We start from the raw sequence: 52270 nt of genomic DNA, 5'->3' as shown, positions 1-52270 counted from the left end.
TACATTTATCGCAAAAAAATGCGACCAGCACGAATGCTTTTACGGCTTCGGCACCACTCATGCGGATTCTGAAAATATTGAAGCCGACATTGAGCAGATAAAAAGATTCGGGCTTCACGGAGTAAAGCTCCACCCCGATTTTCAGAAGTTCAACGCTGACTCTCCCGAGGCATTCAAGATCTATGAGCAGATAGAGGGACAGCTCCCACTGCTTATCCACTGCGGCGACGCAAGATACGATTATTCGGCTCCTCACCGTATCAAGAGGATACACGATAACTTCCCGAAGCTCCAGCTCATGGCGGCACATCTGGGCGGCTATCAGCAGTGGAGCGAAGCCGAGGAGATACTGCCGGGACTTGAAAACGTCAGATTCGATTTCAGCAGCTCTCTTGCATTCCTTTCTCCTGAAAGAGCCGTACATATCATTAGAAAATACGGTGTCGAAAACTGCTTTTTCGGCTCGGATTTCCCTATGTGGAGCCACGAGGACGAGTTTATGCGTTTCCTGAAGCTTGGCTTTACCGAGGAAGAAAATCAGAAGCTGCTGGCAGGCAATTTCAAGGAATTTCTTGGACTTTAATAAAAATAACGGGACATAACTGTCCCGTTTTTCGTTTGAAAGGAAAAAATAATGGTAAAAGACATTGTTAAGGACGAAGCCGTCCTCAGTATTAAATCAGAACCAGCCACAAAAGCCGATATGCAGGTGGCTCGTGACCTTCTTGACACCCTGAAAGCAAACGAGGAGCACTGTGTGGGTATGGCTGCCAACATGATAGGCGTTCACAAGACCATTCTTGCAGCTCTTATCGGCGACGAGTACGTCGTTATGATAAACCCGAAAATAGTAGACAAGTCTAAAGAGACCTATGATACCGAGGAGGGCTGTCTGTCGCTCAGCGGTGTCCGTCCCGTTACCCGTCACCGCATAATCACCGTGGAGTATATGGACAGAAAGTTCAAGCGCCGCCGTGATATATTCCGCGATTTTGATGCGGAGATAATCCAGCATGAGATAGACCATTTCAGCGGTATCATCATATGACAAGCAAAGCCCGAAGGCGACCAATGCCTTCGGGCTATTTCACTTATGCAAGGCTGTCCTTTTTTAGTCCAAGTCCTTCCATTGCTGCTTCTGTACCCATTACGCACAGATTTCCGAAGCTTTTCAGTGTTTCTGCTGCCTTGCTCAGCTGCTCTGCCGTAACACTGAGCATACGCTTTTTCTCGTCTCTGCGCTCTGCGTCGGTGATACCTCTGAACCACAATCCGTCAGCCTTTGCGCTCCTGTTGCCGTCGGACATCAGGGGCTCTTCTTTTGCGACAGTGCTGATGATATACTGTGTAATATCCGGAGCTCCGCCGCAGTAATCAGTGATGAAGTCAGCTGCTTTCCTGTATATGCCGATAGTTGCCGCAGGTGACGGATCACGGTATGAGAAGAATGCCTGCTCACCGCAAGGGGCAATAACTGCTCCCGTACCGTAGGCTCCGCCCTTTACTCTCACCTCGTTCCAGAGGTATTCAAGGGACAATGCGCGGTAAAGCACCTTTCTCACCGCTGTATCTGCGTCGGTATCAGGAAACGCCATTGCGGAGTATGAAACGCCTGCGGGTATTATAACGCCCTGTTTTTCCGGAATATCCAGCTTGAAGCTCATATCGTCCTGCTCAGCCGCAGTTCCCGTGGGAAGAGCTTCAAGAAGCGGCAATATATCCGCAGTTCCTGTAACACTTGCTGTCAGTCTTGCAGTGCAGATCATTCTGCCGCTGAGAGCCTTTATTTCGTTCACAAGCTTTTCGGGAGACTTTATGGCTTCATGAAGCCTCTTGTAGCCCTCATAGCCCGATACCAGCTCATTCACTGCGGACTCCGCAGAAAGAACTGCGCGGACACGTCCCATGGAGTAGGTATGACCGTTGGCGATAATGCTCTGCTTGTAGTTCTCGTCGGTCTGCTTGAGAAGCTCGGTAACTGCCGATATATCGCTGAAATCAGTCTCGGTGAGTATCTCCGCGATAAGGGCAAGTGCCTCTTCGGTGTTCTTTTCGAGGAAACGCGCCTTTACTGCGAAATAGGGGCTGCACTTATCTGAAGCTCCGCACTTTGAGAATACATCGACACCGTAGCTGATACTGCCGAGAAGTCCTGTTATCCTGCGCTGTAAGACAGCAGCAGTACTCTTTTCTGTAGGCAGCTCTCCGAAAAGCTCAGCCGCAGCCGCAGCTGCCGAGAGCTGTGTCTCGGTGCAGTCAGCAAGCGAGAAATAGAGGCTGAGAGCTGCAATGCCCTTATCCTGGGCGGTATGCTTTAAGACGGTCACGCCCTTTGTCCTTGTTTCCTCGGTGTCGAATCGCAGCGGCTCGGGACTTACCTCGGAAAGCGCAAGGTGCGGCATTGCGGCAAGCTGCTCTGGGGTATCCACGGACTGCTGCCATTCGTCAAGCTGTCTGTTCTGCTCGACAATAACGGAGCGTTCCTCGCAGGAGAGCCCGTCAACCACAGCTGCAAGCCGCTTTGCCTCGGCAGCCTTCTGCTCCTCGCCGTAGGTTCGTAAGGGCAGCAGATAGAGCTCCGCCCTGCCGCTGTCATCAAGGAGCCATTCTTTCAGAAGCTCCTCAAAATATCCGCTGTCTGTCTTGCTGCGGAGCGAATCATAGACCTCCCCGAGCTCCAGATAATGAAGCGGATCGCCGCCGTAGAGCCATGCTGAAAGTGCGGAGATATTGCGTGTAAGACCTCTCGGCTCACCGCCTGCGCGGAATCTGAATTCCAGACGGTTCAGCGCAGCTGTCAGCAGCTGACGGTCTATGCCTCTGCTGAAAAGCTCTGTAACTGCCTCACGTACTTTTTCTTTCAGCTTTCCGCAGCTTTCCTCGTTTGTATTATTTATGCAGAGACAACCGAAGGGCTGTAAGATACCGTCGCTTACCTCAAGTGATACGTCAAGACAGAGCCCCGTATCAAGGAGAGCACGTTTCAGCGGAGCATCATTGCTGCCTGTAAGAGCCTCCGCAAGCACCGAAGCCGCAGTTATCTTCTCACGTTCCTGCCAGCTGCCCAGCACCTTTCCGATAACAAGGTAGGTGTGATCTGTCTCTTCCTCGTCAGGAGTTATCTCGTAAAAGCACTTCTTAACTGTAGGCGCAATGGCTTTCTGCTGAGAGATCTCGCTGTCCACCCTGTGCTTGTCGTAGCGGCTGAGGTACTCGCTGTCCATAAGCTTCAGCACAGCGTCGATGTCCACAGGACCGTCCAGATATATGTAGGCGTTTGATGGGTGATAGTAGGTGCGGTGGCCCTCTATAAACTGCTCATTTGTGAGATCTGGTATAGCCTCGGGAAGTCCGCCCGACTCAAAGCGATAACAGGTATCAGGAAAGAGAGCCCCCATTATCTCAGTCTCAATTCGGCTGTATACCGAGGAAAGAGCACCCTTCATCTCGTTGAATACCACACCCTTGTAAACAGGCTCGTCGGACTCACTGCGCATTTCGATGTGCCAGCCCTCCTGCCTGAAAATGTTGGGATTATAGTAGATAGCAGGATCAAATACAGCATCAAGATACACCCTTGTAAGGTTCATGAAATCCGCATCGTTTCGGCTTGAAACAGGAAATACCGTCTTGTCTGGATAGGTCATTGCATTGAGGAAGGTGTTCATTGTCCCCTTCATCAGCTCCAGAAATGGCTCCTTTACGGGATATTTCTTCGATCCGCCGAGAACAGAGTGCTCAAGTATATGGAATATTCCCGTATCGTCACTTGGCGGAGTTCTGAAAGCTATGGAGAAAAGCTTGTTTTCACCGTCGTTTTTCAGCCATATCAGCTGTGCTCCTGTTTTTTCATGGCGCATTTCTATGAGTTCCGAGCCGCTGCATGGGGCAGGAGCTATCCTTGTAACGGCAAAGCCGTGTATCCTATCGTTTACCTTCATGGTGTATCCCTCTTTCATTATATAATAATTAGTGTCAGCTCAACAGCTAAAAATCAATATGGTGCTGAACTTCAAGATTTAATTGTCACATCAATAATTATATCATCTCATCAACCTTTATGCAAGTATAGTTTACAAAGCGCAACAAAACGTTAATTGTTTGGTTGGCATTTCCAACAAATAATTGCACTCCGTTATGTATAATCTGTGAGTTTTGCGCTGTATTTATTGACTTTCACTGCCTTAAATGATACAATGATAATATAAAATGACGAAACAGGGGGTATGGATGTGGCAATTGTAAATGCTATCTGCACGAGCTGCGAAAAGACCGTAGAGGTCGATAATCAGAAGGACGCTTGGGTATGTCCTCACTGCAGCACGCCTTTTGTAGTAATAAAGGCTATAAACAGGTATAAAGCACAGCATAAGGACGTAGCGAAAAAGGTCAAGGCTGTCAAAAAGCACAGCGCCGATTTTGAAGTAAAGGACGGAGTCCTCATTGCCTACAAGGGCAGCTCCGCAGAAGTGGCTGCACCTGCTGAGGTGCGTAAAATAGGAGAAAACGCCTTTGAAAACAATACAGCTCTCAAGAGAGTGATACTTCACGACAAGGTGGAGATCATCGGCGGATATGCGTTCCGCGGCTGTACTGCACTTGAAGATATAAAGTTTCCCGACGGCCTCAAGGATATAGAGGGCTGGGCATTCCGCGGCTGTACAAGCCTTAAAAACGTAGTGATACCGCCTCATATGCAGCGTATCGCTGACTGTGTTTTCGCTGACTGTACAAGCCTTGTATCTATCGAGTTTCCCGAGTGTATAGGCGAGATAGGCGCATTTGCCTTCTCAGGCTGTAAAAACCTTGAAGCGGCAGAGATACCCAAACACGTTTCAATTATAGGAAAATATGCATTTTCAGGCTGCGAAAAGCTTGAAAAGGTAATTATTCCCGAGGGAGTTTCAATTATTGAGGAATGTACCTTTGCAAACTGTACGGCTCTTTCAGCTGTGAGCTTGTCAAGGGGCTTAAAGAGCATATGTGCCTCGGCTTTCCAGAACTGCATATCTCTGCATAATATCGAGATACCCACAGGCGTTCTCAGCGTAGACGGATTCCGCGGCTGCACAGGGCTCAGAGCCTTTACAGTACCGTCAGGAGCTTCAGCGATCGGCGATTTCAGCGGCTGTACAAATCTTGAGCAGATCAGTCTTCCTGCCTCTGTAAAGAAGATAAGCGGCGGCTTTACCGACTGCCCGAAGCTTCTGAACATATCGTGGAGCAACCTTGCCGAGAATGCAGTTAATTTTCCTGCTTACTACGAGACCGTAGTTGCGAGCCGCAAGACCGCAGGAAAATGTCTGTATTGCGGCGGAGATTTCAAGCTTATCTCAAAGACCTGCAAGGTCTGCGGAAAGAAAAAGGACTATTGATAAAAGGCGGACTTTATGTCCGCCTTTCTTAGTTATTAGCAGAACTAAGAGCTAAGCAGAAGCGAACACTGTTTGCCCGAAACGATCATGAATGGTAGTACACGGGCGCACAATGTGCGCCCCTACAAAACTAAAAGCTAATGGCTCGGGCAGATAGTATCCTCTCCTGCTGCTCACTATTCACATCTCTCCCCTATTGACGTTTTTGCGATTTAGAGCTATAATAGTCATATATAAATTCTAAGGAGATAAATATGAATTTAACACGCATTACAGCGGCAGCAGCTGCTGTCATACTGTCTGCCTCCGCTTTCAGCTGCTCAGGCAAGACCGGTTCCTCAGTATCATCGTCCCCAGAGACCGAATCATCATCAGAGACTGTTGCCACTTCCGAAACAGCATCATCGGCAGACAGCTCATCAACTACAACGACTGTAACAACTGCCTCTGGAAAGGCTGACGAAACTGTAACAACAACAATTACTACTACAACTGCTGCCGCAGAAAAAACCACTGAAAAACCCGCAGAGCCCACAAAGGCTGAGCCTAAAAAAGGCTTCGGCAGCAGCTTTGAGGCTGCAAAAGCTTACTATAACGCATACCTCACCAACAATGCCGACGCAGTTTATGATATGTTCTGTCAGGACGAGATCGAGGCGTATCATGCCTATATCGGCACTACCGATCTCCTTGACGGCAAGAATCCTCAGGTGGTTTTCAAGCGCTCTGCTGTCGTTGATGCCATAAAGCAGTCAATGGACAATATCCGCAGGATAATGTCAGAAAAGTCAGACGTGCCGCCCGAAAAGTGGACTACCTCACTTGCTGAGGACAGCCTCAGACCTAACGGTGAGAATGAGCTGAAGGACTTCAACAAAACTCTCAGCACGGAATTTACGGCAGGCTCAGACTGCGGACTCATATACTACAAAGACGGCAATGAGGAACACGATTTCGTGGGAAACGGCTGCGCATTCGTTGAGCTTGACGGACGCTGGTATCTTTCCTACAGCTCAGTTATGAGATCAGAGCTGATCACATATATGGATAAGCTCTTTCAGTAAAAAGGGATAAGCTATGTCAGTAAAAACCATAATATCCATATTTCTTACAGCATTTCTTGCTGCAATGTATGTCAAGGATATATTGCTGCTCATTACAGACTTTATTTTCGCACCCTTGTTCAGATTAAGGGTAAAAATGGTGTCATTTTTCGGGCTTTCATTCATTTTGGAGGAAGAGGGAAAGTGGAAAGCTTCATTTACTAAGAAAATACCGCTGATACAGCACAATGTGCTTCGTGACACACGAAAGCCGTTTGAGAGCTTCAGCGAAAAGGGCTCGGTATTTCTTAATATTATTGAGGGTATTTCCCTCGTATCAGCGTCCACAGCGGTATGTTTCGCATTCAGAGAACTCTTTTTCAAAAGCGGAAAGACTGTCGCTGAATACTTTGCAGTGGGATTTGCCTGCGGAATGCTGTTTTTCTGCGTGAAATATGTTCTGATAACACTTTATGTTCAGCTTATCATCATGAAAAAATTAGGCGGCTATGTTGAGCATCTCATAAACAGACTTCGACAAGGCGAGACCTTTTCTGCCCTTGACCTAAAGCCTGTCAGTGAGCTTGGCTTCAAGAATCCCTCCCCTGTCGAGGAGGAGCAGTACTACATGGTATATATGGGCTATCTCGCAGAAACAGGCAATACCGAGGCTATGCGTCAGCCCTCACATATGATGCTGGAAAGGCTCCGTGAACGGGATTTTATTTTACAGGACGGCTTGAAATACTACTGGCTCATATACTATTTCTCTGACATTGAGCCTGACAAGGCAAATGCCGACCTGCTGCTGCGGAAGATAGAAAATGTTATTTACAGTGACAATTTACCCAACGCAAAGCGTGTGCTTGCCTATTACGCCTTTGACCATGAGCACGACCTTGAACACGCCGAGGAGCTGGTTTCAGAGGGCTTTGCCGCTCTTGAAGCAGGCACCTTCACCAACGCCGAAAGGATACTTGAGCGCTCGCTGCTCACACAGCTGAACACCCGTATCATCAAGGCAAAATTCAACACCGATACCAGACTTTAATGGAGGAATATCTTTAATGGACGGCAAACTTTTCGCTGAGACCACTGATGCGGTCAGACAGGTCACAGAGCGCTTCGGCGTAAATATCCTAACCGACCACAAGCGCTTCTGCTCGGCTTTCTCTGACTTTGCCCCTAAGCTCAGCAAGGAGAACAAGGCGTTCTTCGTAGCTCTCAGCGAGAACATAGGCGATATATTCATAAACGAGAACGCCGCCGTTATAAGCGGCAGCAAGAGCTCAGAGGAGGTCATACAGCGCGCTATGACCGACATCTGCGAATATCTCAACGAGGAAAAGGCAGAGCTGATCGCGCGCAGCATAGCTGCGGCTTTAGGCTGGCAGGCAGGTGAGCTGCTGAATGACAGCTCAGATGCTCAGAGCACCAGCTTCGTAAGCGGCTCTACACTCATCGAGGACCTCTTCCGACGTGCTCAGAGCGGAGACAACGACGCCTGCTTCAACCTCGGCGAATGCTTCTTCTACGGCCGCGGAGTCAATCAGGACTACGCAAAGGCTATACACTGGTATATCCAGTCCTCTGACCGCGGCGACTGCAGCTCTCAGAAAAAATTAGCGGACTGCTACTATCTCGGACAGGGTACTGACAGGAATCTTGCCAAAGCCGCATACCGCTATGAGCAGGCTGCCGAACAGGGAGACTATGATTCACAGAAAGCCCTTATCCGCTGCTATACCATAGGCGGAAACGGTCTTGCTGCCGACCGCAGGCGCGCGGAATACTACTCAAAGCGCTACGGTATCCCCATAGAGGAAGGCACCTCAAACGGGCTTATGAAAAGAGCTCAGAACGGCGATCCTGAGGCGCAGTTCACACTTGGAAATATGTATCTCCGCGGAACAGGCATTGAGCAGGACTACGAAAAGGCTATATATTGGCTGAAAATGGCAGCACAGCGCGGTCACGCCGCTGCTGCGTACAACGTCGCCTGCTGCTATCAGTCGGGTATGGGAGTTCCCGAGGATAAAATAACTGCCGCAAATATGTTCCGAGAGGCAGCTGAAAACGGCGACCTTGACGCCATGAACAATCTCGGGGGCTGCTATATGTACGGCAGCGGCACTGAAAAGGACCAGTTCAAGGCGGCTGAATGCTACAGGAAGGCTGCTGAAGGCGGTCTGCCGAGAGCGCAGTACAACTACGGCGAATGCTTTTTCAACGGCTGGGGAGTGTCAAAGGACGCGGCAGAAGCTGTGAAGTGGTACAAGGAGTCCGCCGATCAGGGCGACGCCAACGGTCAGTACTCCTATGGCTGGTGTCTGTGCAACGGCGTGGGAACCACAAAGGATCCTGTTGAGGCAAAGGATATGTTCGAGCTTGCCGCAGCTCAGCGTAATATTGCGGCACAGAAGGCGCTGGGATACTGCTATACAAACGGCTGGGGCACAGCTAAGAATTTCGCTGTAGCCGCCGATTATTTTGGCAGAGCCGCTTCAAGCGGCGACAAGGAGGCGGCAGAGGTTCAGGTCGCCTGCTACAAATACGGCGGCGAGTACCTTGCGGCGAACGAGGCAAAAGCCCGCTACTACGCCGACCAGTACGGTCTGGACTATGATAATATATGAAAAAGGCTTCCCTTTCGGGAAGCCTTTCGCTTTATGCTCATTAATAACAGCTTTGTGTTAATTCGTATCCGTTATCATCAAGATACTTATATACCTCATCTGAGGTCATTGGAGCATCTGCTTCATCGTTGAATTTGTAATTTGTCGCCTTGAAGCTCTCCAGCAGATAGCCCTCTCCAAAGTAATCATGGTCGGTACGTATCTCATAAGCAAGCCATAAACCTGTTTCGGTGTCGATGTCTGCTGTGATATATCTTGGCTCATATTTTCCTTCACGGAGCTGTTCGTAACTGAAGCTTACGCTTGCTATACGTCTGCCGTTTTCATATCTTTTGCCTGTTACTGTCCACGGAGTTTCATTTATTATATTCTCTATTCCATCTTTACTTACTTTACTGATCTCAAAGTCTACGAAGTTCAGACAGCCGCTCAATACAGGTCTGTCAGGCTTGGACTTGTACCGCTTGTAGTGTGTATCAACGCTTTCGATATTGCAATACTTTCCTTCATCATGCTGATTTTGTACCGCAATATCATTCTGGTTTACATAAACATAGATATTGTTAAGGAATATCTTGTAAGTTCTGTCCCACGGCTCTCTTTCGTCCGAATACATCTCCTCATACATTTCTCCGTTCATAACGGTATTATCAATCTTTACTGTTCCGTTTGTTTCCCAGTCGCCAAGATTCTGACCGTAAATTGCATGGAAAGTATGAATATCCGCCGAGAACTTATCATAGTAATGTGTGGCGTTAAGGCTTCTCTCGCGGAGGAACTCTCCTGTGAGCTCATCGGGAACAGGGTGAGCCTCGGTGGTTACGATTTCTTTTACAGGCTCGTATACAACTGTTGTTGTGGCAGGCGATACGCCGTCGAGGACTTCCAGATCATACGCAGAATGAGCGTACTTCTCATAACCGCCGTCAATGACAAACTGCTTGAACTCAGCAGGAGACATTGGTGCTTCTGCTTCGTCATCGAATTTGTAATTTGTATACTTTATCTCAAATGTGACTTCACCCCTGACATTGGTAGTGATCTCAGAAAGAATAACTCCTGTCTCTGCGTCAATATCAGCAGTAAAGAATTCACTTGGACCATTGGTCACAAGGTCGTGACCGTCCTCACCTTCAACAGTAACTATCCTTCTGCCGTTTTTTGTCTTATCATCTTTTATTTCCCATTTGCTCGTATCTTTGAGCTTAGACCACAGAGAACTGTAAATAATGGGAAGCTTATCAAGATTAATATAATTGGTGTCCGCACCAAAGCCTACATCATACCTTTTATTCTTTATATCCCCCTCATAGGTCTCATTTGTGGATATTTTATATCCGTTGAAAGAGTACTCATAGACGAGGTTATTGATATTCTGCTCGTGGTCTGCGTTATCAAAGATCTTCTCACTTCTGTTCCAGCCTATATTAGAATCGTTGTCTATTTTACAGGAGCCCTTTATGGTATATGGCTCTGACTTATTAGAGGTATCATACTCATTGCTTCTTACTTCATAATCGCATGAGAACTTACGGTAATGCCTATCATCGCCTATAATATGCTGTATTGCATTCTTGGTTATTTCATATGGTACTTCTTCCCTTGTGGTATTCTCAACTTCAGTGGTATCGGTGGTGCTTTCAACATTGCTGTTATGGTTGTTGTTGAGCCTGTCGTTCTTCATAAGCTTAAAGCCGCCGAGGACTCCGCCTGTGACAAGAACTGCCGCAGCCGCTATGGAAGCAATGCGCGTCATGCTTATTTTTATGTCGTAATGCTCAACACCGCTTACAGTATCGCTAAAGTCGTCGTCAGCACTGCCTCCGGCTCTTTCAACAGCCTTTGCGAATATCTCGTTCTTTTTTGCTTCCTCAGCCATGAGCTTCTCAACAGAAGCCTTGTCCGCAGTCTGCAATGTATCTATTATCTTCTTTTTGCTGTTCATATTTATCCTCCTTTACAGGGTGATGCCGTTATCTTCAAGGAGCTTCTTCAAACGCTTCATAGCCCGTCCGCAGCGGACTCTCACGCTTGCCGCGTTCATTCCCAGCATTTCTGCTATCTCCTTTGAGTTCCTGCCGTAGTAATACTTCTGAATGATAATGACCGAATCAGGCGAGCCTAAGTCAGATATACAACCGAGAAGCTGCTCTGAGAGCTCTGCCCTTTCATTCTCAGTCTCCACATCGGTATCCTCGGCTATCTCAGCCATATTCTCATCATCAATGGACACATTCAGTCCTGTTTTTGAGGCAATCTTCCTGCGCATACTTATAGCAGCATTGCGCGCCGCAGCTCCGACATATGAGCTAAGGGAACCTATCTCCATGCCCTTCAGCTTCATCATCAGCGAAGCAAACACATCTATGGTACATTCGTCAAAGTCGTCGGGGCTTCCGAAGCCTCTGAGTATCCTCTGTACAATAGTGTAAACATATCTGTAGTATTTATCGAAAAGTGCTTTCTGTCCCTGCGGCGGAGCTTCTCGCATAAGCGTCAGTATCTCGTTATCGGTCATATGCATTCTCCTTTGCTGTTTTTTAGATCGGATCCGTCTTCACTTATAGTAACGCAGCCCTGATAGGAAGTGTAACACTATTTTAGCATTTTTTTATTTTTTTTGCAAACAGCGGCTTCTTTTACAGAAATACCATGTAATTTGAGATGCACACATCGACAGAATGGTTTTATCAGCTTCACAGCTGATGCATAAGCACTAAAATCTTGCAAAAGCATATAATATAAATGAGGGAGGGAGACTTCCCTCCCTTAGTACGGCGGAGCTTCCGCCATATGGAGGATAATTATATGGCAGCATTTTTCAATCAGGCTACACTGTCCTATAACGGCACAGTTACAAGCTCTAATATAACCGCAGGCGAGATAATCGACGTTCTTTCCGCTTCAAAGAGCGCGGTTTCCGACACCTACACCGCAGACAGCGAGGTCGTTTATATCATCAGCCTTGTAAATACAGGCTCTTCCTGTTTCAGAGACCTTACCATCACCGATAATCTCGGCGAATACAGCTTCGGAGAAAGCGGCACAGCCGTACCGCTGACCTACAATGAGGGCTCCCTGACCTATTATGTAAACGGAGTGCAGCAGGCAGCACCCACTGTGACCTCAGTCTCGCCCCTTACCGTTACGGGTATCAACGTGCCCGCAGGCGGCAATGCTATGCTGGTATATTCAGCTGAGACAAACAGCTTCGCACCTCTCGGCGAAAATGCTGAGATAGTGAATACAGCTACAGTCAGCGGCGACGGTATCAGCGATATCACAGCTTCTGAGACTATCACCTATGCCGAGGGAGTTGACCTTGCTATCAGCAAGTCCCTCAGCCCTGCGGCTGTAGAGGAAAACGGCGAGGTGACCTACACCTTTGTTATCCAGAATTTCGGCGCAGTTCCTGTTGAGGCTTCTGCTGATGTTGTTTTCAGCGACACCTTTGATCCTGCGCTCAGCGAGCTTACTGCTGAGTTCAACGGCGAAGCATGGGCTTCTGGCACAAACTATGCCTACGATCCTGATACGGGAGTATTCACAAGCCTTGACGGTCAGATAACCGTTCCTGCTGCACAGTTTATTCAGAACGAGGATACAGGTGAGTGGACGGCACAGGCAGGCGTAAGCACTATAATCATCAGAGGCAGACTTGCCTGAGAACAAAAACAACGGGGACGCAGTACGTCCCCGTTTTCTTATACCGTGAATCCCTTTGCACGAAAGTCGTCAATAAGCTGTCCCAGTATCTCTGCATTTGTTGCCGAGACTGAGTGGAGCAGCAGTATCTCTCCGCCGTGTGCCGCATCGCCAAGCTTTTTAAGCCCCTCAGCAGGCGCAGGCTGTGAATTCGTATCCCAGTCCACATAGGCGCTGCTCCAGAATAAGGTCTTGTAGCCGCAGTTTTTTACGGTTTCAAGAGCCCTTTCCGAGTACTCTCCGCATGGACAGCGGAAGTACTGCATATCATAGCCGTAATTGTCCCTGACATAGCCGTGAAGCGACATTATCTCTTTCTTTGCGTCCTCATCGGAGAGCGTCGGCAGACTTGCGTGAGTCATGCCGTGATTTCCGAGGATATGCCCCTCATCTATCATACGCTTTACCAGATCGTGCTCCGTCTGTGCATAAGGACCTGTCAGAAAGAATATCGCCTGAACGTCCTTTTCTTTAAGTGTATCCAGTATCTTAGCGGTATAGCCGTTTTCATAGCCCTGATCAAAGGTGATGATTATTCTTTTATCGTCCTCCGACAGGGCGAAGGCATCAAGGTCGCCGAATCGGCTGTTGAACTGCACTGCGTCTACAGGTCGGTTGTTTTCGTCAACATTCGTACCCTGACCGTAGCCTATCTTGGTATTGTCGGCAGCGTAAACTGCCGTACATGGCATGACAGCCGCAGTCATCAGCGCAGCGGAAGCGTTTATTTTCATAAGCATTTACCTCTGATTTTTAATGCGGAATAGCTCCGCAAAAGTATTATAAGCACAATGGTGCAAAAAAAACATGGGATTTTCTGCATTTTTCGATTTTTTTCGCATATTGTTTTACTGAGGTGATGTTATGGAAAACGAAGATATACTCGAAGAGACCGAGGAGGACAGCACAGAGGCGCTCATTGAGTCTTACAACAGGAAACGAAAAAACCGAGCCGATGATATAATTGCCACACAGGCGGTCATATGTATACTTTTAGGTGCTCTTTTCATCGCCGGAAATATACTTTATCCCGATATTACGGGAGCTGTGTTTGCGAAGCTCCGCGGACTTGTGACCGAGGATAAAAACATCATATCCAATCCCATTGACCATATCCTGAGCTATATTGATAAGCTTTAAGCCGTGCGAAACTGAGTTTCGCGTTCATTTTTCGTTTTTTGTATTCAATGCGCTTATATTTCTGCTCCGTGACGGCAGACTTGTTATGACATTCTATACAGTCTGCGCAGTCCATGAGGCAGGTCACATTTTTGCTCTTATGCTTGTGGGCGGACGTATCGCCTCTGTAGAGCTCAGCGGCTTCGGTATACGCATGAACAGACAAAAAAGCCGCATTATATCCGCAAAAAGCAGTGTTTTCGTGCTTCTTGCAGGACCTGCGGCTAATATTATAATGTATATTCTTATGAAGCTGACAGGCTGCGGCGGAGACTTCCCCATGCTGAATCTTATGGCTGCGGCATATAATATGCTTCCCTACCGAAGCCTTGACGGCGGAGCCGTAATAGCGGAATTCACCGCAGGCACAGCTGTTGAAAATGCAGCGGAGCTTGCATTGAGAGCTGTCAAGCTGAGCTTTATTGCGGCTTCGGCGGCGCTGACAATAAGCTCAGGCACAGCGGCACTGCCGCTTCTGACAGCAGCAGCAGCACTATATATATCAGATAAAAAAGCTGTTTAGCTCTAAGCCTGCTCCGCAAAAATATTATTTCTCCTGCAATTCCTTTATCTTATCACGGAGATAAGCTGCGTGTTCAAATTCAAGCAGCTTCGCTGCGTTCTTCATTTCTACAGTAAGCTTGTCTATCATGCGCTGTTTTTCCGCCGCAGACATTTTCTTCTTTTTGGTTTTTTCCTCCACCTTGTTCTTTGAGGTTATCTCCAGAACATCGCGGACTTCCTTGATTATAGTCTTAGGAACTATACCGTGCTCCTTATTGAACGCCATTTGCAGCGAGCGGCGGCGCTCGGTCTCGGTGATAGCCCGCTCCATAGAGCCTGTTACCGAATCTGCGTACATTATTACCTGTCCGCCTGCATTTCTCGCAGCACGTCCGATAGTCTGTATAAGCGAGGTCTCACTTCTCAGGAAGCCCTCCTTGTCAGCATCAAGTATGGCAATAAGGCTTACCTCCGGGATATCAAGTCCCTCACGAAGCAGATTGATACCAACAAGCACATCGAACACTCCCTCACGGAGGTCCTTGATTATCTCCATACGCTCAATGGTGTCGATGTCATGGTGGAGATAGCGTACCTTTACGCCTAACTTTTCGTAATAAGCAGTCAAATCCTCAGCCATTTTCTTGGTGAGTGTAGTCACGAGCACTCGCTCATGCCGCTCAACACGCTCGTTTATCTCGGAGAGCAGGTCATCGACCTGTCCGTGAGTAGGCTTAACGATTATCTCAGGATCAACAAGTCCCGTAGGACGGATGACCTGCTCCACTATGGTATCAGTCTTTTCACGCTCTATCTGTCCCGGAGTAGCGCTGACGTATATAGCCTGATGTATATGTGCGTTGAACTCGTCGAAATTCAGCGGACGGTTGTCCATAGCGCTTGGCAGGCGGAATCCGAAGTCTACAAGTGTAGTCTTTCTTGCACGGTCACCTGCGTACATTGCCCTTACCTGCGGCAGAGTAACATGGCTCTCGTCCACGATGAGGAGGAAGTCCTCAGGGAAATGGTCAAGAAGTGTCAGCGGAGTGCTGCCTGCCGGTCTGCCTGCAAGTACACGGGAGTAATTCTCGACACCGCTGCAATAGCCCACCTCGCGGAGCATTTCCATGTCGTAGTGAGTTCTCTGCTCAATACGCTGTGCTTCTATGAGCTTGTTATTCTGCTTAAAATAATCGATACGCTCTGCAAGCTCGCGGTCTATCTCTTTAAGTGCAGATTCGAGCTTATCATCGCCTACAACATAGTGAGAGGCAGGGAAAATAGCCGCGTGTGAAACTACAGCCTTTATCTCGCCTGTAACAACGTTTATTTCCGATATGCGGTCTATCTCGTCGCCGAAGTACTCCACTCGCACAGCCGTATCCGTAGACATTGCAGGGAAAATCTCCACAACGTCGCCGCGTACACGGAAGCGGTTACGCTCAAAGGCAATATCATTGCGCTCATAGCGTATCTTCACAAGCTCCTCGATAAGCTGATCTCTCGGCTTTTCAGCACCCTGACGTATGGAAACGCACATAGAACGGTACTCCTCAGGGCTTCCGAGTGAGTAGATACAGGACACACTGGCAACGATGATAACGTCCCTGCGCTCTGCAAGCGCTGTAGTTGCGGAATGGCGGAGCTTATCTATCTCGTCGTTTATGGAGGAGTCCTTTTCGATGTAGCTGTCGGTGCTTGGAACGTATGCCTCGGGCTGATAATAGTCATAGTAGGACACGAAGTACTCAACGGCATTTTCGGGGAAGAATTCACGGAACTCCGAACAGAGCTGTGCCGCAAGTATCTTATTGTGTGCAAGTACGAGGGTAGGCTTGTTCACACGGGCGATGACATTCGCCATAGTGAAGGTCTTTCCCGAACCTGTAACACCGAGAAGTATCTGCTCCTTTTTTCCCGACTGCAAGCCGTTTACGAGTTTGTCTATAGCCTGCGGCTGATCGCCCGCAGGAGCGTAGTTTGAACATAGCTTGAAGTGATCCATAGTTCCCCCTTTTGAAGTTGAGAGTGTAGGCGCACAGTGTGCGCCCGTGTATTATACTGAAACGAAATGTAGGGGGCGATGCCTACATCGCCCCGTAAGTGTATTATGTTATTTTGTGTATTGACGGCGTCCCGTCGCCCCTACAAAAGCGTGTATGTCACGGGCGCACACTGTGCGCCCCTACAGGCTAACGGCTAACAGCTTCGGGCGGATAATATCCGCCCCTGCTGTGGGCTGTCGAGGACGCCAGCCCCTACAGGTTTATATCTTCGTAATATCAACTAATTCAACATCGTTGATAGTTCTGCCCGATTCGAGAACCTTTACCAGCGATTTCGCTGTATCTACAGCTGTCAGACTGCATATAGAGCGCTCTATGGACTTTCTTCTCATCTTAACGCTGTCACGCTCAGGGAGTCTGCCCTTTGCAGATGTAGAGATAACATAGTGTATCTTGCCGCTGTCAAGGAGTGTTTCCACATTTGGCTCGCCGTCGGAGATCTTGCGTACAAGGTTTGCCGCTATCATATTTCTGTGGAGAACGCTCTGTGTGCCCGATGTTGCGTAAAGCTCAAAGCCCATCTGCTCGAACTTATCCGCAATAGGGAGTATCTCCCTCTTATCGCTGTCACGGACAGAGATAAGCACACCGCCCTCACGCTTCAGGTCAAAGCCTGCGGCGATAAGTCCCTTGAGGAGAGCGTCCTCAAGATTTCTGCCAATACCGAGGCACTCGCCTGTGGACTTCATCTCAGGTCCCAGCATAGTATCAACGTCTGTAAGCTTCTCAAATGAGAATACCGGAACTTTAACTGCAACGTAGTCGCCTGCGGGATAAAGTCCGCTCTCGTAGCCCATATCCTTTAATTTAGCGCCGAACATTATCTTTGTGGCAATATCAACCATAGGAATACCTGTTACCTTGCTGATGTAAGGAACAGTTCTTGAAGAACGGGGATTAACCTCAATAACGAATACCTCATGGTTGTAAACGACATACTGTATATTCACAAGTCCTATAACGTTGAGTTCCTTTGCCAGAAGCCTTGTATACTCAACGATTATGCGCTTGATACGGTCTGAAAGGTGCTGTGCAGGGTAGATAGATATAGAGTCGCCCGAATGAACGCCTGCGCGCTCGATATGCTCCATGATACCGGGGATAAGGAAGTCCTCGCCGTCACAGATAGCATCGACCTCCACCTCAGTACCCATCATGTACTTGTCGATAAGTACGGGGTTCTCTATATTATGGCTCATGATGATGCCCATGTACTCCTTTACGTCAGCGTCGGAGTGAGCGATTATCATGTTCTGACCGCCGAGTACATAGGACGGACGAAGAAGCACAGGATAGCCCAGGTCATTAGCCGCTTTAAGAGCCTCCTCAGTGTTCATTACCGTATGTCCGGCAGGTCTCGGTATACCGCACTTTTCAAGGACTTCATCGAAACGCTCTCTGTCCTCTGCGGCGTCTATCATATCAGCAGAAGTACCGAGGATACGCACTCCCATATCCGAGAGGTAGCGTGTGAGCTTGATAGCTGTCTGTCCGCCGAACTGTACAACAACGCCATAGGGCTGCTCGGTCTCGATTATTGACTGAACGTCCTCCTTTGTGAGGGGGTCAAAGTACAATCTGTCACCTGTATCGAAGTCGGTAGATACTGTCTCAGGGTTGTTATTGCAGATAACAGCCTCATAGCCAAGCTCTTTAAGCGTCCATACGCAGTGTACCGAGCAGTAGTCGAACTCGATACCCTGTCCGATACGGATAGGACCGGAACCGAAAACTATGACCTTTTTCTTACCCTTGTCTGTACGCTCGATGAACTGCTTTGCCTCGTTCTCCTCATCGAAAGTTGAGTAGAAATAAGGAGTTTCCGCCTTGAACTCGCCTGCGCAGGTATCGACCATTTTGTATACCGCACTCTTGTGCTTGGGGCACTTCTGTCCCGAAATACGCTCGATAGTGCTGTCAAGATAGCCGTACTGCTTAGCAATGTCGTACTTTTCCTCGGTGAGCTCTCCCTCAGCAAGCCATTTTTCAAGCTCAACAAGGTTCAGGAGCTTATAGAGGAACCAGTTGTCTATCATTGTTATCTCGTGTATCTCCTCGGGAGTTATACCGCGCTTTAACGCCTCAAATACGCAGAATGAGCGCTCGTCATCGATAACATGGAGCTTCTCGCGTATCTCCTCAGTTGAGAGCTTTGCAAGCTTTTTAAGGTTCATGGTATCCATACCCAGCTCGATAGAGCGGACAGCCTTCATCATAGCCTGCTCGAAGCTTGTACCGATAGCCATTACCTCGCCTGTAGCCTTCATCTGAGTACCGAGGGTACGCTTTGCGTATACGAATTTATCAAATGCCCACTTAGGGAACTTGATTACAACATAATCAAGTGCAGGCTCAAAGCAGGCATAGGTCTTGCCTGTTACCTGATTGATTATCTCATCAAGAGTATAGCCGATAGCTATCTTAGCCGCAGTCTTTGCGATAGGATAGCCTGTAGCCTTTGAAGCCAGCGCAGAAGAACGTGAAACTCTTGGATTTACCTCGATAACAGCGTACTTGAAGCTTGTGGGGTGAAGTGCGAACTGACAGTTACAGCCGCCCTCGACTTTAAGCTCCTTGATGATATTTATAGCTGCTGTACGGAGCATCTGGTACTCTCTGTCGCTTAGAGTTACCGCAGGTGCGATAACGATACTGTCGCCTGTGTGAACGCCTACGGGGTCGAAGTTCTCCATAGAGCAGACAGTGATAACATTGCCCTTTGCGTCACGTATTACCTCGAACTCTATTTCCTTCCAGCCGCTGATGCACTTCTCGACAAGTATCTGTGTGATAGGTGAAAGACGAAGTCCGTTTGTTGCGATGTCGCGGAGCTCCTCCTCATTCTGTGCGATACCGCCGCCTGTACCGCCGAGTGTGAAGGCAGGGCGGACGATAACGGGATAGTGTATCACCTGTGCGAAGTCAACAGCGTCCTCGACGGTCTCAACGACCTTTGAGGGGATACAGGGCTCGCCTATCTTCTCCATAGTGTCCTTGAAAGCCTGTCTGTCCTCAGCCTTGTGGATAGTCTCTGGGTCTGCGCCGAGAAGCTTTACGTTGTGACTGTCAAGGAAGCCTTCCTCTGCCAGCTGCATAGACAGGGTAAGACCTGTCTGACCGCCGAGAGTTGACAGCAGACTGTCGGGCTTTTCTATTTCAATGATACGCTTGATAACGTCAAGTGTAAGAGGCTCGATGTAGACCTTGTCTGCCATTGCCTTATCGGTCATAATGGTTGCAGGGTTTGAGTTTACAAGAACTACCTCAAGTCCCTCCTGTTTGAGTGCGCGGCAGGCCTGAGTGCCTGCGTAGTCAAATTCGGCAGCCTGTCCGATAACGATAGGACCTGAGCCGATAACGAGTACCTTTTTTATATCACTTCTGAGTGGCATTTCACTTTACCTCCGATTATTTAATTCATAATTCGTAATTCATAATACATAATTGCGGTGTCCGCTCAGCGGACGATCTTAATATCATATCAGCGAAGCTGATACATATAATTATGGATCATGCATTCTGCATTGTTTTTACGAAGTCGTCAAACAAGTAAGCTGTGTCCAGCGGACCGCCGTGTGCTTCGGGGTGAAACTGAACTGTTCTTGCGTTGACTGAGGTATAGTGTATGCCCTCGCAGGTCTTGTCATTAGCGTTTATATGTGAGACTTTTCCAATGGAAGGATCAATGCTGTCGCCTACTACTGCGTAGCCGTGATTCTGGCTGGTAACATAGGTAAGACCGCTTTCAAGGTCGATAACAGGCTGATTTGCACCTCTGTGACCGTATTTCAGCTTTTCGGTCTTTCCGCCGTTGGCAAGCGCCATGAGCTGATGGCCAAGGCATATACCGAATATCGGTATGCCAAGCTTCTGTATCTCCTTGATATTTTCGATTATTTCAACATTTTCGGCAGGGTCTCCGGGGCCGTTTGAGAACATGATACCGTCGGGAGCAAGCTCTTTTATCTCTGCTGCTGTGGTGTACGCAGGTACAACCACTACCTCACAGCCGCGCTTTAAAAGCTCCTGTCTGATATTGCGCTTGTAGCCGAAATCGAACAGCGCCACGCGGAGCTTCTTTTCCTCTGGCTCGTATGTAAGAGTCTCGGTATTTGTAACAGCCTTTACAGCGTCCTTAACTGTGAACGCGCGGACCTTTTCGAGAAGCTCGTCCTTCTTTGCGTAAACGTCCTCGGTAGTGATAACGCCGTTCATAACGCCCACCTCACGGATAGTACGTGTAAGGCGGCGTGTGTCGATGTTGTTGATGCCGACGATGTTATGCTCCTTCAGGAAGTCATTGATATTGCCCTCACAGCGGAAGTTTGAGGGTGCATTGCACCACTCCCTGACGATATATCCCGAAACGTAGGACTTGGCGGACTCGTTGTCCTGAGAGTTCACACCGTAGTTTCCGATAAGTGGAAAGGTCTGTGTGACTATCTGTCCGTAGTAGCTGGGGTCTGTAAGAGTTTCCTGATAGCCTGTAACTCCCGTGGTGAATACTACTTCACCGATTACCGTGCCTTTTGCGCCAAAGCTTCTGCCCTCGAACACCTGTCCGTCGGCAAGCATGAGGTAAGCTTTTTCGCCCATGTTGAATAATGACATTGTAAATTCCTCCCTTTAGATTTTAGAGGTCGTATTATTGATGTTTATTATCTTTTCCATACGCCATTGTATAAAAAAGATCTAAGAACTAAGATCTAAGAGCTAAGACCTTAGTTATTGGAGATTTAATTTTTTTATGAAGCCATTAAGAATTTTACCGACTTCATTTATCAGAGCAAATACTTCTTTACATTGCTCCTCTGAAAGATAATTCAATTCAATACATATAAGTAATTGTGTTTCAAGCTCATATCTTGAACCACGAGCGATAGAAAGAAAATGTGCAAATTCTTTTGATGAGTTTCTCCCTGCACCTTCAGCTATATTTGAAGGTATTGATACAACAGAACGCCGCATCTGATCCGACAATGAATAATTCTCATATTTAGGCATGAAACGCAAAAGTCTGTATGTCTCTTTAACAAGCAGCATTGACTTCTGCCAAACTATCAGCTTCTTGTAGTTTTCCATTTTTGCACCTCTCTTAGTTCTTAGCTCTTAGTTCTTAGCTCTAAGCACTAATCACTTCAAGTTAATGTACTGGCAGATATCATCTCTCATGCGGATAACTTCACGGCGAGCAGCTTTTGCGAATTCGTGCTCGTCGCAGCCTTCCTTCTTGTATGCACACATAACTGCGCGTGAGGAGTTTACGATAGCTCCGAGACCGTTCTCATCAAAGCCGCCCTTTAAGCCTTCTGCTCCGCCGCCCTGTGCGCCGTATCCGGGAACAAGGAACATGGTGTGGGGAAGTCTCTTTCTCAGCTCTGTGAGCATTTCGGGGTATGTAGCACCAACTACTGCGCCTACTGCGGAGTAGCCGAACTTTCCGCGTGTATCCTCTCCCCACTTCTCGCACATATCGCCCATGCACTCATATACAGTTCTGCCGTCAGCCATTTTCATGTCCTGAAGCTCACCTGATGAGGGGTTAGAGGTCTTGACAAGAACGTAGATACCCTTGTCACGCTCGCGGCATACCTTGAGAAGCGGCTCAATACCGTCTGTGCCCAGATAGCCGTTTACAGTAAGAGCGTCAGCGCCGAATGGCTCTATATCGCTGCCGCCGATAGTAACAGTACCAAGGTGAGCGTTTGTGTAAGCCTCCATAGTAGCACCGATGTCGTTGCGCTTGCCGTCAGTCATAACGAACATACCGTTGAGCTTTGCATAGCGGATAGTCTTTTCAAGAGTTCTTATGCCGTAATGGCCGTACATCTCATAGTAAGCAGCCTGAGGCTTGATAGCAGGAACTATATCATGTATCTCGTCGATGATAGCCTGATTGAAGTCGAATATCGCCTTTGCGGCAGCCTTTAATGTCCAGCCGTCGCTGTCAAGATAACGGCGCTGAATGAACTCGGGAACGTACTCCAGCTTAGGATCGAGACCTACCACCGTAGGATTTTTAAGTTCGATTATTCTTTCGATAAGTCTGTCAAATGACATTTCATTTCCTCCTGTAATTATGATTCTTTGTATCTTATCTCGCCCTTAGATATGGTAACGAGAGGCTTTCCTGTAAGCTCCATGCCCTTGAATACGGTATTATGTGACTTGGAATGGAGCTTCTCAGGCTCAACTGTCCATTTTTTATTTATGTCAGCTATTACCAGATCGGCAGTGCTGCCAACCTTTATGCTCGGAACATCAAGTCCCAGTATCTTACGGGGATTGACGCACATCAGCTCCACTACCTTATGCAGGTCTATCTCACCTGTATGGTAGAGGGCTGTCAGAGTTGCCGCCAGCGATGTTTCCAGTCCCACAACACCGTTGGGAGCCTTCTCGAAGTCTGCCTTTTCCTCAGCTGCATGAGGAGCATGGTCTGTGATTATGCAGTCGATAGTGCCGTCCTTTATGGCTTCGATGATAGCCCTGACGTCCTCGGGAGTTCTCAGCGGCGGATTCATTCGGTAGTCAGCGTCCCGCTTTTCCAGAAGCTTATCCGTCAGCATGAAGTAGTGAGGTGCTGTCTCGCAGGTCACCTTAACTCCTCTTGACTTTGCAAAGCGTATCATAGCCGCGCTGCCCTCTGTGGAAACATGGCATATATGTATCCTTGCGTTCACTGAAGAAGCAAGTATCATCTCTCTTGCGGTGATATAGTCCTCTGAAGCTCTGTCCATACCCTTGACGCCAAGCTTTGCAGATGTCTCGCCCTTGTTCATGATACCGCCGTTTATAATGCTCAGGTCCTCGCAGTGTGAAGCCACCAGCAGCCCGTTCTCGTTGGAAAGCTCCAGCGCCTTTCGCATATTCTCTGCATTCTCAACAGGACGTCCGTCATCTGAGATGCATATGCAGCCTGCGGCTTTCAGAGCTTCGTAGTCACACAGACCGTTTCCGCTCATTCCGCCTGTAATGCAGCCCACGGGATAAACATCGACTCCCGTGCCCTCTGCCTTTTCTATGATATATCGTATAGTCTCGGGATCATCGCATGGAGGCTTGGTGTTGGGCATTGCAAGAACGCCTGTAACTCCGCCTGCAAGAGCCGCACCGCAGCCTGTGAGCACGTCCTCCTTATGGGTGAAGCCCGGATCGCGGAGATGTACGTGCATATCGAACAGTGACGGCATGAGCACAAGCCCTGTTCCGTCTATGGTCTCCTCGGCGGAGCAAGTTATCCCATCGCTGATCTGCGCGATGATACCGTCCATTATGAGTACGTCTGTTGTAATGTCCACAGCAGTATCAACTGCGCGGATATTCTTTATCAGGATAGATGACATATTGACCTCGCTTTCATTATTAATATATTGCAACTCCGTCGCTGCCGTCTATCTCCATAGCAGAGACCTTTACCACCTCGCTGTGAGAGGTGGGGAGATTTTTACCGACATAATCGGGGCGTATGGGGAGCTCTCTGTGGCCGCGGTCAACAAGCACCGCAAGCTGTATCGAGCGTGGTCTGCCGCGCTTTATTAGAGCGTCTATAGCAGCACGTGAGCTTCTTCCCGTGAAGATAACGTCATCAACGATGACCACATTCTTATCCGTTATATCGAAGGGAATATCAGTCTTTTCAGCAACGCCGCCGTGCTTGCTGTCATCACGGTATGGCGTTATATCCAGCGCACCGAAGGGCACCTGATTCTTTTCAAGCTCTGAGAGCTTGTCGGCGATACGCTTTCCGAGGGGGACTCCCCTTGAAAAGATACCCACTACACAGAGTTCCTCCGTGCCCTTGTTCCTCTCGATTATCTCGTAGGAGATACGGGCGATAGCACGGGCAATAGCCTTATCGTCCATTATTATGCGCTTCTGCTCCATAGGCAGCACTCCATTCAACAAAAAATGCCCCCCGCCGCGGCAGGGAGCATACTTATAGTTATAGCTATGGTTATAGTTATAGTTTCAGTATTTTTGAACGCGCCTTGCCGACCTCACGGGATCGAATTAAAGGGTAGTTATCAATCAACGTTAATATTATATCACATTGATAAACTCTTGTCCAGTGATTTCATCATTATTATTATCAATTGACAAAATAAATCTTTTCTGATATAATATTAAAGTATATTACACAAAAACTTCCATTTTATAAAAAGGAGGTATCCGATGCAAAACTGTTTTTTATGGTTTATGATATTTATGATTTTATTTGTGATACCTGCTCAGAGAGCAACAAGACATCTTCAGGCAAGGATCGCACGAAAGAACCGCATAAAAAGAAAAAAAGGAGTTTTCACCATGAATGAGCTTATCAAAAACTATATCGGCAAAGAAGTAATAATCTACACCCATTCCTCATCAGGCGTAACAGGTACTGTTACCAGGATCGAGGACAACTGGATCGAGGTAGAGGACAAATACGGCAACAAAGAGGCAGTCAACTCAGACTATATCAGCCGTATCAAAGAGTATCCCCGCAACAAAAAGGGAAAGAAAAAGATGGTCGTAGCGTAAAGTATCAGTCCCCCGAAGCTGTTTCGGGGGACTTTTTGTATCCATACAGGCTTATTTTTTCTTTTTCATCTTATGTCTCAGCAGAACAAGCCCCGTAAGAGCAGCTGCCTTTGCAGCGGTCTTTGCAACAGTCACGGGATCGATTTTTGTGCGGATATTCTGAGGAACGTCCTCTGTAACGGACAGGTCGCCCTTTCCTGCGGTCTTCATAGAACCGCCCTCAACATGGATAATGCCGAAATCCTTCTGAAATTCCATTATTTTTCCTCCCTTACAGGCTCTGCGATGAGAAATTTTATCTTTTTTCCCTCGTCCGAGAACATTTTCTCATGCTCAGTCACAAAATTCTCATATGGACTTTCCCCGTGCAGGTCATAGGTCTTGTACTTTATCCTGAAGCCTGCCTCCTCGAAATACTCAAATGACTCTTCAAAAAGCTCGTCATCATCGGTCTTGAACCACAGCTCGCCGCGGAGGAATTTCTTATAGTTCACAAGCTGACGGGTATGAGTAAGGCGGCGCTTCTTGTGCTTAGCCTTTGGCCACGGATTGCAGAAATTGATGTATATACGGTCTGCACGGTCATTTTCGTCCCATGCAAGCTCAAGACGCTCGATATTCTGTATAGCTATGCGGACATTATCGGGAGAGATCCCCTTCTCCTCATAAGCTGCCTCAAGCTTGCGCTTTGCAAGGACAAGCATTTCATTTTTGATGTCCATAGCTATAAAATTAGCCTCAGGGTGTGCAGGAGCTGCCTGTGATATAAAGCCGCCCTTTCCGCAGCCCAGCTCCACATACAGGGGCTTTTCAGGCTCAGAAAAGAGCTCCGTCCAGTGTCCTTTCTGCTGCGCAGGCTCGGGTATATAAAATGGACAAGCCTCAAGCTCGGGCTTTGCCCAGGGTTTATGTCTGATCCTCATAGTTTACCTCCGAAATCGTACTGACAAATATTATATCATAAAAATTCGGAAATAGCAACAATCGCGGCAAAAAAGTATGGAGCTCATTTTTTGAACAGAAAAACTGATCTGTAGGGACCGCCGCCCTCGGCGTTCCTTGTAGGAGCGCACATCGTGCGCCCGCAAACTACAACACGGGCGAACAATGTTCGCCCCTACATCATTAAATTTTGATTTAATGCTTTACAACTATGAAAAAAGGTGCTATAATGTCATTAAGCTGTGTTCAATGGCGAGCACAGTAATTATAAAGGAGGTATTTCCACATGGAAAAAATTAGAATCGGTATCTCAGGCTACGGCAACCTCGGCAGAGGCGTTGAGCTTGCGATCAGACAGAACGACGACATGGAGCTTGCAGGCATTTTCACACGCCGTGATCCATCAACAGTTAAGCCGCTCACAGCAGGTGCTAAGGTATACAGCATCGCTGACGCCGAGAAAATGGCTAAAGATATTGACGTAATGATAATCTGCGGCGGAAGCGCTACTGATCTTCCTAAGCAGACTCCCGAAATGGCTAAGCTCTTTAACGTTATCGACAGCTTCGATACACACGCACGTATCCCCGAGCACTTCGCAAACGTTGACAAGGCAGCTAAAGAGAGCGGTCACCTCGCTTTCATCTCACTTGGCTGGGATCCTGGCCTTTTCTCACTTAACAGACTTTATGCTGAGTCGATACTCCCCAACGGCAAGAGCTATACATTCTGGGGCAAGGGCGTAAGTCAGGGACATTCCGACGCTATCCGCCGCGTTGAGGGCGTTAAGAAGGGCATTCAGTACACTATCCCGATAGATGCTGCTATGGACGCTGTCCGCAGCGGCAGCCAGCCTGAGCTCACAACACGCCAGAAGCACAAGAGAGAGTGCTGGATAGTTCCCGAGGAGGGCGCTGATCTCGCTAAGATCGAGAACGAGATCAAAACAATGAAGAACTACTTCGATGAGTACGATACAACTGTAAACTTCATCAGTGAAGATGAATTCAACGCTAAGCACAACAAGATGCCTCACGGCGGCTTCGTAATGAGAAGCGGTCTCACAGGTGACGGTGAAAAGACTCATCAGATGATAGAGTACTCACTCAAGCTTGAGTCCAATCCTGAGTTCACAGCAAGCGTACTTATCTGCTATGCAAGAGCCCTTGCAAGACTCAAGGCTGAAGGCGCTACAGGCTGCAAGACAGCATTTGATATTGCTCCTGCATACCTTTCAAAGCTCAGCGGAGAAGAGCTCAGAGCTTCTATGCTCTGATAAAAGCCACAATAACGAAAAAGTACGGAAACCCGGTGTTTCCGTACTTTTTTTGTTCTATACCTAATATATCATCAGAAAAGGATATCCTTGAAGCATACCTGCGGCTTGTTATTGTCAAAATCCCAGCTGTGGTATGCGTCGCCGTGACAGAATTCCTTATGCTCGCACTTTGAACAGACCTCATTATCGTCTGCAAGATCGCGGCGGAATATCTGGAATTTGTTCTTCCAAACCTCGCTGAATCTGTCAGTGAGGATATTGCCCTGTACGAACTCTGGACGGCGCTCAATATCGAGACAGGCAACTATATCGCCGTTTGCGGTGATACTTGCCGTATAAAGTCCTGCTGTACAGAGATAGTACCAGTCACGTACCTCGCGCTCATACTCCATGCCGAGATAGTGGCTGCATCCGTAGCACACAGGCTCGCCTGCGATACGCTTGTTTCTGATGAATTCAAAGAGATACCTGTAATCATCGGGAGTAAGTATGAGCTCTGGATGCTGCTTTGCACGTCCCATAGGCTCCATATTTATAACTCGCCATGAATCTATGTCCATCTCATTGAATATCTTGAAGAGCTCGTCAAGCTCTTTTATGCTTTTGTGAGTAACAACTGTAGTGACCTGAACGCTCTCAAAGCCGCCTACGCGGATAAGGCTCTCGATACCGCTCATAGCTCTCTCATAGCCCTTTGGAGTTCTTCTGAACTCGTCGTGGGTAGCTTCAAGACCGTCGATACTTACGGAAATAGTTGCCATGCCTGTTCTTTTCAGCTCACGGGCAACATTATCATCGATGAGGGTAGCATTGCTGGTCATGCCCCACTCAAAACCCAGCTCGTGGGCAGCTCCCATAATATCGAAGAAATCCTTTCTGAGCAGAGGCTCTCCGCCTGTAATGTCAAGCATTTTGCCTTTGGTGGTCATGTCCTCCTTGACCTGCTGAAGGAACGTTCTGTACTGCTCAACGGTAAGCTCATCTGAGGTAACATCGCCGCAGTGGCTTCCGCAGTGAAGACATCTCTCGTTGCAGCGTACAGTGAGCTCAAGGAAAAGGTTTCTCAGCTGAGGCTCCTTCATGAGCTTCTGGCGGTAGTCTCTCATCTGTCTGAGGTGTTCAAGCTTCATTTTTTCGTCGAGCATATATTACTTCTCCTCTGACTGCTCAGGCTGATTAGCAGTAGTTTTTGTGGTCCGATTAGGATTTATCATCTGTTCCCTTACATTTCTTGACGGAGCGATACCGTAAAGAGTAACGATAGTATCCTGTATGGGGTAGTATATAGTAGTCGTCGTAGAAGTTGTTGTAGTATTTATATCCTGAGATGTAGTTATCTGCTCTATCTCAATATCATGGCTTCCGAACCAGTAATTGAAACGCTGCTGGAGCTCCTCCTTTGTTACCTTGCCAAGCACATACTCCTGAAGCAGAATGAGGTCGGCGATAGTAAGCTTCTTATCATTGTTCATGTCAGCGTAATATGCTTCCATCTGAGCGTCAGAATACTTATCTGTGCCCTTTACCAGCATTTTTCTTACTGCAACAAGGTCAAAGGAATCGACATTTCCGTCGAAATTGACGTCGCCCACAAAATCCTGGAGCGGAGGACCGTAAGCAGGCTGCGGAGCGGTTGTTGTGGTAGTGGTAAAATAATTCGTCCAGGTTTCGGTATTAGTTACCGATGTAGTTGTCGAAGTCTCGGAAATAAGCTTTGTTGTAGGCTGAGTGCCGTAAACGAGCTGTGTCGTCGTAGTAGTCACATCTACGAGAACTGACGGAGGCGGACCGTAAACGTCCTGTATCTGTTCTGATGCAGGATCATAAGCAGCCTCGGCAGGCGGTGCAGATGTTGGGCCCTCCCCTGCCATAACAGGCATAGCGGAAACATTTGCTGTAGCAAAAAGTGCCGCAGTTAATAACGTGTGAATTGATTTTTTCATGTTTGAACACTCCTCTCAATAATTTGCATAGTTTATTTTTCCTCATCTTCTGATGAGACCTCTATATCTATATTATTCTTAGTCTCCAATACAGCCTGATCTATAATGTCCTTTACAGGCTTTATGCCGTAGAGACTTACAACTATATCCTCTCTCGGATCGTAAGGGAAAGCAGTTGTAGTTGTGGTCTCTGTGGTCACAAAAGGCTTTTCTTTTTCATCAGCTGCTATAGTCTCAACAGTCTTGCCTAACATCATCATTTTACTTCTGTCAATATCAAATGAATCTATCTTGCCCAGAAGGAACTTCCTAAGAAGGGTAAGATCAGCGATATTCACATTATCGTCCTGATTTATGTCAGCATTATGTATCTTACGGAAATTATCATAGGACGAAAACTCCATACCGTTTATAAGCATCTTTTTCAGAGCAACTTCGTCAAATATATCGATCCGTTCATCAAGATTAAGGTCACCGAAATCCCTTATGCTCATTACAGGCCCGTAAAGAGGCTGTTGGGCAGTTGTCGTTATCGTTAATAACAACTGTGCGTCAGTTTTAGCGGTCGTCTGCTCATCATCATCAGTTGTGGTAACATCAGAATCCTCAAGTGCGGGAACAGTCCAGCTGTAATTATTCCAGTTATCATTATTTCGGTTTTCGCCAAAGAAGGATTGAGCACCATACACACTATATTGATCCTGACCTGCCAGATAATCAAAATCGTCCCAGCCCGACCAGTTCATTTCTGCATCATCAGTACCTATCGTTTTCCACTGATCATCAGAAGCAAGCTCCTCTGCTGAGACAGGAAGCGCAGACAAATTAGCTGCCGCGAACATAGCCGCAGTGAAGACAGTACGCAATGACTTTTTCATAAAAACACATCCTCCGAAAAACAGTGCCATATAATAAATGCACTGAAACATATAAGTTTTTTCTGTCGCTTCAAACTTTGTAGGCGTGCACAAATAATTATGCTCCTTATTGTGCAATTCTACTGTCCAAAGCTTTCGGGCGGCCCATATACCAGCTGTATCTTGTCCTCCTCGGGAGCATACGGCTTTGTTTCCTCTTCTATATCTTTATTTTCTGTTACAGGCGGACCATAAATCTCCTCAACAATATCCTTTGACGGATCGTAAGCAGCTGTAGTTGTGGCAGAAGATGTGACCTCCTCAGCCTCAGGAGCGCCGTATTCCGTCTGCATCGGCTCTGTAACGACTGTCGCAGCTTCGGTTACAGGCGGTCCGTAAACGTCCTGAACATTATCGCTGCCGTGGTCGCAGCCTCCGAGCACAGCCGCTCCTGAAAGGATAGCAGCCATAAGAGCAGTCTTTTTAGTCTTCTTCATATACAGCCCTCCTGACATATATATAGATATTATTATTTTACTCCATATATAAGAATTTGTCAACCATAGCCATACATATTGGAGATAATTGCAAATTTTTGTGGCGATTTTTCACAAATTGGCTGTGTCTGATTTATGCAGTGCTACAATTTTATTTTTAAATTTATTCATATTCAATGCATTTACGTTGAAAACGCAGGCTTTTGGGAGCATATATGAAAGAGCAGATAACTCCTGCATAAAAAAAGAGCGCTTTAGCGCCCTTTCTTATTCATCTTCGTCCTCGTCATAGAAAACATTGTAATTAACAGCTCTGTGGCTGTAGGTGCTGAGAACAAGTCCGATTATAGCATACATACTTATCATAGCCGTACCGCCTGCGCTGAGGAATGGCAGCGGAACTCCGATAACAGGAGCTACCTTGAGCACCATTCCGATATTCATGATACAGTGGGTAAGGATAAGCCCGAATGCACCCATGCAGATGAATTTTCCCAGATGATCGCGGCAAACGCGGCTGTCTCCGAATATCTTCAGACAGATATAGGCGAGGATTATAACAAGTCCCACAGTGCCGATAAAGCCGAAAACCTGACCTGCATAGGTAAAAATAAAGTCGTTGTGTATCTCGGGAACGGTGATGTAGTCATCAGGCTTGCCGAAAAGCCCCTTGCCGAAAACTCCTCCTGATTTCAGAGCCGCAAGGCCGAGATCCTGCTGATACTCGATATACTCGGGATCAGTACCCGGGTGAAAGAGTATGAGTATACGCTTTTTGTGGAACTCGCTGAGCATGAAGAACCACATGGCAGCTACTCCTGCCGCCACAAAAAAGGGCGCTGCAACGAGGTATTTCCAAGATATTTTTGCAGAGCATATCATAAACGCGAATATTCCTGCGAAAACTATAGCCGTTCCGTAGTCGCCCTGCAAACCGACGATACCAATGGGTATCATACCGTGTATAATTATCAGCAGCATATGCAGGGGCTTGTTCATCTCCTCCTCATCACGGGAGAGGTGATAGCCAAAAGTCAGTATGAACGCCAGCTTCAGCACCTCTGAGGGCTGGAACTGGATAAATCCGAGGTTGAGCCACGCCTGATCGTCCGCGCCCTCACGCCTGTAACCCAGCGACGTAAAGGTCAGGGCTGTCAGCGCCAGTGCTACGGGAACGAATACCACCCACAGCTTAACAAGCTTGCGGTAATCGATAAAGGAGATTATCACCGCAGCCACAATGCCTGCACCCATAGAAAACGCCTGTGTTTTCCAGTAGCTTGAGCCAACGGTCTCCAATACCTTGTTGTATGTGATAGAGTATATCAGCAGAGTACTGATAGCGGCGCATAGTGTTACCGCAAAGAGCAGTCCTCCGTCGATACTGTGCTTACCCGAGGGTAATTTTTTGAATGCCGATTTCATTGTTTCTCCTTAATTTTTCTTTCTTTTTGTTTTTCAGAACACGGTCTAATGTGCAAATCAGTCCTGCCATGTCACTCGTTCCAGTATTTGCGGTCAAGGCTGCGGAACTGTGCCGCTGCGGCAACGTGCTGCTTCTGTATGACCTCAGAGCCATCTATATCCGCGATAGTACGTGCTACCTTCAGTATCCTGTCGTAGGCTCTCGCACTGAGTCCGAGCCTGTCAAATACATTCTTCATAAGCTTTTCCGCCGCCTCGTCCATCGGACAGAATTCCTGCAATTTATCGGGAGTTATCAGGGCATTGCAGGTTATACCCGTGTCTCTGAAGCGCTCCTTCTGAATCTCTCTTGCCGCTATAACACGCTTTCTTATCTCAGCCGAGCTCTCCTCCTTTGCCTTTGAAGCAAGGTCTCCGAACTCTACGGGAGCTACCTCGATATGGAGGTCAAAACGGTCAAGGAGCGGTCCCGATATCTTTGAAAGATAGCCTGTGACCTTATTTTTAGGGCATATGCACTTTCTCTTAGGGTGTCCGTAATATCCGCAGGGACATGGATTCATAGCTCCAATGAGCATTATCGTACAGGGATAGGTCACCGTTCCCGATGCACGGGCGATAGTCACCTTTCTGTCCTCTAAGGGCTGACGGAGTATCTCCAGTGTCTTGCGGTCAAACTCCGCAAGCTCGTCCAGAAACAATAGTCCGTTATGAGCGAGGGACACCTCACCGGGGTGAGGGACTGTTCCGCCGCCTGCAAGACCTGCCGACGAGATAGTATGGTGCGGTGAGCGGAAAGGTCTTTTTGTTATTATGGGCATTTCGGGAGTAAGTAATCCCGAAATTGAATGTATTTTCGTAGTTTCGAGAGCTTCCTCAAAGGTAAGGGGCGGAAGTATTGACGGCATACGCTTTGCAAGCATACTCTTTCCGCTTCCCGGCGAACCTATGAGCAGGGCATTGTGTCCGCCTGCTGCGGCTATTTCCAGAGCTTTTTTCGCAGACTGCTGACCTCTTACGTCAGCAAAATCCAGAGGCTCGTTGTACGCAGCTTCGGGCGGTATATAGTGCTCGCAGGGCACAAGGAGCTCCTCATTTCGGAAATGTCGGATAAGCTCCTCAGCGTTGTGAACAGCGTAAATATCCACCCCGTCGATAACAGAAGCCTCCTTTGCGTTATCAGCAGGCACGAACACCGACTTTACCCCTGTCTCACGGGCAAGCATGACCATAGGAAGAACTCCGTTTATGCGGCGTATATCGCCGTTGAGGGATATTTCTCCGATGAATGAGCAGCCGTCGGTATCCTCGGTTATCATTCTCATACCGCGGAGGACAGCCATAAATATCGCCATATCATGAACTGAGCCGCTCTTTTTTGTGTCAGCGGGAGCAAGATTTATCATTACCGAAGCCACAGGGAAGCTGATACTGCATGATCTCAGTGCGGCGCGGATACGCTCGCGGCTCTCTCTGACAACAGTATCGGGCAGTCCGACTATCTCAAACATCGGATTTCCGCGGCTGATATCTATCTCTACATCTACGGGAAAGGCGTTAAGCCCGAAAAGCCCGAGACTTGAAACCTTTGCAAACATAGTAATATCCCCCTTATCTGAGTTTTAACGGGCTGAAGGAAATAGTTCCCTCTTTTCCTGATTTTGGCTTGAACAAGCCCTCCGAGGCAACCGAACGTGATATTCCTGCTGTGTTGAGCTCGGGCATATCGCCGAGACCATTCTGCGGCATCGCATAGCTTTGGGAAATATTGACAGGCACAGCAGCAGTAGCTGTGCTCTGCCTGCTCATCTTATCAAAATAATCCTTTCCCTGCTTTGTATGCAGGTAATTCTGCTGTTCCTTCTGGTCATCGTATTCGGCAACGATAACGCTGAACATGGGAAAGCCCTCTGTATTTGAGAGCTGCTCATAGTCGCGCTTATCCTTGAGAGCATTGCGGCAATAATAAATCCCCATAATGCCTATTATAGCAGTGATCACATCAAAGCCCGTAAGCGTTGCAAGAAGCGAGCTTATTGTGAGAACAATGTATATCAAAGACAATACCAAACCGAAAACCTTGCGTTTTCCCAGGTTCAGGACTGCAAAAACGATCAAAGCAGCACAGCACAGCACCTGAGCAAATCCGAAGCCGAAGCTTACATTGAAGGCGCCCTTGCTTATTTCCTCACTGTTGAATATCATCGGTATCCAGCCGATAACGTGCATAGGTACGCAGAGAACAGAAAAAAAGCCCATTATCAGACCGACGATCAGTGTATAAAAAAATATTCTGAGGGAGTTTTTTCCGATGGCATCAAGCCTGCCGCGGCATATTGGATAATGGGCATGATTCGGCTTTTCGCGCAGTTCCTCATTCATATATTCGTCCATTTAAGTCTCCATGTATGTTATAAATCAAAATTTAATGATGTAGGGGCGCACAATGTGCGCCCGCAAACATACACATCAATTTTGACACGGGCGAACAATGTTCGCCCCTACAATACCAATTTTTCGGGACGCCAAAGGCGTTAAATTATGATTTATATTATTATAACATACTAATCCAAAAATAGCAACAATCGCGGCAAAAAAGTGCATCAGATATTCATTTTAGTGCAAAAAAGCCGCCCAAACGGACGGCTCTGCTTTACTTTCTTCTTGTACCGTTCTTTCTGTCGGTACTGCGCTTGAGGTCGCACATACGCTCCTCACTGGTCTGCTTGAAGCGCGACATCATATCCTCAAAGGTCATCTCTGACGGCGGTATCTGCTTTTTAGGCTCCCATATCACAGGCTTGCTGCGCTGCGGACGTTCGTTATTCTTATCGCCCTTATCAAAGCTGCGCTCGCCCTTGTCGAACTTTTCACCGTTCTTATCGCCCTTTTCAAACTTGCCCTGTCCCTTGTCAAAGCGGCGCTGACGAGGCTGTGCATCACCGTTCTCGGAAGCCTTTTTTATAGAAAGGCTCACCTTTCCTGCCTCATTGATACCGATTACCTTGACCTTAACTTCCTGCTCTTCTGTAAGATGTTCGCGGATATCGTTTACATATGTATTGGCTATCTCGGAAATATGCACCATACCGGTACCTCCGCCCTCAATATCCACGAAAGCTCCGTACTGTGTGATTCCCTTGACCTTTCCGTTGTAAACCTTACCTATTTCCAGCTGCATAAATATTTATAACTCCTTTTTATGGATCGCTCGGATCCTATTAATCCCTTGTCGTGTCGTAGAATCTGCGCTCGTCGGGATAGGCATAGCCTCTCTTCTCAAGTGCGACCTTTTCCATATATTCCTTCAGGTCATCACTGCTAAGGACACGCTGCAGCTCGGCATTTTCGGTCTCATATGCGTCTATTTTAGTCTGTATCCGCGTCATTTGCTCTTCCTTTGCTTCGCAGTCCTTATTAGTTGTAACATAAAGCACCACGCAGCCGATAAACACCGCAACTGCGGCTAACTTAACGAGAGCGCCGTTGAACAGACCTTTTTTTCTCTGTTTTTCGTGTTTCAATTTTTTTCGCAACGCTGTTCACGTTCTTTCTCTTTTTATTTGCCATTTTATTATACAACAGAAGCCGCCTGTTTAGCAATACTATTTTTATTTTTTTATATGGTTTAACAATAATTTGGAGATTTCCTACAAATTTAACATTAGCTTTTGCACGAAGAAGTGCAAAAAATGCTCCTATCGGTCTGAAAATCAGCTTTATAACAGCTCCCAGCAATGAAAAAAGCTTGCGCAGAGTTGAGTTGACGGCTTTTCCCACAGTGAAGAAATACAGAGTAAAGCCGATCACACTTCCCACAGCGAAATAAAGCCGCATCTCTCCCCTTGCGGCGGCATTTGAAAAGGCTGTCAGAGCCACCGCGTAAAGTCCGAGAAAGCCGACATCCTCAGCTGCCACAAGAAAGCTGTTGTGGGGCAACATAAGTCTCAGGACGCGAAGCACATCATAAGCCACGCCGACAAAAGCTCCCAGAAGGCAGGAAAGCCCGAATAATCGGAGCTCCTCGCTGACGGTGAAATAGGTCTCGGGAATAGTCATCGGAACAGCTTTCCAAGAGCGGATATAGGTCCCTTCTTGTCCTTGTCGCCGTAGATAAGTGCCCATATATCGCCTGTTATTGCCATATCTCCCGTTTCAACGCTCATGGCGTCGATGTGGAGCTCACGCCCCTGAATGGTCAGCTCTCCCAGCTGAGTGTAGAGGACTATCTCCCTCTCGTCGAAGCTGTCAACGTCGGTTATTCCCGAAATACTCAAGCTTTTGCGGTTTTCGAGTATCATATTGTGGTTTTGTTTTACAGTCTTGTCCTGCATGGTCTTACCTCCGATATTTGATACTTTAATCATATTCTGAGACAAGACATTATATGCAGACGACGGTATTATTTCCCAACAGCTTCAGCGCAGACATCATAAAGCTCATTCAGTGTTTTCTGCTCGGGATTTTCGTCATAAACAGCCGAACCGCTCTCATCTATGCTGTTAAATGCAACATTCGGCGGATAAGTGCCTACACCCCCCGTTCTGTCTGCATTGTCGACAGCGCAGTATACAGCCGCACCTTTATATATCACAGCAAACCATTCAAGCTCGGATATACCGCTCATGTATAAGCCTGTTCTCTGCCTGAAATATGATGTATCCAAGCTTTCGGGAGTATTAATGCTGAAGCTGTCATCAGAGCCTACTATAAAAGGTATCTCAGATTGTGTCACCGCAAAATTATTTTCCTCGTCCAATTCAACAAGAACGGTATTCAGTGCCCTATTTAGCGAGCTCAACACAGCATCCGAAGAACTGCGCCTGTCGCGTATGACATTGCCGTCAGCGTCAAGAACACTCACCTTCCAGCTCTCGCCCTTCATCATAAAAACATTCATCATGCCCTGCGAAACCTCACCTGTGCTGTCGTCCTTTATCTCAAAAGTGACATGATAACCTTCTATGAACTCAAAATCTCCTGTATGGTCCTCCCCCATAAGGTCAGACTCTATCTCGTCGAGCTCAAATCGGTTCATATTATCGGGACCGCCGTGTTCCTTTATGCTTCTTTCGAGACCTTTCATAACACCCCAGTTCTGCGTGATCGTATCTGCTTCAGAGCGCCAAAGCTCCTCTGCACTGACGATACCAAGAAATGTGACCTTTTTGTCCTCTCTATAATCCTCATACAGCTTATACTGCAAAGAGGTTATTGCTTCTTCCTCGGATATATCGCCGCCTATGGAAATACCGTCGTCTTCTCCTGCATTATCGCCCTTCATAGTTACCTTGATTATATCCGCGCAGCTGTCGGGATACTGCATAAAAAGAGTCTTTTTGCGGTCATTTGCCGCATACGCCTCAACGAAATCCTTTACCAGCTCCTCATATGAGCTGTAATAAGCCGCTTCTGTAACCGCTTCTGTAGTTTCGGCAGCTGTGGTATCCTGCACAGCCGATGTTGTTTCCGATAAAGTCTCCGAAGCTCTATCGCCTTTTGTATTTCCGCAGCCTGTAAATGCGCATAATACAGTTGTTAATGCGATGATTCCTGCAATTTTTTTCATTTTTCTTCTCCTTTGTTTTTCAAATGATATTTCTTATATAAAAAACTGCTATGTGTTATTACGGATAATAATAATCCAGCAGCAGATCAACCACCATTCCGTAGGCTCTGATGCCGTCGCCTCTGCCGTTCATTTTTATATTGGTATCTAACGCCGCAGTGGAGGCTTCGCTTACTTTTTCAGTGGAGATGACTTCCTTTGACGCATTCTCCTCCCAGTAATTCTCGGGCATGAATCTGAACCAGTCGCGGAGCACCTCATCGGATATATTGTCAGAAAGAGACATTGCTTCTCCTATTCCGTTGTCCCATACTGCGTTATGTACGTACTCCAGCGCGTCAAGATAGCCCGAATACTGAAACTCAACATTATCGCTGCCTGTAGCTGCCGCAAAGGACAGGAAATTCGCCTCGTCCTCCTGTATAAAGCCCTTTAAATGGGCAAGCTCGTGACACACCGTTGACGGCAGATTTGCCTTTACCATATCGTCGTTGTAGTTGGCTTCAACGGTGTAGGGAAGATATATTCCCGTCAGATTGGACTGGCTCATAAAATATGAGAACTGTATGGGCTTGGGCTTGGGATAATAGCCGCGGAGCTGAGGATACCTCTCGCCTGCCCGTTTCATGGCAGTCCGCGCTTCGCTTTTGAAGTCGCAGGTAAGCGTAAAGCAGCCGTCCTCGTCACGGGGCACCTCCTTTGCAAGCTCATTGCACTTCATTATCAGTGAGGCGTAGAGCTCAGTTATCTCCTCGTCGGTATGCTCATGGGAATCAGGGAAATATTTCTCGGCAAAGGGCGTACAATGGTACATTATGAAGCAGTTCATAGTCTCGGTCACGGTTATGTAGCAGATTATCCACAGGACGAATGTGCCTGTGAAAGCAGCTATTTTCCTGCGTTTGCCCTTTGCGAATATGAGCAGCAGCAGAAACAGCGGTATACCCGTTAATACCAGAGCTACAGCGGCAACTGTCAGCATTTCTCCCAGTGAAAACGGCAGAAGTCCGCTTATGAATGATATGCAGTTCGATATTACAGGAAATATCCTTGTAACGTAAAAGTCCGCAAATGGACGGCTTAAACGTGCTGTAATGTTAAGAATTATCATCAGACCTATCAATATAAGGGGGATGCTGTATCTCTTTTTCATTGCCGACCTCCCGAAAAGTAATATATAAAATTATACCACAAATCCACTTATCCTGCAACCGCCATTATTTGTCAGCGGCTGTATACCTGCACAAATATATATATATATATATAACAGCGTATTTTGTAAATACCTACAAATCAAAATTATTTTCGGAAATAAGTGAGAGTATCCGCTGTTTCAAACGTCTAATTAGTAGAGAAGCAAAAAGCTCAGATAACAAAGGAAAGTAAACATATAAAATATGATTAAAGGAGGTCATCTTATGAAAAAAAGGCTGTTTTCAGCTGCTATTACAGCGGCAGTGACATTATCGGCTTTAACGGCTGTTCCTACTTGCGTTACAGCAGAAAACGCCGAACCAGTCAGCAGTGTATCGACAGAAAGCGAACAGACAAAAAATTACTGGATATTCTACAAGAATATCAATACATCAGAGATCGACTCTGTCGCCAACCAAAAGGCTCATGATTATGAGTACTCACTCTATGATACCGAAAAGGACGCAAGAACTATCGAAAGACTTGTGACCGATTACTATCAGAGCATAAGACTGGAAATGTTGAAGGAAGCCTTCGCAGAAAAGTCCGCTGAGATACTCAGCGAGCTTGGTGTTGAGCCCTCCGCCGCATGGTGCAGCCAGTTTACCCCGTCTATAGTATGTTCTCTCACGGACGAGCAGTACAAAAAGGCTGTTGATATGGACATAATAACCGAGGTAAACCTCTATACACCGCCTGACCTCCAGCCTGCCACTGACATTGCAGACGCTCTTGAAAAAAAGGAAGAAATCCTCAATGCCTACACCCGCAGCACAGACGGCAAATCTCTCTGCGATGACTATGTTAAGTTCGATGTTGTATTAAACGCAGGCATGGACAACAGGACCGATTATCTTGTGGTCTACGGCTTAAAGAGCAAGGACGATATAAGCAAGGTAAAATCACAGCTGGATAAGAAACATTTCTGGGAGAACCCCACAATGGAGCTTTACAGCGGCGTTAGCCTCTATGACATTGCCAAAAGTCAGGGAAACCGTATAACACCTGTCATTTTTGTGGAGGACGAAGCTCTTGGCTGGGCATTTCCCGTATCCGTAAAGGAGTACTCAGAGCAGGTCGGCTTTGACGTTTCTCCATACATCATAAGCCTCGGCGACGGCAACGGCGACTATAAGATAGACGCCCTTGACGCATCAGAAGCCCTTAGCCTTTACTCTGCGATACAGACTCAAAAGGACGCGGTTTATTCTGCCGAACAGCTCAAGCATCTTGACGTTGACAAGGACGGAGCTGTAAATGCTCTTGACGCATCGGAGCTTCTTTCCTATTATGCGTTCACCGCAACAGGAGGAACGTCTTCGCTGACGGACTTCCTTAAATAAACATCATACCGCCAAAAACCGCAGGTCATGCCTGCGGTTTGCTTTTACTGTTCAGATGATGTTGTGTCAGCAGCAGTTGTTTCCACGGCTTCTGCGGTCTCCGCAGAAGTAACGGAAGTCCTCTGCTCTATGGCTGTCTCAGCGGTTTTCATCTCTGAAAATCTCATAGTCAGCTTGTTGTTGGGCATTTCAAAGCCGCTGAGCAGACCGTCCTTATCAACAGAAAGGGTATAGTCTCCGCCGTCAAGACTGCCGCTTATTTTCAGCATACCGCCGCTCTCCTCGCCGCTGAGCTCCGCAAGCCTTGCGTTGTCCTCAACAGCCTTGATGAGATTGAGCATCATAGCCTTAACGGGCACAGCCGACTGAGGCACTGAAAAGCTTAGCCCCTTGTATGACGCAAGCACATTGCCCTCGCTGAATTCCAGCTTTACGCCGCTGAGAGTATTCGGCTCTGAGAATTCTATCTCCCACACGCCCTCGCCGTAGCGCTTTATCTCACCCTCGGCTTCAAGGCGGTCAAGGGTTATGCTCACAGCTGCCGAAAAAGCACAGCCGAGGCCGTTTTTCCGTGAGCTATCGCCCCCTGTCGGCACAGCGCAGGCTGCAAGACACAGCGCCGCAGCAATAGTCAGTACGAATGTGAATATCCTTTTCATGTTACCAGCTCCCATAGAGTTATGATAATGATTTTCACATCCGACCGTAATTAGTGTGCTCTGCTCAAACGGTCATATTTTTCTTCTTTTCCTTTAAAATGCCGAAAGCGTCGGAGATATTGCTGATGATATCCCTCGGCAGCATAGCCTCCATGCCCAGCTTCTGAGCTGCCGTATCGCCTGCAAGTCCATGCATATAGACGCCTGCGCAGGCTCCGTCGAATACACCGCAGCCCTGTGCAACAGCAGCACCTATCATGCCTGCCAGCACATCGCCGCTGCCGCCGACGCTCATGCCTGCGTTGCCTGTATGGTTAGCGGCTGTGGAGTGGCTGTCTGCCACAACAGTGCCTGCTCCCTTGAGCACAACGGTTATGCCGAACTGTTCAGCGTACTTCTCGGCGGCAATGAGCCTGTTTTCGGCTATCATCTCGGTTTCGCAGCTGAGAAGTCTTGCCATTTCGCCCATATGGGGAGTAATGATGATGTCCGTGCGCTTCTTCATTAAAATATCTATGTCCTTAGCTATGCAGTTTATTCCATCTGCGTCGATAATTACAGGACAGGGAGCATTCTGAGTTATAAATTTCGTAAGCTCTATGGTATCGGGAGTTACTCCCATGCCGCAGCCTATAACTACTGCATCAGCCTTTTTCATGGCTTCTTCAAGGGGCTCGCGGCTGGTATCATAGAGCATATAGCCGTAATCGTCGCTGTCGAGCTCCAGAAATGTTGCCTCGGGAGCAAGCACGGATACGGTATCTATGCATTTCTCAACAGATGCAAGTCGTACAAGTCCCACGCCGCTGCGGAGAGCTCCCAGCACTGCAAATGCCGCAGCTCCGCGCATCGATGAGCTGCCTGCGATAACGAGGACAGTTCCGAAATCGCCCTTATGCGCATCTCTGCTGCGCTTTGGCGGATATGAGGCGAGGAAATTCCTCTCGATACGGAAATAGTGCCGCTCGCCGTCAAGTATCTTCAGTGCCTCCTCGGGGATACCGATGTCAGCGACTGTTACCCTTCCGCAGTATTTCTTCATCGGGAACTGTGACATTCCCGACTTGATAAAGCCGAAGGTGATAGTCTCGTCAGCCTTGAATATGCCTAAAGCCGCTGTTCCCGAGGAGCTGTTTCCGCCGCTGGGGACGTCGACCGCAATACGGTATGCTCCCGAGCCTATACCGAAAATGCCCATTGTATCCTTGTCAAGCTGTCCGTGGAAGCCGGTTCCGAAAACGCCGTCCACCAGCACCTGTGCGCCTACGACAGCGCCCTTTATGAGCCCCATGCGGTTCTTCTCGGCAAGGAGTATATCATCAAGGGGATTGTGCTCCTTCCTGCCGTCAGAGCTGTCAGTGTTTTTGGGCTGTATTGTCATATAGTCAAGCTCTGCCGCCTCGATAGCCGCCTCAACATTGCCGCTGCGGAAGCCCTCGATAAAGGTTATCCTATCACGGGGCAGTCTGCTGAGCATTTCCTGAGCCAGCTCAGTTTTTGGAAGTCCGCCTATATGGATAATAGTTATCCTGTATCCCTTATAGACAAGGATATTCGCCGCCGCGAAGCAGTCTCCGCCGTTATTTCCCGTACCTGCAAGGAATACCACCGAGCAGTACTCCGGCTTCAGCTTTGCCTCTGCGGTGCAGTAATTCTCAATGAGCTCCGCAAGCTTTACGCCTGCATTTTCCATGAGCTGTCTTTTGGACACGCCCAGCTTCTCGGAGCGCTCTTCAAGTCTGCTCATTTGCTTTGGTGTAACTATCTGCATATAAATGACCTCCCCTTTTTACACTGATATTTTATATGCCCCCGTTAAAGCTGCTTGTTTCTCAGCTTAGCAGGAAGTGCTTTTTTGATATTTTCGAGCATTCTCTCGTCGGGTGCGAAGATAAGTCTTGCTGAACCAACATTTTCATCGTTGAAATCAGCATAATACTCATGTGAAGCTATATTGTCAGTAGCAAGTATGACCGTCATGTCATCTGATTCCTCCATACCGTCATTGTATTTGCCGAAATCGGTAAACTGGCGGATATTTGTAGAGAGCATTTCACGGCGCTTTTTCTTGGCGATTATCTTGTCCACGTCCAGATCGCCGTTGGTGAAGGTATATTCATACTCAACGTAGGTATTCTGTACGTAATGATAGGTTCCGTAGCCTGCGGTTGCCGCAAGCACCAAGCCGAGCAGTGACATTACAGGATTGCTGAGCTGGAGTATAGAAAGCCCCGCAAGTGCCAGTGTAAAGAGGCTGCCCACAACTATTACCATTACACGTCTTGCCCTGTCAGAAGCCGTTTCGTTCTTTTTTACCAGCTGTTCTGCAAAATTATCCATTGTTTTATCTCCGTTCATTTATTATTTATTTAAATTGAAGCTGTACTTTATATAATAGCATATTTCTCCGAAAATATCAACAGAAACTGCGAAAATATCACATATTTTCTTTCTTAGTTCTTAGATATGCAGACTGCCAGCGGCTCACTTTCACGCGCATAGATATGCCTTTCATCTATTATCACTCGCAGCTGTTTCTCAACTTACGCATAAATCTTTGCGCGGAGTCGGCGCCAGCGGCTCGCTGGGCAGATTGCAACAATTCACTGTATTTTTTCCAATTGCTTCATGTCTTTTTCACAAGTTTTGGGCAAGATGAGTTTTTTTTCAAAAAATACTTGATTTTTTTTGATTTCAGCTATATAATTGATGTATAAACCCTATGACCGAGAGAGTAAGTATGTACGTGCTTCCTCAGAGAGGAGCGCAAAGGTGAGAGCGCTCTGCAGCTGTGCATACCGAAGTTCACTTGCGAGGGGCAAGGCAGAATCGCTGTAGAGATACGGCGTAGTAGGCTGCGACGCAGGTCTGCGTTAAAGACAAGAGAGTGTCGGCTCTCCTGACCAAAGGTGGTATAAGCAAGGTTTAAGTCTTGTCCTTTAGGGCAGGACTTTTTTATTTAGTCACGACACATAAACTATTTGTAAGGGCTGGCGTCCTCGACAGCCCCTCGCCACGAGGCGAAAAAATGATATTGGCGGAACGTCGAGGACGCCGTCCCCTACACTATTTCTTTGAGGTGAAAAAATGAAAGAACAGCTTGAAAAAATCGAATCGCTGGCTAAGCAGGAGCTTGATTCCTGCACCGAGATCAAGGCGCTGGACGACCTGAGGATAAAATTCCTCGGAAAAAAAGGTGAGCTCACTGCTATCCTGAAGCAAATGGGAAAGCTCTCAGCAAAGGAACGACCTGTTATCGGTCAGCGCGCAAACAAGGCAAGAGCAGACATCGAAAAAGCTCTCGGCAGCAAGCTCGCTTCACTTAAAGCTAATGCACAGGCTGCTAAGCTGGCAGAGGAAAAGATCGATATTACCCTCCCCGGCAAACACGCTCCGTTCGGAAAGCTCCACCCGCTCACTAAGGTCGAGAACGAGATCAGAGAGATATTCATCGGAATGGGCTTCAATATCGCCGACGGTCCCGAGATTGACGACGATTACCACGTTTTCGAGGCTCTGAACCTCCCTCCCGACCACCCTGCGAGAGATACTCAGGATACATTCTATATCGATGGTACAAACGAGACAGTTCTCCTCCGTACACAGACCTCTTCCGTACAGGTCCACGTTATGGAGAACCAGAAGCCGCCTATCCGTATCATCTCTCCCGGACGTGTTTTCCGTTCCGACGCCGTTGACGCTACTCACTCCCCTCTCTTCCACCAGATAGAGGGACTCGTAGTTGACAAGGGCATAACAATGAGCGACCTCAAGGGCACTCTCGAAATGCTCATGAAGAAGCTCTACGGCAACGACTGCAAGCTCCGTTTCCGTCCTCACCACTTCCCGTTCACCGAGCCAAGCTGTGAGGTCGATATAAGCTGCTTCAACTGCGGCGGAAAGGGATGCTCAATGTGTAAGGACGAGGGCTATATCGAGCTTCTCGGCGCAGGCATGGTACACCCGAAGGTGCTGGAGAACTGCGGCATAGACCCCGAGGAGTATTCGGGCTTTGCATTCGGTCTCGGTCTTGAGCGTATGGTAATGGGACGCTACGACATCAACGACCTCCGTCTACTCTATGAGAACGATGTGAGGTTCTTAGAGCAGTTCTGAGCATGGGATATGATAAAAAAGTAAACGAGCTGAAAAAACACAACAAAATTGCAGGCATCATAGCTATAGTTCTGGGTATCCTGAGCGGAGCCATAATGCTTCCTGTAATACTTGATTCAAAAAAAGGCAGCTCACAACTGTTTATGCTTTTCGCTCTGCTTCTTCCGGCAGCTGTTATGATCGTCGGTATATGCCTCATGCTCCTGACTGATAAGAGACTTAAAAAAATGTGGGCATCTGTAGGCGTATATGATAATAATGAAATAACGGCAATGTTTGATAAAAGATATGTTTTCGATGAGTATGACGGAGATTACTTCATAACTGATGATATAATAGTAAATCTTAGCTCGCTTAAAGCCTACAGAACATCCGCTATCAAGAACATCTCAACATCGGATATCCGCGACTCAGACAACGAGGGAAGAAAGCTTTCAACGTACACATATATCATTAATTTCAAGCTAAACAGCAATGCGGCTCATAAAAAGGATTTCATGTCATTCAACTCTAAAAAAATGCGTGACAGCGCTTATGATATGATCTCCGGAATGACCTCACTCAATTGATCAGAAAGGAAAAAAGATATGAATTTATCTATGAAATGGCTCGGCGACTATGTAAAAGCCGATATGCCTATAAAGGATTTCTGCCATGCCCTCACAATGAGCGGTTCTAAGGTAGAATGTTACGAAAAAGAGGGAAGCAATATCTCGGGCGTTGTAGTTGGCAAGATACTCTCAAAGGGACCTCACGAAAATGCAGACGCCCTGTTCGTTTGTCAGGTTGACATCGGCGCAGAGGCTCCTATACAGATAGTTACAAACGCTAAGAACGTCAAGGATGGCGACCTTGTTCCCGTTGCTCTTGACGGAGCTGTTCTCCCCGAGGGCAAGATAAAGAAGTGCAAGATGCGCGGAGTTGAGAGCTTCGGTATGTTCTGCGGACTTGATACTCTCGGTCTCACAGCTCACGACTTCCCATATGCAGACCCCGAGGGCGTTTTCGTCATCGAGGAGGACTGCAAGCTTGGTGAGGATATACACACTGCTATCGGTCTTGACGATACTTCTGTTGAGTTCGAGATAACCTCAAACCGCCCCGACTGCCTCAGCGTTATCGGTCTTGCAAGAGAAACAGCCGCTACCTACGGCACAGTGCTTAAAGTTAAAGCTCCCGAGTTCAAGGGCGTTGACGGAGACATCAACTCAATGCTCAAGGTGGATATACACAACACAGAAAAGTGCCAGAGATACTGCGCAGGTATCGTTAAGAACGTTAAGATAGGTCCTTCTCCGAGATGGATGAGAGAGAGGCTTCGTGCAAGCGGTGTTCGTCCTATCAACAACTTCGTTGACATCACAAACTACGTAATGCTTGAATACGGTCAGCCTATGCACGCATTTGACCTCCGCTACGTTGAGGGCGCTCATATCAATGTCCGCAACGCTAAGAACGGCGAGAAGATAATGACTCTCGACGGCGTAGAGCGTGAGCTCACAGACGATATGCTTGTTATCGCTGACGAAAAGAAGCCTGTTGCCGTTGCAGGTATCATGGGCGGCGAATACAGCGGTATCATGGACGATACCACCACTGTTGTATTCGAGTCGGCTTACTTCGAGCCAACTCAGGTAAGACAGACCTCAAAGAAGCTCCGTCTGAAGTCAGATGCTTCCTCACGCTACGAAAAGGGAGTTGACAGACTTATCTCAATGACCTGCTTAAAGAGAGCATTTGAGCTCGTTGAAGAGCTCGGCGCAGGCGAGGTCCTCAACACTGTCATCGACTGTGACTACACAGACAAAACTCCCGCAGCTGTAGAATTCAGCCCCGAGTGGATAAATAATTTCCTCGGCACTGACATCTCAGAAGCAGATATGATAAAGTATCTCGAAAGACTTGAATTCAAGGTTGAGAACGGTAAGGTCATAGCTCCTTCATTCCGTATAGATATTGGCTGCAAGGCTGATATTGCTGAGGAGGTCGCACGTATCTACGGCTACAACAATATCCCGTCAACTGACTTCCGCGGTGTTGCAAGAGCTGAGTTCACTGAGGAGCAGAAGTTCGTCCGCACTCTGAGAAATGCAGCTGTTGCTCTCGGCGGCTATGAGATAGCTACCTACTCATTCGTATCGCCTAAGTACTTCGACAAGATACGCTTACCTCAGGACAGCAAGCTCCGCAAGGTAGTAAAAATAGTAAATCCTCTCGGCGAGGACACAAGCGTTATGAGAACTTCAACCATTCCCTCAATGCTTGACGTTCTCTCTTTCAACTACAACAACAGAAACGACAAGGCTTGTCTCTTTGAGATAGCTAAGGAGTACCTCCCTGCACAGGAGGAAAAGCCCTTCATCAACGGCGATACTCTCGCAAACAGCGGCAAGCAGAAGCACAAGTACAGCTACTCGCTCCCTGATGAGCCTCAGAAGCTCACTATCGGTATGTACGGCGGTGACGCTGACTTCTATACCTTAAAGGGCATGGTCGAGCAGATACTTTCAGAGCTCAAAATAGACGACGTTGAATATATCCGCGCTGATGACAGCGACGTATTCGACGAGAAATACGCTCTCCACCCGGGCAGAAGTGCAGTTATCCTCAAGGACGGCGCTCCCCTCGGTATCATGGGCGAGGTTCACCCCGAGGTACAGGAGACATATGAGATAGGCGTAAAGACCTACGTTGCAAAGCTCAATATCCCCGAGCTCATGGCATCTGCCGCAGAGAAGATAACCTATCAGCCTCTGCCTAAGTTCCCTGCAACTACCCGTGACCTCAGCCTTCTTGTTGATGAGGATATGCCTGTTGCAGAGCTTGAAAAGGCTATCAAGGGCGCTGTGGGCAAGATACTCGAAAAGGTCACTCTCTTCGATGTTTACCGCAGCGACGACATGAAGAAGAACGGCAAGAAGAGTATTGCTTACTCTATCTCAATGCGTTCACATGAGGGTACACTCACAGACGAGCAGGCTGACGGCGCTATGAAGCGTGTACTCAAAGCGCTCAGTGCTATCGGCGCAGAGCTCAGAGGCTGATATCAAATCATTGCAACAACTGAATAAACCGCGTAAGGGCTGCCATTGGCAGCCCTTTTTATTGTATTTATGGTCGGTTTTTGTTTCTGTAAGCAATTTATGGTTTGATTTTTGTAGGGATTTATGCTATACTGTTAAGTAACTGAATCATTGAGACAATATATAGGCAATATTGTAAACTTTATATTTAAGGAGGATATATGGCGGATAACAGTGTAATAGAAAAAGAGATCGAAGAGCTACATTCTCATCTGAACAGAATGATAGAGCTTTACAACGAAGATCATATCGACGAAGCAGGCAGCAAAACAAAGAATATCTTCGCAAAAATTATAAACGCGCTTCTGGAAGAGGCAGGACTTTCCAGTAACCTGGATGCAGTGAAAAAGATCGACTCTCTGTATCAGAACAAATGGCTAACAGATGAGGAAAATAATCATCTTCACAAATTAAGAAAAATAAGGAACCTCTTTGTCCACGACGACGATACGGAAAGCGGTAACGACGCCGAAAAACAGCAAATGCTTGAATATTATACCAATAATTTCCAGCAATGTATCAATTACTGTCAGAAAGATATCGAATGGTTCGAGAAAAAGATATACGACGTAAAGCAGGGCATAAAGGTCAATAATTCATGGAACGGCCCTCCGCAGTACGGACAGCCGAATAATCAGACCGAAGCTTATAACAGCGGCGGCTATCAGAACAACAGACCTCAATATATCCCTCCGCGGACTTACAATAACAACTGGCGCGGCGATTACCGCAACACAGCTCCTTACAGCGCTCAGGCAAAAGCCAAAGCCCCCAAGAACAAGTCCTTTATCGTGCTTATACCTGCTGTTATATCGGTGCTGATATCCCTTGCATTCATATGGTTCTTCCGCCAGACAAACCTGCTAAAGATAGCTGAAAAATACGGAGACGACGTATACTCAAAGGCTGGCATTGCCATTTTTATAGGAAGCGCCGCAGTAATACTCATAGGCGGAATATTCCTGTATGAGCTTCTGCCGCAGATAACCGCAGGAATAGTAATGGGCGCATTAACGTATTCTCTGACAGCCTCCGACCTGTGCACCGTGCTTATGGTCGTACTGACGGTGCTTCTAACGACGCGCTATTCAAGAACACTGCGCTATGTTTTCTTCTGGATAATATATGTATTCCTGATAATAGTAATTGCATCTTTATCACATCAGTTTATTCAGCATTTCTTCTGTCCCGAGGGCTCAAAGACCGAAGATGTCTTTCTGAAGATAGTACTCCCCATAGGAGCATATATCCTTGTATTTTTCTTAGGTCATTTCACTGTAATGAGGTATCTGCACCCATTCAGGAAGACACTCGGCAATAACAGAATGCCGCTGAATACACCTGTTTCGCTTCTGCTGACAGGAGCTCTGGGATATCTGCTCTACGGAACATATAACGAGAGATTCAACGCCGCAGTAAACAACGGCGAAAAGAAGGTTTTTGTATCTTACTTTACCGCCATAATTGCGTTTACTATTATTATGTACCTGATATACCTCATATGCAGCCTTTTTGAAACAAAGGACGAATAACACAAAAACTCCCGAAAGATAACTTCTTTCGGGAGTTCTTTTATTATCAAAGCAGTGTGATTCCGTTTTCTGCGCACTTCTCTATCATCTCGTCAGACCAGATAGAGGACTGTACCTCACCGATATGAGCCTTTTCAAGAAGGAACATACAGAGTCTTGACTGACCGATACCGCCGCCGATAGTAAGCGGAAGTGTGCCGTCTGCTATCATCTGGTGGTACTTGTACTGCATTCTGTCCTCAGCTCCGCACTCTGCAAGCTGCTTTTTAAGTGAGACCTCATCAACACGGATACCCATTGATGATATTTCCAGAGAGTCGTCAAGCACCTCGTCCCAGAAAAGAATATCGCCGTTGAGTGACCAGTCATCGTAGTCGGGAGCTCTGCCGTCGTGCTTCTGACCGCTTGATAGCTTTCCGCCGATACCCATAAGGAATACCGTACCGTGCTCCTTAGTGATAAGGCGCTCACGCTCATGACCTGTCTTATCGGGGTACATATCCTCCAGCTCCTGAGTTGTGATGAAGTATGGCTCGTCGCATACCTTTGCCGCAAGCTGAGGATAGCGGAGACTTACCTTGCGCTTTGTATAAGCGATAGCCTTTACTACGGACTTTACCGTATCTTTAAGGAACTGGATATTTCTCTGCTCTCTTGTGATGACCTTTTCCCAGTCCCACTGATCAACGAAAATCGAGTGTGTATTGTCTGTATCGTCATCGCGGCGGATAGCGTTCATATCGGTATAGATGCCCTCGCCTGCGCTGTAGCCGTAGCGATAGAGCGCCATACGCTTCCACTTAGCCAGTGACTGGACCACCTCTGCTTCTGCGGCGATCTCCTTTATGTCAAAGTCTACCTTGCGCTCAACGCCGTTGAGGTCGTCGTTGATACCGCTGCCCTTTTTAACGATAAGGGGAGCCGATACTCTGTCGAGAGTAAGTGCAAATGACAGAGCCTGCTGGAAGATGTCCTTGATGTACTTGATAGCGTGCTGGGTTTCTCTCAATGTGAGTGAGGACTTATAGCCCTCGGGGATATACAGCTTTTTTGACATGATTGATCACTTTCCTTTACTTGATATTTAACAGAGAACAGCGCCATTGATGCCCTCTGTGCTGTACGTTTGTTAGTTGAGCGTTCAGAGTTTAGAGTTGTGGTGTCGCATACGGCAACATTATTTAAATAACGTGATCGAAGCGAACACATTAATTCTCAACTCTCCACTTTCAACTCTAAACTTTTAACGGCAAAGCCGTTATATTATCTGATAGAACCTACAGTTCTTGGGAACAGTATTACGTCACGAATATTTGCCATGCCTGTTGTATACATGATAAGGCGCTCAAAGCCGAGACCGAAGCCGCCGTGAGGCACTGAGCCGAACTTGCGGAGGTCGAGGTAGTCGCTGTAGAGGTCGAGGTTCATCTTTCTCTCATTCATAGCAGCGATGAGCTTATCATAATCAGCCTCTCTTTCGCTGCCGCCGATTATCTCGCCGACGCCAGGTACAAGGAGGTCAACAGCAGCAACTGTCTTGCCGTCGGGATTCTGCTTCATATAGAAGGACTTTATCTCCTTTGGATAGTCTGTTACGAATACAGCCTTCTTGAATACCTTTTCAGAAAGGTATCTCTCGTGCTCTGTCTGGAGGTCGCAGCCCCACTCTACAGGGTATACGAAGTTCTCGCCCGATTTCTTGAGAAGGTCGATAGCCTCTGTATATGTTACTCTTGCGAAGTCGTGGGAGATAAGCTCCTCAAGACGTGCGATAAGTCCCTTTTCAAAGTGAGCGTCGAAGAACTTCATATCATCTGGACAGGTATCAAGGAGCTTGCGGATAACGTATTTCAGCATATTCTCAGCTATCTCGATAACGTCGTCAAGCTCTGCGAAGGCTACCTCGGGCTCGATATGCCAGAACTCGGCAAGGTGCTTGGGAGTATTGGAATTCTCGGCTCTGAACGAAGGACCGAAGGTATATATCTTACCCATAGCCATTGCAGCCATTTCGCCCTCAAGCTGGCCTGATACGGAAAGACCAGCCTTTTTGCCGAAGAAGTCGTCAGCGTAGTACTCCTCCTCGCTCTTGTAGTCCTTGCTGTAGCCGATAGTAGTTACCTGAAACATCTCGCCTGCTCCCTCACAGTCACTGCCTGTGATAAGGGGAGTATTGACGTAAACGTAGTTGTTCTTCTGGAAGTACTCGTGTATAGCAGCAGCAAGTACTGAACGTACACGCCATACTGCATTGAAAGTATTCGTTCTGCCTCTGAGGTGAGGGATAGTACGGAGGAATTCAAGTGTGTGTCCCTTCTTCTGGAGGGGGTAATCTGTAGGAGCATCGCCCAGTACGGTGATACCGTCGGGAACAGCATTTATCTCAACAGTCTCGTTTCTGCCCTCAACAGCAGTACCTGTTACCTTTACGGACATACCAACTCTTGGCTCCTTGTACTCGCTGTCGCCCTTGTCAACTACGACCTGTACGTTTTTAAGAGAGGTTCCGTCGTTTACCTCAACAAAAGCAACGCTCTTGGAGTTGCGTGATGTACGTACCCAGCCGCAGACTGTAACTTCCTTGCCTACATAGTCCTTAGTGGAGATTATCTCCTTGACATCGATGTGCTTCATAATAAACATTTCCTTTCATTATTTAATGTGCACAGGACGAGCAGGAATACAAAAAGCCCCGTCCTGAAACTACAGGACGGGGCATAATACCCGTGGTGCCACCTGAATTACCGCAAAAGCGATCACTTTTGAGCCGCTGTAACGTGCGGAATACGTCGCCCCTACT

At 47.4% G+C, this 52270-nt stretch carries 47 protein-coding genes; 16 read left to right on the top strand and 31 right to left on the bottom strand.

Annotated elements, in window-relative coordinates; translation table 11 throughout:
* Window positions 1-583: amidohydrolase family protein (locus K5677_RS04270; protein WP_296725067.1), on the top strand; the 583-nt coding region annotated here is incomplete at its 5' end.
* A 51-nt stretch (window positions 584-634) separates the two neighbouring features.
* Window positions 635-1048 carry a peptide deformylase gene (locus K5677_RS04265; RefSeq protein WP_296725065.1) on the top strand — a complete coding sequence of 138 codons (414 nt, stop codon included), beginning with the start codon at window positions 635-637 and terminating at the stop codon, window positions 1046-1048.
* Window positions 1049-1091: 43 nt separating this feature from the next.
* On the opposite strand, the gene K5677_RS04260 is transcribed toward K5677_RS04265, so the two are convergent.
* The gene (locus K5677_RS04260) at window positions 1092-3941 is read right to left on the bottom strand and encodes an insulinase family protein (RefSeq protein WP_296725063.1); all 2850 of its coding nucleotides are present in this window, start codon (window positions 3939-3941) and stop codon (window positions 1092-1094) included.
* 291 nt (window positions 3942-4232) lie between these two features.
* Between K5677_RS04260 and K5677_RS04255 the strand changes: the two genes are divergently transcribed.
* The 4 genes from K5677_RS04255 to K5677_RS04240 all read left to right on the top strand — a co-directional run bounded on the left by K5677_RS04255 (window position 4233) and on the right by K5677_RS04240 (window position 9054).
* A complete protein-coding gene (locus K5677_RS04255; protein WP_296725060.1) occupies window positions 4233-5375 on the top strand; it encodes a leucine-rich repeat domain-containing protein in 1143 nt (380 codons plus the stop codon).
* Between the two features lie 254 nt (window positions 5376-5629).
* Entirely contained in the window at window positions 5630-6439 is an 810-nt protein-coding gene (locus K5677_RS04250) for a hypothetical protein (RefSeq protein WP_296725058.1), read from the top strand.
* 13 nt (window positions 6440-6452) lie between these two features.
* A complete protein-coding gene (locus K5677_RS04245; RefSeq protein ID WP_296725056.1) occupies window positions 6453-7469 on the top strand; it encodes a hypothetical protein in 1017 nt (338 codons plus the stop codon).
* 16 nt (window positions 7470-7485) lie between these two features.
* Window positions 7486-9054, top strand: a complete 1569-nt coding sequence (locus K5677_RS04240; RefSeq protein ID WP_296725055.1) for a tetratricopeptide repeat protein — start codon at window positions 7486-7488, stop codon at window positions 9052-9054.
* A gap of 40 nt (window positions 9055-9094) precedes the next feature.
* On the opposite strand, the gene K5677_RS04235 is transcribed toward K5677_RS04240, so the two are convergent.
* Both K5677_RS04235 and K5677_RS04230 read right to left on the bottom strand, forming a co-directional pair.
* On the bottom strand, window positions 9095-10999 hold the full coding sequence (locus K5677_RS04235; RefSeq protein WP_296725053.1) for a hypothetical protein: 1905 nt from the start codon (window positions 10997-10999) through the stop codon (window positions 9095-9097).
* A 12-nt stretch (window positions 11000-11011) separates the two neighbouring features.
* On the bottom strand, window positions 11012-11572 hold the full coding sequence (locus K5677_RS04230; RefSeq protein WP_296725051.1) for a sigma-70 family RNA polymerase sigma factor: 561 nt from the start codon (window positions 11570-11572) through the stop codon (window positions 11012-11014).
* A gap of 290 nt (window positions 11573-11862) precedes the next feature.
* Here K5677_RS04230 and K5677_RS04225 point away from each other — a divergent pair, with 290 nt between their 5' ends.
* Entirely contained in the window at window positions 11863-12720 is an 858-nt protein-coding gene (locus K5677_RS04225; RefSeq protein ID WP_296725049.1) for a hypothetical protein, read from the top strand.
* A gap of 38 nt (window positions 12721-12758) precedes the next feature.
* Here K5677_RS04225 and K5677_RS04220 read toward each other — a convergent pair whose 3' ends face one another.
* Window positions 12759-13493 (bottom strand): polysaccharide deacetylase family protein, encoded by a 735-nt coding sequence (locus K5677_RS04220; RefSeq protein WP_296725048.1) that lies wholly within the window; start codon window positions 13491-13493, stop codon window positions 12759-12761.
* Between the two features lie 130 nt (window positions 13494-13623).
* Here K5677_RS04220 and K5677_RS04215 point away from each other — a divergent pair, with 130 nt between their 5' ends.
* The gene (locus tag K5677_RS04215) at window positions 13624-13899 is read left to right on the top strand and encodes a hypothetical protein (protein WP_296725046.1); all 276 of its coding nucleotides are present in this window, start codon (window positions 13624-13626) and stop codon (window positions 13897-13899) included.
* Window positions 13886-14461, top strand: coding sequence for a hypothetical protein (locus tag K5677_RS04210; RefSeq protein ID WP_296725044.1), 576 nt, complete (start codon window positions 13886-13888; stop codon window positions 14459-14461). Before K5677_RS04215 ends, K5677_RS04210 begins: the two co-directional genes overlap by 14 nt.
* A 24-nt stretch (window positions 14462-14485) precedes the next feature.
* Here K5677_RS04210 and uvrB read toward each other — a convergent pair whose 3' ends face one another.
* The 7 genes from uvrB to pyrR form a co-directional block, all read right to left on the bottom strand.
* Complete coding sequence (gene uvrB / locus K5677_RS04205) at window positions 14486-16447, bottom strand: excinuclease ABC subunit UvrB (protein ID WP_296725042.1); 1962 nt, start codon at window positions 16445-16447, stop codon at window positions 14486-14488.
* A gap of 261 nt (window positions 16448-16708) precedes the next feature.
* The gene (gene carB / locus K5677_RS04200; protein WP_296725040.1) at window positions 16709-19900 is read right to left on the bottom strand and encodes a carbamoyl-phosphate synthase large subunit; all 3192 of its coding nucleotides are present in this window, start codon (window positions 19898-19900) and stop codon (window positions 16709-16711) included.
* A gap of 118 nt (window positions 19901-20018) precedes the next feature.
* Window positions 20019-21119 (bottom strand): carbamoyl phosphate synthase small subunit, encoded by a 1101-nt coding sequence (locus K5677_RS04195; RefSeq protein ID WP_296725037.1) that lies wholly within the window; start codon window positions 21117-21119, stop codon window positions 20019-20021.
* Between the two features lie 114 nt (window positions 21120-21233).
* Window positions 21234-21590: a four helix bundle protein gene (locus tag K5677_RS04190; protein ID WP_296725034.1), complete on the bottom strand. Its 357-nt coding sequence runs from the start codon at window positions 21588-21590 to the stop codon at window positions 21234-21236.
* Window positions 21591-21641: 51 nt separating this feature from the next.
* Entirely contained in the window at window positions 21642-22568 is a 927-nt protein-coding gene (gene pyrF / locus K5677_RS04185) for an orotidine-5'-phosphate decarboxylase (RefSeq protein ID WP_296725032.1), read from the bottom strand.
* Window positions 22569-22585: 17 nt separating this feature from the next.
* Window positions 22586-23854, bottom strand: coding sequence for a dihydroorotase (locus tag K5677_RS04180; RefSeq protein ID WP_296725029.1), 1269 nt, complete (start codon window positions 23852-23854; stop codon window positions 22586-22588).
* 19 nt (window positions 23855-23873) lie between these two features.
* A complete protein-coding gene (pyrR, locus tag K5677_RS04175) occupies window positions 23874-24395 on the bottom strand; it encodes a bifunctional pyr operon transcriptional regulator/uracil phosphoribosyltransferase PyrR (protein WP_296725070.1) in 522 nt (173 codons plus the stop codon).
* Between the two features lie 288 nt (window positions 24396-24683).
* Here pyrR and K5677_RS04170 point away from each other — a divergent pair, with 288 nt between their 5' ends.
* Window positions 24684-25031: a hypothetical protein gene (locus K5677_RS04170; protein WP_296725026.1), complete on the top strand. Its 348-nt coding sequence runs from the start codon at window positions 24684-24686 to the stop codon at window positions 25029-25031.
* 51 nt (window positions 25032-25082) lie between these two features.
* Here K5677_RS04170 and K5677_RS04165 read toward each other — a convergent pair whose 3' ends face one another.
* Both K5677_RS04165 and trmB read right to left on the bottom strand, forming a co-directional pair.
* Complete coding sequence (locus K5677_RS04165) at window positions 25083-25289, bottom strand: hypothetical protein (RefSeq protein WP_296725024.1); 207 nt, start codon at window positions 25287-25289, stop codon at window positions 25083-25085.
* Window positions 25289-25954 carry a tRNA (guanosine(46)-N7)-methyltransferase TrmB gene (trmB, locus tag K5677_RS04160; protein ID WP_296725021.1) on the bottom strand — a complete coding sequence of 222 codons (666 nt, stop codon included), beginning with the start codon at window positions 25952-25954 and terminating at the stop codon, window positions 25289-25291. Before trmB ends, K5677_RS04165 begins: the two co-directional genes overlap by 1 nt.
* Before the next feature lie 305 nt (window positions 25955-26259).
* On the opposite strand from trmB, the gene K5677_RS04155 reads away from it, so the two are divergent.
* Window positions 26260-27249, top strand: a complete 990-nt coding sequence (locus tag K5677_RS04155; protein ID WP_296725019.1) for a diaminopimelate dehydrogenase — start codon at window positions 26260-26262, stop codon at window positions 27247-27249.
* A 74-nt stretch (window positions 27250-27323) separates the two neighbouring features.
* On the opposite strand, the gene K5677_RS04150 is transcribed toward K5677_RS04155, so the two are convergent.
* The 13 genes from K5677_RS04150 to K5677_RS04090 all read right to left on the bottom strand — a co-directional run bounded on the left by K5677_RS04150 (window position 27324) and on the right by K5677_RS04090 (window position 38696).
* Entirely contained in the window at window positions 27324-28397 is a 1074-nt protein-coding gene (locus K5677_RS04150; protein ID WP_296725016.1) for a radical SAM protein, read from the bottom strand.
* Between the two features lie 3 nt (window positions 28398-28400).
* Window positions 28401-29195 (bottom strand): dockerin type I repeat-containing protein, encoded by a 795-nt coding sequence (locus K5677_RS04145; RefSeq protein WP_296725013.1) that lies wholly within the window; start codon window positions 29193-29195, stop codon window positions 28401-28403.
* Window positions 29196-29227: 32 nt separating this feature from the next.
* On the bottom strand, window positions 29228-30073 hold the full coding sequence (locus K5677_RS04140) for a dockerin type I repeat-containing protein (RefSeq protein ID WP_296725009.1): 846 nt from the start codon (window positions 30071-30073) through the stop codon (window positions 29228-29230).
* A 119-nt stretch (window positions 30074-30192) separates the two neighbouring features.
* Window positions 30193-30549 carry a hypothetical protein gene (locus tag K5677_RS04135; protein WP_296725007.1) on the bottom strand — a complete coding sequence of 119 codons (357 nt, stop codon included), beginning with the start codon at window positions 30547-30549 and terminating at the stop codon, window positions 30193-30195.
* A 267-nt stretch (window positions 30550-30816) separates the two neighbouring features.
* Window positions 30817-31974: an FtsW/RodA/SpoVE family cell cycle protein gene (locus K5677_RS04130; protein ID WP_296725006.1), complete on the bottom strand. Its 1158-nt coding sequence runs from the start codon at window positions 31972-31974 to the stop codon at window positions 30817-30819.
* Window positions 31975-32045: 71 nt separating this feature from the next.
* Window positions 32046-33572, bottom strand: a complete 1527-nt coding sequence (locus K5677_RS04125) for a YifB family Mg chelatase-like AAA ATPase (protein ID WP_296725004.1) — start codon at window positions 33570-33572, stop codon at window positions 32046-32048.
* Between the two features lie 13 nt (window positions 33573-33585).
* The gene (locus K5677_RS04120; protein WP_296725001.1) at window positions 33586-34368 is read right to left on the bottom strand and encodes a hypothetical protein; all 783 of its coding nucleotides are present in this window, start codon (window positions 34366-34368) and stop codon (window positions 33586-33588) included.
* A 259-nt stretch (window positions 34369-34627) separates the two neighbouring features.
* Window positions 34628-35155, bottom strand: a complete 528-nt coding sequence (locus K5677_RS04115; RefSeq protein ID WP_296724999.1) for a S1 RNA-binding domain-containing protein — start codon at window positions 35153-35155, stop codon at window positions 34628-34630.
* 40 nt (window positions 35156-35195) lie between these two features.
* Window positions 35196-35498, bottom strand: coding sequence for a hypothetical protein (locus tag K5677_RS04110; protein ID WP_296724997.1), 303 nt, complete (start codon window positions 35496-35498; stop codon window positions 35196-35198).
* Window positions 35446-36033 carry a spore cortex biosynthesis protein YabQ gene (gene yabQ, locus K5677_RS04105; RefSeq protein ID WP_296724994.1) on the bottom strand — a complete coding sequence of 196 codons (588 nt, stop codon included), beginning with the start codon at window positions 36031-36033 and terminating at the stop codon, window positions 35446-35448. The genes K5677_RS04110 and yabQ overlap by 53 nt, the downstream gene beginning before the upstream one ends.
* The gene (gene yabP / locus K5677_RS04100; RefSeq protein WP_296724991.1) at window positions 36030-36308 is read right to left on the bottom strand and encodes a sporulation protein YabP; all 279 of its coding nucleotides are present in this window, start codon (window positions 36306-36308) and stop codon (window positions 36030-36032) included. The genes yabQ and yabP overlap by 4 nt, the downstream gene beginning before the upstream one ends.
* Before the next feature lie 68 nt (window positions 36309-36376).
* Window positions 36377-37543, bottom strand: a complete 1167-nt coding sequence (locus K5677_RS04095; RefSeq protein WP_296724989.1) for a hypothetical protein — start codon at window positions 37541-37543, stop codon at window positions 36377-36379.
* A gap of 58 nt (window positions 37544-37601) precedes the next feature.
* On the bottom strand, window positions 37602-38696 hold the full coding sequence (locus tag K5677_RS04090; RefSeq protein WP_296724987.1) for a DUF3810 domain-containing protein: 1095 nt from the start codon (window positions 38694-38696) through the stop codon (window positions 37602-37604).
* Window positions 38697-38961: 265 nt separating this feature from the next.
* On the opposite strand from K5677_RS04090, the gene K5677_RS04085 reads away from it, so the two are divergent.
* Window positions 38962-40080 carry a dockerin type I domain-containing protein gene (locus tag K5677_RS04085; RefSeq protein WP_296724985.1) on the top strand — a complete coding sequence of 373 codons (1119 nt, stop codon included), beginning with the start codon at window positions 38962-38964 and terminating at the stop codon, window positions 40078-40080.
* 44 nt (window positions 40081-40124) lie between these two features.
* Here K5677_RS04085 and K5677_RS04080 read toward each other — a convergent pair whose 3' ends face one another.
* From K5677_RS04080 to K5677_RS04070, 3 genes are all read right to left on the bottom strand, one after another.
* Window positions 40125-40739, bottom strand: a complete 615-nt coding sequence (locus K5677_RS04080; RefSeq protein WP_296724983.1) for a hypothetical protein — start codon at window positions 40737-40739, stop codon at window positions 40125-40127.
* Window positions 40740-40803: 64 nt separating this feature from the next.
* The gene (locus K5677_RS04075; RefSeq protein ID WP_296724981.1) at window positions 40804-42510 is read right to left on the bottom strand and encodes an NAD(P)H-hydrate dehydratase; all 1707 of its coding nucleotides are present in this window, start codon (window positions 42508-42510) and stop codon (window positions 40804-40806) included.
* 44 nt (window positions 42511-42554) lie between these two features.
* Window positions 42555-43079, bottom strand: coding sequence for a hypothetical protein (locus tag K5677_RS04070; protein ID WP_296724978.1), 525 nt, complete (start codon window positions 43077-43079; stop codon window positions 42555-42557).
* Window positions 43080-43826: 747 nt separating this feature from the next.
* Here K5677_RS04070 and pheS point away from each other — a divergent pair.
* From pheS to K5677_RS04050, 4 genes are all read left to right on the top strand, one after another.
* A complete protein-coding gene (gene pheS, locus K5677_RS04065) occupies window positions 43827-44855 on the top strand; it encodes a phenylalanine--tRNA ligase subunit alpha (protein WP_296724975.1) in 1029 nt (342 codons plus the stop codon).
* Between the two features lie 2 nt (window positions 44856-44857).
* Complete coding sequence (locus tag K5677_RS04060) at window positions 44858-45424, top strand: hypothetical protein (protein WP_296724973.1); 567 nt, start codon at window positions 44858-44860, stop codon at window positions 45422-45424.
* 18 nt (window positions 45425-45442) lie between these two features.
* Window positions 45443-47899 carry a phenylalanine--tRNA ligase subunit beta gene (gene pheT, locus K5677_RS04055; protein ID WP_296724971.1) on the top strand — a complete coding sequence of 819 codons (2457 nt, stop codon included), beginning with the start codon at window positions 45443-45445 and terminating at the stop codon, window positions 47897-47899.
* A 200-nt stretch (window positions 47900-48099) separates the two neighbouring features.
* Window positions 48100-49470 carry a hypothetical protein gene (locus tag K5677_RS04050; RefSeq protein WP_296724969.1) on the top strand — a complete coding sequence of 457 codons (1371 nt, stop codon included), beginning with the start codon at window positions 48100-48102 and terminating at the stop codon, window positions 49468-49470.
* Window positions 49471-49516: 46 nt separating this feature from the next.
* On the opposite strand, the gene asnA is transcribed toward K5677_RS04050, so the two are convergent.
* Both asnA and asnS read right to left on the bottom strand, forming a co-directional pair.
* Complete coding sequence (asnA, locus tag K5677_RS04045; protein ID WP_296724966.1) at window positions 49517-50527, bottom strand: aspartate--ammonia ligase; 1011 nt, start codon at window positions 50525-50527, stop codon at window positions 49517-49519.
* A gap of 206 nt (window positions 50528-50733) precedes the next feature.
* Complete coding sequence (asnS, locus tag K5677_RS04040) at window positions 50734-52104, bottom strand: asparagine--tRNA ligase (RefSeq protein WP_296724964.1); 1371 nt, start codon at window positions 52102-52104, stop codon at window positions 50734-50736.
* Window positions 52105-52270 lie beyond the last annotated feature (166 nt).

Source organism: Ruminococcus sp. (genome assembly GCF_024684275.1).
The sequence above is the reverse complement of the archived record's forward strand: the minus strand, read 5'-3'. Positions and strand labels throughout refer to the sequence as shown.

What these genes read in the sequence shown, in the direction of transcription:
- K5677_RS04060 (WP_296724973.1), top strand. Translation starts at nt 44,858, where the DNA reads ATGGGATATGATAAAAAAGTAAACGAGCTGAAAAAACACAACAAAATT.
- K5677_RS04215 (WP_296725046.1), top strand. Translation starts at nt 13,624, where the DNA reads ATGGAAAACGAAGATATACTCGAAGAGACCGAGGAGGACAGCACAGAG.
- pheT (WP_296724971.1), top strand. Translation starts at nt 45,443, where the DNA reads ATGAATTTATCTATGAAATGGCTCGGCGACTATGTAAAAGCCGATATG.
- pyrR (WP_296725070.1), bottom strand. Translation starts at nt 24,395, where the DNA reads ATGGAGCAGAAGCGCATAATAATGGACGATAAGGCTATTGCCCGTGCT.
- K5677_RS04155 (WP_296725019.1), top strand. Translation starts at nt 26,260, where the DNA reads ATGGAAAAAATTAGAATCGGTATCTCAGGCTACGGCAACCTCGGCAGA.
- yabP (WP_296724991.1), bottom strand. Translation starts at nt 36,308, where the DNA reads ATGCAGGACAAGACTGTAAAACAAAACCACAATATGATACTCGAAAAC.
- pyrF (WP_296725032.1), bottom strand. Translation starts at nt 22,568, where the DNA reads ATGTCATTTGACAGACTTATCGAAAGAATAATCGAACTTAAAAATCCT.
- K5677_RS04085 (WP_296724985.1), top strand. Translation starts at nt 38,962, where the DNA reads ATGAAAAAAAGGCTGTTTTCAGCTGCTATTACAGCGGCAGTGACATTA.
- K5677_RS04245 (WP_296725056.1), top strand. Translation starts at nt 6,453, where the DNA reads ATGTCAGTAAAAACCATAATATCCATATTTCTTACAGCATTTCTTGCT.
- K5677_RS04130 (WP_296725006.1), bottom strand. Translation starts at nt 31,974, where the DNA reads ATGAAATCGGCATTCAAAAAATTACCCTCGGGTAAGCACAGTATCGAC.
- yabQ (WP_296724994.1), bottom strand. Translation starts at nt 36,033, where the DNA reads ATGACTATTCCCGAGACCTATTTCACCGTCAGCGAGGAGCTCCGATTA.
- K5677_RS04150 (WP_296725016.1), bottom strand. Translation starts at nt 28,397, where the DNA reads ATGCTCGACGAAAAAATGAAGCTTGAACACCTCAGACAGATGAGAGAC.
- K5677_RS04180 (WP_296725029.1), bottom strand. Translation starts at nt 23,854, where the DNA reads ATGTCATCTATCCTGATAAAGAATATCCGCGCAGTTGATACTGCTGTG.
- K5677_RS04220 (WP_296725048.1), bottom strand. Translation starts at nt 13,493, where the DNA reads ATGAAAATAAACGCTTCCGCTGCGCTGATGACTGCGGCTGTCATGCCA.
- uvrB (WP_296725042.1), bottom strand. Translation starts at nt 16,447, where the DNA reads ATGGATCACTTCAAGCTATGTTCAAACTACGCTCCTGCGGGCGATCAG.
- K5677_RS04170 (WP_296725026.1), top strand. Translation starts at nt 24,684, where the DNA reads ATGCAAAACTGTTTTTTATGGTTTATGATATTTATGATTTTATTTGTG.
- K5677_RS04250 (WP_296725058.1), top strand. Translation starts at nt 5,630, where the DNA reads ATGAATTTAACACGCATTACAGCGGCAGCAGCTGCTGTCATACTGTCT.
- carB (WP_296725040.1), bottom strand. Translation starts at nt 19,900, where the DNA reads ATGCCACTCAGAAGTGATATAAAAAAGGTACTCGTTATCGGCTCAGGT.
- K5677_RS04230 (WP_296725051.1), bottom strand. Translation starts at nt 11,572, where the DNA reads ATGACCGATAACGAGATACTGACGCTTATGCGAGAAGCTCCGCCGCAG.
- trmB (WP_296725021.1), bottom strand. Translation starts at nt 25,954, where the DNA reads ATGAGGATCAGACATAAACCCTGGGCAAAGCCCGAGCTTGAGGCTTGT.
- asnS (WP_296724964.1), bottom strand. Translation starts at nt 52,104, where the DNA reads ATGAAGCACATCGATGTCAAGGAGATAATCTCCACTAAGGACTATGTA.
- pheS (WP_296724975.1), top strand. Translation starts at nt 43,827, where the DNA reads ATGAAAGAACAGCTTGAAAAAATCGAATCGCTGGCTAAGCAGGAGCTT.
- K5677_RS04050 (WP_296724969.1), top strand. Translation starts at nt 48,100, where the DNA reads ATGGCGGATAACAGTGTAATAGAAAAAGAGATCGAAGAGCTACATTCT.
- K5677_RS04190 (WP_296725034.1), bottom strand. Translation starts at nt 21,590, where the DNA reads ATGGAAAACTACAAGAAGCTGATAGTTTGGCAGAAGTCAATGCTGCTT.
- K5677_RS04070 (WP_296724978.1), bottom strand. Translation starts at nt 43,079, where the DNA reads ATGGATAATTTTGCAGAACAGCTGGTAAAAAAGAACGAAACGGCTTCT.
- K5677_RS04120 (WP_296725001.1), bottom strand. Translation starts at nt 34,368, where the DNA reads ATGGACGAATATATGAATGAGGAACTGCGCGAAAAGCCGAATCATGCC.
- K5677_RS04125 (WP_296725004.1), bottom strand. Translation starts at nt 33,572, where the DNA reads ATGTTTGCAAAGGTTTCAAGTCTCGGGCTTTTCGGGCTTAACGCCTTT.
- K5677_RS04140 (WP_296725009.1), bottom strand. Translation starts at nt 30,073, where the DNA reads ATGAAAAAGTCATTGCGTACTGTCTTCACTGCGGCTATGTTCGCGGCA.
- K5677_RS04095 (WP_296724989.1), bottom strand. Translation starts at nt 37,543, where the DNA reads ATGAAAAAAATTGCAGGAATCATCGCATTAACAACTGTATTATGCGCA.
- K5677_RS04165 (WP_296725024.1), bottom strand. Translation starts at nt 25,289, where the DNA reads ATGGAATTTCAGAAGGATTTCGGCATTATCCATGTTGAGGGCGGTTCT.
- K5677_RS04195 (WP_296725037.1), bottom strand. Translation starts at nt 21,119, where the DNA reads ATGTCATTATTCAACATGGGCGAAAAAGCTTACCTCATGCTTGCCGAC.
- K5677_RS04240 (WP_296725055.1), top strand. Translation starts at nt 7,486, where the DNA reads ATGGACGGCAAACTTTTCGCTGAGACCACTGATGCGGTCAGACAGGTC.
- K5677_RS04225 (WP_296725049.1), top strand. Translation starts at nt 11,863, where the DNA reads ATGGCAGCATTTTTCAATCAGGCTACACTGTCCTATAACGGCACAGTT.
- K5677_RS04265 (WP_296725065.1), top strand. Translation starts at nt 635, where the DNA reads ATGGTAAAAGACATTGTTAAGGACGAAGCCGTCCTCAGTATTAAATCA.
- K5677_RS04115 (WP_296724999.1), bottom strand. Translation starts at nt 35,155, where the DNA reads ATGCAGCTGGAAATAGGTAAGGTTTACAACGGAAAGGTCAAGGGAATC.
- K5677_RS04145 (WP_296725013.1), bottom strand. Translation starts at nt 29,195, where the DNA reads ATGAAAAAATCAATTCACACGTTATTAACTGCGGCACTTTTTGCTACA.
- K5677_RS04080 (WP_296724983.1), bottom strand. Translation starts at nt 40,739, where the DNA reads ATGAAAAGGATATTCACATTCGTACTGACTATTGCTGCGGCGCTGTGT.
- K5677_RS04075 (WP_296724981.1), bottom strand. Translation starts at nt 42,510, where the DNA reads ATGCAGATAGTTACACCAAAGCAAATGAGCAGACTTGAAGAGCGCTCC.
- K5677_RS04135 (WP_296725007.1), bottom strand. Translation starts at nt 30,549, where the DNA reads ATGAAGAAGACTAAAAAGACTGCTCTTATGGCTGCTATCCTTTCAGGA.
- K5677_RS04260 (WP_296725063.1), bottom strand. Translation starts at nt 3,941, where the DNA reads ATGAAGGTAAACGATAGGATACACGGCTTTGCCGTTACAAGGATAGCT.
- asnA (WP_296724966.1), bottom strand. Translation starts at nt 50,527, where the DNA reads ATGTCAAAAAAGCTGTATATCCCCGAGGGCTATAAGTCCTCACTCACA.
- K5677_RS04090 (WP_296724987.1), bottom strand. Translation starts at nt 38,696, where the DNA reads ATGAAAAAGAGATACAGCATCCCCCTTATATTGATAGGTCTGATGATA.
- K5677_RS04235 (WP_296725053.1), bottom strand. Translation starts at nt 10,999, where the DNA reads ATGAACAGCAAAAAGAAGATAATAGATACATTGCAGACTGCGGACAAG.